The following is a 57,671-nucleotide window of genomic DNA, read 5'->3' on the forward strand; positions in this document are numbered from 1 at the left end:
GGAAAAAGATTTGGAAATCGGGATGCCGATCCAAATGATATGGGTGGATATTACGGAAGACCGTGCATTGCCACAGTGGATTCCCGTTACGAACTGATCGATAGACGAGATAGAAAGGATGAGCGAGTATGGATTTCTCTTTCACGAAAAAAGAAGAAAAATTTAGAACCGAACTACGAACATGGCTTGAAGCCAATCTTCCTGAAGGCTGGCTAGAAGGCAAACGCGACTTGCCGGAAGACTTGGATGAATACTCCCGCGTGTTACGTGCATGGCAAAATAAATTGTATGAAGGCGGATGGGCAGCGATTGCTTGGCCAAAAGAATATGGCGGTCGCAACGCCACCTTGATGGAAGAAATCATCTACCACCAAGAAATGGTACGCGTCAAAGCGCCGCCACTCATCAACTATATCGGGATCCATATGGTAGGTCCTACATTGATCGATATCGGAACGGATGAACAAAAAGAGAAATATTTGAAAAAAATCTTAACAGGCGAAGAAATATGGTGCCAAGGTTATTCAGAACCTGGCGCAGGGTCTGATTTAACAGGCTTGAAAACACGTGCGGTAAAAGACGGCGATCGCTGGCTTATCAATGGTCAGAAAGTCTGGACAAGTTTTGGCCACGTGGCGGATAAATGTTTCCTGTTGACGAGAACGAGTACGCATCCCGAAAAGAAACACCGTGGAATTACCGTGTTCATGATGGATATGCACCAACCGGGAGTCGAAACGGTTCCGATCGTGCAGATGGACGGACATAAAGACTTTAACGAAGTGTATATGACAGACGCTGTGGCGACCGATGCAGATATCGTTGGACAAGTAGACGCAGGCTGGCATGTATTGATTGCCTTAATGCTCCATGAGCGTACAGGAATCGGTGCGGAACTCTTCACACTCGAAAAACAATTCAACGATACCGTGGAACTGGCACAGCAGTATAAAGTAAATGGAAAGCCAGTGATTGAAAATCCTGTAGTCAGACAAAAATTGGCGAATTTTTATGCCCGCGTGCGTGGATCGCTATTGAATTACTATAAAAATCTAACTACTACGATTAAGAACGGTCAACCAGGAGCGGAAACGTCCATCGATAAATTGGTAGTAACCGAATTGAACCAAGCACTCTCAGCATTTGCCGTGGAGATTCAAGGACATCAAGGCGTGCTATTTGATAAAGATGCCGTAGCGGATCCCAAGTGGCAACATGTATTCCTCGCCTCATTCGGACAGACAATTGGTGGCGGTACGAGTGAAGTACAGCGCAATACGATTGGTGAGCGCGTACTAGGATTGCCGAAAGACATGGGTCGTTAATAGATTTGGAGGGATGAAATATGGACTTTTCATTAACAGAAGAGCAAGAAATGTTCCGTGGACATATCCGCAAAATGTTGGATACATTCGGCGGTACACAACTAGCTCGAGAAATGATTGACAATAATCCGGAAAACCTGAAGAAAGTGTACACGATATTAGCTGAACTTGGATGCAGCGGTATCAACATTCCTGAAGAATATGACGGTATGGACTTGGATGCACTCGATCTCGTTCCGACATTCGAAGAGATGGGACGTTCACTAGTACCTGGCTTGTTCATGGAAACTTCCGCGTTGGTAGTACCGACGCTAAAGAAATACGCAACAGAGGAGCAGAAGCAACAATATCTACCAGCGATTGCCTCAGGAGAAAAACTGGTTTCATTCGCAGCACTGGAGCCTTTCAACGACTTCTCCCCAGCAGGTATCCAATGTGCATTAGTACAACAGGACGGACAGTATGTGCTAAACGGCACGAAGACGCTTGTACCGGAAGCGGAACTTGCAGATGCCTTCCTCCTATTGGTACGCACCAATCAAGAGGATCAAGAAGACGGATTGTCTCTTGTGTTGATTGACAAGACAGAAGGGATGAACATCGAGAAGTTATCTTCCTTTGACGAATCAAAACATGTGGCGAAAATTGAATTCAATCATCTAATCATCAAAGAAGATCAAATTATAGGTGAAGTAGACAAGGGATGGATGCAGCTTCAAGAAGGTCTGTTGTACTTCAATGCCGCACTAAGTTCATACATTGTCGGTGCAATGGAAAGTGTTGTCCATATGGCGACGGAATATGCGAAGATTCGGGAGCAGTTCGGCCAAGCGATCGGACGTTTCCAGGCGATCAAACACAGTATCGTCAATATGAAAGTACATTTGGAGATTGCCCGCTCACTAAGCCATTATGCCAACTGGGTAGTAGACACAGACGAGTTCGATCGAGAAGCAGCAGTTTACAGCGCCCGTACATATGCGACGGAGAAATTCATCGAAGTCTCGGCACATAACATCCAAATCCACGGTGGAATCGGATTCACGGAAGAAATCGATTGCCATCTATTTGTCAAACGCGCTCGCTATTATGATCAGTATTTAGGTTCCACCCCTTTCTATCAAGAAAAAGTAGTCGCATCACTAGGCTGGTAATTTGAAGGAGGAAAACATATGACGAACGTATCCGAGAAATCCAAATTGACGACTTACGGCAATATCATCAACGGCCAGTCCGTACAGGCGCAAGACGGAGCTGTATCAAACAGTATCGATCCATCTACAGCGGAAGTATGGGCAACCATTCCTTCTAGTAAAAAGGAAGACGCGGAACGGGTCATCCAAGCAGCACGCGCAGCATTCGATGACTGGGCGAATCTACCCGCCCGTACACGCGGCGATTATCTGCGCAAGATCGGGGATATGATTCCCGAGTATGCTGCGGAGTTGCTTGAACTTGAAACGCGTAATAACGGCTGGGTACTAGATGAGTATCAGTATTTGGCGGAAGTGCTAAAGCAGGTCTGGTACGACGCAGCGGGAGCGGCATCTCTCGTAGGTGCACAAGGTCGTACAGTACAAATGGGCACTGGAGATTTTGGTTTCACCTCACGTAAGCCATACGGGGTAGTAGTCGGAATTTTACCTTGGAACGCACCTTTGTTCACCTTTACGATTAAGGCTGCCTATGCGCTAGCGGCAGGGAATACAGTCATCATAAAACCGTCTGAGAGTGCGGCGGTCGGTTCATTGCGATATGGGGACTTGATTTCACACATTTTACCGCCTGGCGTACTGAATGTCATTTCGGGTGCGGGTCGTGAAATCGGGGATTACCTAGTCTCTCACAAAGAAGTGAATAAAGTGAGTTTGACAGGATCGAAGGCAACAGCGGAGCGCATCACAAAAGCGACTGCGCATTCACCGAAGTCGTTGATCTTTGAACTCGGGGGGAAATCTCCGAATATCGTCTTTGAAGATGCGGACATCGATCAAGCGGTACACGGATTGATCAACGGCATCTTCACACCGAACTCTGGCCAGATTTGTGTAGCAGGTTCACGCATGCTAATCCAGCGATCCATTTATGACGAAGTGATTGGTCGTTTACAAGAGTTGATGACGGACAATGAATTCGTCAAACACGGTGATACGCTGGATATGAACAACACTATGGGGCCTATCGCGAACGAAGCGCAATATCAGTCGGTATGCGGGTTTATCGATGAGGCATCAAAAGAAGAGTATGAAGTCGTCTTCGGAGGGAAGTACGGTGGAGAAGCTGTTCTACCGGGACAACCAGAATTTGCGGATGGTTATTGGGTGCAGCCTACGCTCGTTAAAGTAGCTGACAACAGTTCAAAACTAGCTCGTGAAGAAATTTTCGGTCCTGTGGCGGTTGCTATTCCGTTTGATACGGAAGATGAAGCCATTCAAATCGCGAATGACACGAATTTTGGCCTGGCAGCGGGTGTATGGACACAAAATCTCAGTCTTGCACATCGTATGATTGATAAGCTTCAAGCAGGTAATGTCTGGGTCAATACGTACGCTAGAGTAGGTGCAGATCTTCCGTTTAGCGGCGTTAAAGAGAGCGGTTACGGTACAGACTCGGTTCTGGATTATACAGTAGAAAAAGCTTGTGTCATCAATATCCGGTAAACAGTCCATAACGTCTGATCTGTGGCAGGAGAGCTTCGGTTTTGCGCCAAGCATATCGAAATCTCCTTCTGCAGATCTTCACTTTAAACCACAACTAGATTTGACATAATGAATAAAGCTTGTAAAAACTATGACACTATCGATAAAGGGAGGCCACTACATGAATGAAGCGGCATTGAAAGATCAATCGATTAATAGAGGTTTTTTATTCATAAGTTTCGGAGCATTCTTTATTATGTTAAGTTTAGCAACCCATCTTCCCGCATACCCGCATATGCTGGCGGAATTTAATCTGACGCCAGGATACGCGGTGTGGATGCAACTGGGTCTGGCTGTTGGTTTAACAGGATTCCAGCCTCTACTTGGATGGATTGGCGATTCGTTCGGATTGAAGATCGTCATCCTAATTGGCGGTATGTTCATGGTCGTCGGATCATTGCTCGTAGCATTCTCGTTTTCTTTCTGGGTGCTCGTTCTCGGTTTATTCTTTAAAGGCATCTCGGGTGCGGCGATTGCACCATCGGGAATTGCCTATGCGGGTAAATTCATGGTCGGGACGCAACGCGCGAAAGCGATTGGAACGTTTGCGGCGTTCATCACAATTGGTGCAGTCTTCGGTCCGGTTATTAGCGGTATGATCGTCGACACGGCGAACTGGCAAGCGAGCTTTATATTCACTGCTGTTCTAGGTGGTTTAGGCATTACACTCTTTGCTTTTGTTCCACATGTCAAAGTACAAGCACGTAAGAAGCTGGATGTTCTCGGATTGATTTTTGTCATCGCTTTATTGCTCGGTTTGCTGACGATTCCAACATTCATCAACAGCTTCGGAATCGAATCAGGAATGTGGATTCCCTCATTGCTAGTATTCGTCACTGCGTTGATCATCTTGATCTTTGTAGAGAAAAAACAAAAAGCACCGTTGCTCGATTTGGAGTACGTGGCGAATCGGAACTTCTGGGTACCTACGACGATTGCTGTATTCATCTTCCTTGGTTACTCGGGTGTGATGTACTTATTAACTTTCTTTGTACAGAACGTACAAGGAAAAGCCGCTACAACAGTAGGCTTCCTGCAGATGGCTGTATTCCTAGGAACATCGGTCGCAGCTTATTTAAGCGGAAGAATTATGAAGAAACTGTCAGCGCGATTGATTATGGGATCAGGAATTCTCGTCTTTGCTTCCGGAATCATCATGTTGAATTTCGTGACACTTACTACATCGTTTACGTATTTGTTCATTGCTATGAGTCTGGTCGGTATCGGTGTAGGTTTCCAAACACCCGTAGTGAAAGGTCTTGTCGTATCCAAAGCTTCAACGGAACGAATGAATGTCGTGACATTTACGAATACGGTAATTGAGAACCTTGCACAGAGAATGGGTGCATCATTAGCTCTCGTTGCTTTCTCGATCTTCTCTGCAAGCGGTAATAATGTAGGAGCAATAGTGAATACATCGTGGGTAATAATGGGCTTCATCGTCATTGCATTGTTATTCCTGCCGTTGATTCCTCGAGCAATTCCTGGCATCCACACGAGTGAAGCCGATTTGATCGATACGAACGTTGTGCCGAAAGCGTTACAAACTGAAGAAATCAAATAAATTGTGATGCAAAGTATAGAGAGGAGTCTTTTATATGAATATTTATGTCTTACTGAAAAAAACATTCGACACGGAGGAAGCAATTTCCGTGTCAGGCGGTCGTATTGATGAAAGCGGGGCGGAGTTCATTATTAATCCGTACGACGAATACGCAGTCGAAGAAGCGATCCAGCAACGCGACAAGCACGGCGGAACGGTAACGGTTGTGACGATTGGTGATGAGGACTCAGAGAAGCAATTGCGTACAGCACTTGCGATGGGTGCGGATGAAGCGGTACTCATCAATACGAGTGACGACTTGGATGAAGGAGATCAATTCACGACCGCGAAAATTCTTGAAGCATTTTTTGAAGGAAAAGAAGTGGATTTGATTCTCGCAGGGAATGTGGCAATTGACGAGGCAAGCGGACAAGTAGGGCCTCGTCTTGCGGAGCGTTTAAATATGCCTTTCATTACGACGATCGTCAAGCTGGATATTGAAGACGAAATGGCCAAAATCGAGAAAGACGTCGAAGGGGATCTCGAGAAAATTGAAGTATCCATGCCGGTACTCGTAACGTGCCAGCAAGGACTGAATGAGCCAAGATACACGTCCCTTCCAGGTATCATGAAGGCAAAGAAAAAGCCGCTGGAGCAACTTGAACTCGATGATCTAGATCTCGATGAAGACGAAGTGGAAGCGAAGACGGCTACGATTTCTATTTTCTTACCCCCTAAAAAGCAGGCAGGACGGATTTTGGTAGGCGAAACGGGGGAACAAGTCAAAGAACTGGTCAGCTTATTGTCTAGTGAAGCGAAAGTTATCTAAGCAATCTACGAAACGAAAGGAGTTTTACTATGAGTGAAAAAATACTAGTAATCGGGGAATTGCAGCAAGGGGTTCTTCGTAAAGTAAGTTATGAGACAATTGCAGCGGCAAAACAACTAAATGCCAATGCAGAAATTCTAGCATTGGTACTAGGTGATGGAGACTTGCAGCAACCGGCTGAAGAAATGATTCACTATGGTGCAGATCGTGTCATTACCGTCTCACATGCAAACTTGAGCAATTATACATCAGAAGGCTACGGACAGGTGATCATGGAAGTGATGCAGGACGAAAAGCCATCGGGCATGATCATGGGCCATACGTCAGTCGGTAAAGATGTGACACCTAAAATCGCAAGCCGCTTGGAACTTGGATTGATCTCGGATGCGGTGGCAATCGAAAAAGAAGACGATCAAGTCCTCTTCACTAGACCGATCTACTCCGGTAAAGCGTTTGAAAAGAAAGTGATGAAAGGCGAAGGACTGCTATTCGCCACAATCCGTCCGAATAATATTTCCGCGTTGGAGCCTGACGCTAGCCGGACAGGCGACATCACAGCCAAAGAAGTAGATGTCAAAGACTTGCGTACGATCGTCAAAGAAGTGATCCGCAAGAAAACGGAAGGCGTAGATTTATCGGAAGCGAAAATCGTTATCGCTGGCGGACGCGGCGTTAAGAGCGCTGAAGGATTCAATGCATTGTATGAGCTAGCGGACTTGCTAGGCGGCGCTGTAGGGGCTTCCAGAGGTGCCTGTGATGCGGATTATTGCGATTACTCGCTACAAATCGGTCAAACCGGAAAAGTAGTAACGCCCGATCTCTATATCGCAGTAGGTATTTCAGGAGTGATCCAGCATATGGCAGGCATGTCGAACTCCAAAGTGATTGTCGCAATTAACAGTGACGAAGAAGCGAATATCTTTAAAATGGCAGATTACGGCATCGTCGGCGACTTGTTCGAAGTCCTTCCATTATTCATCGAAGAACTCAAATTACAAGGCGCGTTAGTATCTTAACTACTAACCATTCATAAAACAGCTTGAAAAGTTTGATCAACGAACTTTTCAAGCTGTTTTTTCGTTCTACTCTTTACTACCTATCCCTTCTACTGAACCAAAAGTAAATAGTGAATCTTGGAAATCCGTGTTATACTATTCTGAACTTACGGTTTATCGGAGGGGATTCTGTTTGATTAATCACGATTTACTGTTGAATGACAGGAACTATGAACTGACCCATCATCAAGCCATCGCAAATAAAATCGACCCATTCCAAGTGATCATCATACATGATCGCCAGCCCAACTTCTTTGACTATAACTACTTAATTAATTTCCCATCTGAAAACGTACGAAAAAAAGTGGATGCCAACCGTATTTTTCCGAGGGGGAAAAACGAGACATTTATTGTCCGTCAGCAAGACTACGAGGACAATATTGATTTGTTTTTCAAGATTCGTGTGGATGCAAGACGCGAAGTGCTCTCGAAAGCGACAGAGTTCATGATCGCTAAATTTTTTAGCACCTATGAAGGTCATCTGACACCGTTGCTTATGAATAAGCCAACACTCAAATGGGAAATTATAAATAAATTACATGCCAAATACGATAAAATGGTACATGCACATACTCGTCTAAATGATGAGAATTCTTGGAATGTATTCAGCACGTGGTACAGGACGTATTTAATGAACCATACCGTCAGTGAGATGCTTAAAAGGCATGGCTATAATACTTTAAATGCTCTTGATAGAGAAGCGTTGAATGTATTATTTCTCGAAGAAATGAGGGTAAGTTTTGTTTCCAACGATAGTTTTCTGAATACATTCACCGCTGACGTCAACGTGTACATCGAAAAAATGGTTTCCGAAATACTTGCGGTGTTTGAATCAGAAAAAAATTCAATGGAGCAAATCAATCAATTACTCGGAGTCTGCGAGCAGATTTCTGTACATCAGCCAATCGAATCAACAGCAAAAACAAATAATCTTGTCGTCATGAGCAATGCTATCTATCAATTCATCACGGAAGCGATTTCTAACCAGCACTTTGTCTGCGAACCCGATCAATGGCCGCGAGCAACTATTCAAGGTGCAAGATTAACAGGTTCTTTGCAGCTACTTCCGCGTGAAGAGGAGCGAACAGCAAGTCGTATGAATCAACTGCGTAACGATGTCGAATCGTTATCGGAAGTTGATGTGGACGTATTGGATTCTTTATGTCATATGTATTTGGCGCAAGTAGGTGACCGCGTAGAAATTCGCTTCGATGATCTACTGACAATCCGTGGACTGAAGCCAAAGCTCGGAGGAACAGGGAGGCGTGGTGGCTATGAAAAACAACAACGTATCCAAGTTTTGAAAGCGCTTTCCATCATACAGTCACTATGGATGGAACTTGAGTCGGTTTTAGTATATGAACAAGGCAAACCTGTCAACAAGAAGATGCAAGGACGTGCGTTCATTTTTACGAATGAAGACGGCAGTCCATGCGAATTAAATGAAAAGTCACTACCCGAACGTCTATATGTGACAATTGGTGAAGTTTTCGATCCTTTCTTGCAAGGCGCTGCCAGACAAGTAAAGTTATTACCGAATCAAGCGATTGAATTCAATCCATATCAACGGAAATGGGAGAAAAAACTCATCCGTTATGTAAGCTGGCGTTGGCGTACACAGGCACGAAAAGCGAGCTACTTGCAGCCGCATAAAATCAGTACATTACTCGAGAAAATTGGTATCCCAATAGATTTACAAGCGCCTTCACGTATTCGGGACCGCCTGGAGAAAGCCCTTGACTTATTGGAGGAAGAAGGCGTAATTACATTTTGGCAATACAATCAATGGAATGAAGACAGCATGTCGAAGAAAGGCTGGTTACGTGTCTGGTTGAATGCTACGATCATCATCGCGCCACCTGACGAGATTGTTAGCTATTACGATCCGATCGAGAGGAAGAAATCAATCAAGACGCCAAACAATTTTTCCTTAACGCAAACTAAAGAAGAAATTTGCAAGAACATGGGTAGTTATTTTAAGGAATGCCGCATCAATCGTGGTTTAACATTGAAACAAGTATCCGAAGAATTGAATATTTCGACATCCTATATAAGCAATATTGAACGCGGTGGTGCGTTACCGTCACACAATATCTATAAAAAGATGAAAGATTGGATAACGTAAGCCAGAATGACATACTACGTGTCAGATAAACTAAAATACGTAATTAATTATTTAAAACCGAACATACAGACGCTAAAATAGTGTTATACTAAGCAAAGCTCATCTTTTGTCGAGCTTTGCATTTTTATATGTGCAATCACAATAACTAACTCTTTTTATATTCTTAGGAAACCTGGTTCCAAATAATCCTTCTTCATTATACTATTCGTCGCATTATATCATTTGGTAGGCTATACATACCCCACGTGTAGCAATCAAAGAGGGGAATTCGCGAGCGTGAAAAACGATGCACAACGATCGGTTGGATAAGTAGGGAATTTACATCACAATGATTAAGATCCTACCAACAAAAAGCGAAAAACATACGTTAAGCAATTTTAGACATAAAGAATGCCGGTGTTTCCTACGCTAAGGAAGTATCGGCTTTCTTATTGTGCACTCGGGTGGCGTCAAGAAAATGCGGATTTACAACGCTAAGCACATTTCCTGAAGCCACCCGAGAATAGATTCTTAAAATCGAGAATTAATTTTCCTGTAACTCTTTCACTTTTCTATAAAATGTTGTTTTTTTATCCTCAGTCGTAGTCAATGATTCCCATTATGAAAATCAAAAAGCATTAGATATGCAAAAAACTCAGGTGTTTCTTGATTAACATGAGATGTGTCGATTCCACGTTCTATAAGCATATCCACTTTTAGTTCTTCGCAATTGGAGGTTATTGCATTTAACTGGGATTCAATATTGCGGGAAAGGGGATTGCCAGATCAGCTTCAACGTGCAAGTGCTTTAAACATAATAATTAACGCAATTAGTGTATGGAATACCGTATATCTAACTGAAGCAACAAAACTGTTAAATGAAAAAGGGAATTTACGAGAGGACTTATTAAAACATATTTCACCATTAAGTTGGGAACATATCAATTTTCTTGGTGAATACACCTTTGATACGAAGAAAATAGCAGATTTACATTCGTTGCGCCCTCTTATTCAATAAAAATAATAGCCGAAAATTTCCTTAACGTAGGAAATATCGACTTTCTTTATGTCGAATTTTGCTTAGCGTATGTTTTCCGCGTTTTGTTGGTAGGACCCCATTTGTGGAAAAAGTGACCAACATTTTCAAGTTTCAAGAAATGATGCCAGATTCTAAACAACCTCGAATTGTTTAGGATCTGGCATTTTTTCGAGGATAGGCATCTGCATTTCCGAGGATTCTATACAACACTCCGAGCAACCCGATCCGCAATCTCACAAAAAGTTTTTACAAGAATGGATTGGTCACTGCGTCGATACGTAATGCCCATCGAGACGAGAGGCAACTGTTGAATGGACTCGATGTAAACGACTTCTTGTGTATGCAGGTTCATGGTCGATTGGGGGACAATAGTGATGCCAATCCCCGCAGCAACTAAACCGATGACTGTTTGAAATTCGAGCGCTTCTTGTTGGATGACGGGATTACACAGGCCAAGGATTTCGGTGTAGAGGCCAGGCCATGTTCTGGGTGATAATAATACGAACGGGTATGGTTTTAAATCGTCCAGGGTGACTGCTTTTAATTCGAGTAAGGGATGTTGTTTTGGGACCGCGAGTACGCAAGGATCAATGGAAACGATTTCAGTATGGAGTGTCTCATCGAGGACAGGCGGTCTCAGGACACCGACATCGATTTCATTTTCTCGCAGCGCTTTGAGTTGGGCGGGCGTCGATAATTCGGATAGATGCACTTGGACGTTGGGGTATTGTTGTCGGAATTCCCGTAAAACGGCAGGGAGAATATCATAAGTTGCGGAACCAACGAATCCGACGTGCAAAGACCCAAGTTTTCCGAGATGAATCCGTTTTACATTTTCGATTGAACCTTCCAGCAAATCAATAATTTTTACGATGTCCTTATAGAATTGTTGTCCTGCCTCCGTTAATTCGACGCTTCGATTCGTTCTAGTAAATAATAGAACATCCATTTCTTTTTCCAAGTTTTGAATTTGTATGCTTAATGGTGGTTGCGTAATATGTAATCGTTTTGCCGCGCGGCTGAAATTTAATTCTTCCGCCACGGCGATAAAATAGCGGAGCTGTCTTAATTCCATTAGGGTGTCACCAACTTTCTAACTATTCGAAAAACATATTGTTGTTATATGAATTATATACTTCACGAATGATGACTAGCAAGCTAAACTTATAGACAACAAACGAATGGAGGAGATGTCATTGTCAACAAATGCACAGGCGGGAAAATTTGCTATTGGGGAAGCAGTGGAAAATTGGACGGGGGACGCGCAGTTTTTGGAGTATACCAATGCGGCGGATCCGATTGGAAGCGGATTCATCAGTCGGATACCTGCCAAAGAATTTGGTCCGGAGCTTTATGATGCTGGTGAAACGAGAATCGTCACATTAGACCTGAGTAGAGAATTGAAAACCGATTATTTGGCGACAAGTCCTTCCCTGCTTGCGCAATTTATGCGCATCAATGCGGGGGATTCCATTCAAACGGAACCGAATGCGACGAGTGAACTTTACTATATTATTTCAGGTGCCGGACGCACGGAAGTGAAGGGGGAAACCATTGACTGGAAACAAGGGGATTTTCTCACATTACCATCCGGATCGGCCAGTTTTCACACGGCAGCCAAGGACACAACAATTTATTATATTGTAGACACGCCTCTTCTTGACTATTTAGGCGTGAAGGCGACAGAGACCCGTTTCAAACCAACAGTATACACAGCGGAAATGGCGAAAAAACATTTGGATGAAGTAGCGAATGCTCCAGATGCGCATTTGAAAAATCGAATCTCCATTTTGTTGAACAATAAAAAGTTCGACCAAACCTTGACGATTACCCATGTGTTGTGGGCAATGCTCGGCATTGTGCCGGTTGGATCCAATCAGGCTCCCCATAGCCACAAATCGGTTGCGCTCGATTTTGTCGCGTACGCGGCACCTGGCACATATACACTGGTTGGCGACCAAATTGATCCGAAGACCAATGAAATCATTGATCCAATTCGCATCGACTGGGTGACTGGCAAGGCATTCGTTACACCGCCAGGGCTTTGGCATTCCCATCATAACGAATCGGGCGAAGCGGCTTATATTATACCCATTCAAGATGCCGGCTTGCAAACCTATTTGCGCACACTCGATATTCAATTCACGCATTATGATGAAGCCTGATGCGCGCCGTTAAATTTTGTGAAAACAATCTTCGCAGAACTGCATCTGAACAGGCAAAGGAAACCTTGCGGAAGGAGTATTCAGAACTTGTGAAGGTTTATGAAACAGGATGCATCAGACGCTGTCTACGCTGTAGAGTTAAACCGTTTTGCCAGATTCAATTGCAAACTATTGAAGCAGAGGATGCTGAGGCATTGGTGGAGAAGGTTGTTCAATATATGAACGTGAAATCGTGTTCGGTTGATTAATAATTAGAAAGCATTTGAATGTATAGTAGATAAGTTGAAATAAGTAATTGATGAAGTAATGGAAGACAACGAAGGACTGAAAGTTTGTCTAGATTGCAATGCTAAAAAAGAATATAAATAAAAAATGGATCGTAAAACAAATAAGTTTGCGATCCATTTTTTATGGTTCACGGGGTTAATCATTCTACATTACAAAGACCCTCTTTAAACCGAATTCAAGTTTTTGGGAATTCTGTTCATTTTACATGATTGGAACAGTATTCAACCTTTGTTGGTGCCTATCGCCAGTTAAATGGTGTTTAATAGTTAGGTAGAGAAGGAGACAACATAATGAAATAAATTGTTTTTCTTAGAATATTTCTTTCCTGCTGCTAATGTCTTTAATGCATTATGTGCTTTAAACATACTAATTAACGCAGTAAATGTATGGAATGCCGTATGTCTAACTGAAGCAACAAAACTGTTAAATGAAAAAGGAAATGTGTCGGTTGAACTAATATACGTAGTTAATTATTAAAAACCGAACATACGGACGCTGAAATCATGTTATACTAAGCAAAGCTCATTTTTTGTCGAGCTTTGCATTTTTATATGTACAACTACAATAACTATCTCATTTTATTTTCTTAAGAAACCTGGTTCCAAATAATCCTTCTTAGCTTTTTACTCATCGCATCATATTAATTGGGATGCTATACATTTCCCACGAGCATCAATTAAGAAGGAGGGTGTTCAGAGCGTGAAAAACGATGCACAACGATCGGTTGGATAAGTAGGAGATTTACATCCCAATGATTGTACAAAACGCGATGTTATTTCAGTAGGATGCAAGCAAAATATTGGAGTAAGTAAATGTCTGCAAACAATTAAATCTACAGTAAGAACATACAAGCGCCACAAAGTGATATACTATGCGGGGCTCGAATTTAAAGCAATGAAGAAACCATATGCTTAATATGTTCTTATTGAACATGGTTCCAAATAATCCTTGTAAGTTCAATATTCCCCGCGCCATACTGTCTAACCATCATCAAGTACTGCACGTAAAGTAATCTAGGAGGGAAGCCTTGAATGCATTAAGTTAATTGGAACAGAAGGGTAATTAGATTTTTGATAGTAACCTGATCGACGTTAAAAGTATATGATGATGGATTAAATTATCCTACGTTATATAAAGTATTACGTTAACGGACCAGGCGTTGCATAGAGCATATAATCAATAAATACATGACATGTCGAGTTAAGAAAGTAAAATGCATTGTTAACATCGTAAAGCGGCTTGCAAAGGTTTGTGCAAGAAATCCATATAAAATAATATACACCGATGAAAAACTTACATCAAAACAACGTCAAGATTGATGTGAACATGCTAAATAATTATAATAAGTCGAGTGTAAAATCCGCCTTAAAAATCGTTAATATCTCAATATCACAAGTATACTTTCCATTGATACGTTACTTCCTATAATTTATATTATGTTCGGGGCGTTCTACGATCTATACATATTCTATACTCCGGGTATCCTTCTCGCCCTAGCTTTCTAAGCGGTTTTTATGATCTTTAGTCTTAATGTTATCAAAGTCAATATGTTCCACACTGTACTCAATGATATCATTAATAAATAACTTATGATCTTTTGCGAACTTCTTAACGGATTCCAATAACTCTTGATCGTACGTCGTTTTATATTGGATTCGATCTGCCGGCCGTAAATTCTTATCGTATTCAATAACTCCTGCAGCTAATACGTTCTGTAAGCCGTTTTCTAATAAATAGTTGCTATATGTATCAAGTTCTTCAGATAATTCCTCTAAGTGCTCCAAAATTTCCTGACTGATATTCGTACGGAATTTAATCCGTGTTTCATCTGTAGTTTGAACCATTTTTCCGCCCACTAATTTCCACATTGGCTATTCCTCCTAACTTAACGAAACTCGTAAATAGTAAATTCACGAGTTCACTTTTTGTAATCGATCCGTTTGTTGTAACGCCTGAATATTTGCAGAACCTGTTGCAAACATCGCCATACGTAATTCTAGTTCACGAACTTCCATTGTCTGGAAAACGCTCTCGGCGGATTCGGTAGCTTCTTCTAAAATCGCGCGACCAAAACCGACAAAATCTGCACCGAGCGCAATACATTTTGCAGCATCGACACCTGTATGAAGTCCACCGCTTGCAATCAGTAATTTATCACGCATATAAGGCTCGACCATCTGTAGTGAATCTGACGTTCGAATTCCCCACTCACTAAATGCCGCCGCTGCTTGCTGTTTGATTGTGGTTGTACGGTATTTCTCCACTTGACTCCAAGATGTCCCTCCTGCCCCGGCTACGTCAATGAATGACACACCGATATCTAGAAGTTTCTTGGCAATTTGCCCATCTATTCCCCATCCAACTTCTTTAATCCCGACCGGAACCGATAATTCATTGCATAGTTTCTCGATTTTAGATACTAAATTACTAAAATTCGTATTTCCTTCAGGCTGGATGACTTCTTGTAAAACATTTACATGCAAAACTAACGCATCCGCATCCGTATATTTGATGATTTGCCGACATTCGTCAGCAGAAAATCCATAATTTAACTGCACTGCACCTAAATTCGCGATAATAGGGGCTGTTGGGGCGTATTTTCGTAAGGCAAATGATGGACGGAATGCTTTACTTTCTATTAAAGCGCGTGTCGAACCTAACGCCAGTGCCCAGCCTCTTTGTTCCGCAGCAAGTGCGAGATTTCGGTTAATCGTTTCCGCAAAATCCGCACCACCCGTCATCGAACTAACTAAAAAAGGTGTTTTACATGATTTATGTAGAAAATTTTGCTCCGTATTAATTTCGTCAAATGCTAATTCAGGTAAGGCATTATGTAGAAATTCATACTGCTCCAAACCTGTTGTGATCGCATCTCCAGTCACATGTTCATCCAGCACGATTTGAATATGTTGTGCTTTCCGGTCATTCAATTGCTTGCCCATGATTTTAGCTCCTATCTACTGATGCATCCATTTCTGTCGCTGTCGGTTATTATGAATTATAGCTGTTCTATTTTGATTACACAAAAATAAAAAAGCTCTGATTATGAAATCGAAGCTTTTTACGTTTTAATACGTTGACACTACAGATCTTTTCCGCTTTTCATCCGTTATTTGTCCTTGTTCAAGGTAAATAATACGATCGCTGAGGCGTTCTGCTTCGTCGTGATCATGCGTCACAATAATGAACGGAATTTTCCACATGTTATGTAAACGTAAAAGCTCATCTTGACACTGTTTCCGTGTTTCTTTATCAAGGGCCGATAACGGTTCATCCAGCAATAACACGGAAGGTTGTGTGGCAAGTGCTCTCGCCAATGCTACACGTTGTTTTTCTCCACCTGAAATCTGGTGGGGATACTTTTGCAACAAATGCTTAATCCCTAGTACTTCCAGCAATTGGCGAATCATTTCATGACTTTCTTTTCGTTCGCTGTTTCTCACGCCAAACCAAATATTCTTCTCCACTGTCATATGTGGGAATAACGCATAGTCTTGGAATAAATACCCGACTTTTCGATCACGAGCGGGCACCGGTTTTTCACCGGTTGTAAAAAATGTGCATTCATTCGAAAGAATTAAGCCGTGATCTGGGTGTGCGAGCCCTGCAATAGTGTCCAGAATCGTTGTTTTACCTGAGCCGGATGGACCAACTAACACGATGATTTCATTACACATTTCAAAATGAATGTTCATCTCAAAATGTGCGAGTTGTTTAGTGATTTCTACATGTAACATGTCAAATCCCCCTAGACTCAAGATTTCGTAAACCGTCTAATATTGCGCTTGCTCCACCAATTCACCCATAAAATCAAACCGAAGCCAAACGTACTGATCATGACGACCCAAAACGTCGCTTTTTCCATTTGTCCCGACTCTACCGCGAAATAAATCGCCATCGGAATCGTGTCCGTTCTACCCGGTATGTATCCCGCAAGCATTAACGTAGCGCCGAATTCACCAAGACCTCTTGCGAATGAAAGCACCAATCCAGCCAACAATCCAGGCCAAGCGAGTGGAAATACAATGAACCAGAATACGCGCCATTCAGAAGCACCCATTGTACGCGCAGCATTCGATAATCGTTCATCAAGACTTTCAAATGCGGCCGCTGCACTTTGATACATTAACGGAAATGATACGACAATCGAAGCGATAACAGCGCCGATCCATGTGAAAACAATTTGGAAATCGAACCATTCAAGCAACCAACTGCCGATCCAACCCTTTTTACCGAATAAAATGAGTAAACCGAAGCCGACGACGGTCGGAGGTAACACAAGCGGTAATAAAAATAAGGCTTCCACTATGCTTTTACCAAAAAAATCACGCTTCGCAAGCATATATGCAATGAACACACCTGCTACAAACACAACGAAAGTGGAGATAGCAGCTACTTTCAGAGATAATAATAAAGGGGAGTAATCCATATCTAGCACACTTCTCCCCTCCTTTCATTTACTTAAATCCGAACTTCTGCAACGTTTCTTTTCCTTCGTCGCCAGTCAAATAATCAAGGAATTGCTGCGCGGCTTCCTGGTGCATAGATTCAGCAATGACAGCACCAGGGTATACGATCGGCTCATGCCAGCCCGCTTCAGCTTCTGCCAATACTTTTACATCATTGGAAACGAATGCATCGCTTGAATACACAACGCCATAATCTGCGTTACCCATTTCCACATGTGTCAGCACTTGCCGTACGTCTGAGCCAAGAACTAATTTGTCCTGCAAAGGTTCCCATAGATCCAAGCTGTCTAATGTTTGTTTCGTATAGCGACCAACCGGAACCGATCCTGGCTCGCCCACTGCGACATGATCAAGGGTCGCTGTATTCAAGTCTTCGAATGAAGAAATCGCACTATCGGAATCTTTTTGTGTAATTAATACGAGTGCATTTTTCGCGAAATTTTTTCTTGACTCATTGAGGATTAAATCTTTATCTTCCATGTCGTTCATATCGTTTGAACTGGCAGACAAGAATACGTCAGACGGGGCACCATTTTCAATAGTCGTTGCCAATTTCCCAGAGCTTCCAAAATTGTATGTTACGGTAATACCTTCATGCGCTTCTTCAAAAGGCCCTTTTAACTCTACCAAGGCATCTGTCAAGCTTGCCGCAGCAGAAACTACTAGTTCAACTTCGGGGTTTTCCTGATCTACAGCGCCTGCTTTTTCAGTTTCATTCGCATTTGAACATCCTATCAGAAATATCGTGAGTAGAATAGACAATGTAGAAAGTAAGAATCGTCTCATTATATACTACCCCCTGCTGCTTTATAAAGTATAACTAGATATACCTAAACATAACTAATTATGTTTAAAATTATCATAGTATGCATTGTAAAACTTGTCAATTTTGCAATTGGGGATGAGATGTTGGAATATAGATATACTATTGTTGGAGGGTTGAGACATGACAAATCTAGAACATGATATTTCCTATACTACCGATGAAATCGCCCAATTATTAAAAGTCTCGAAGTTAACAGTGTATGACATTATTAAAAAAGGAGAAATCCGTGCCTATCGTGTGGGACGTCAAATGCGTGTCGATGCTGTAGATTTGACAGCGTATAAAGAACGACTGAAAAGCGGCGGTGAATCGACGCCGGTGTCTTCGAAGTCGATGATTCCACAAGTCACGGTGCCGGAATCTGTAACTGACAAACAAATCATCATCAGTGGACAGGATTTGAGCTTAGACATCATGGCCAGTCACATAGAAGAATCCGGACTCTTTCGTCCACTGCGCTCTTTCTCTGGCAGCTTGAACAGTTTGATCAAGATGTATCAAGGACAAGCCGACATTGTCAGTACGCATTTATTTGACGGAGAAACTGGTGAGTATAATATGCCATATATTAAACGTCTACTTACTGGACGCTCGTATATGGTACTCAACTTGCTCGGCAGGAAGGCTGGGCTGTATGTACAAAAAGATAATCCGAGAAATCTGCAGAATTGGTCAGACCTTGGACAATCAGGTATCCGCCTTGTCAACCGTGAGAGAGGCTCAGGGGCTCGAGTCTTACTGGATGAGCAACTACGTCTCGCAGGAATCACAACTCGTTCTATCATCGGTTATGACGACGAGGAACTAAATCATATGGCCGTAGCGACACGCATCGCATCTGGTCAAGCAGATGTAGGAGTCGGAATCGAAAAAACCGCCCGATTAATCAACGTAGACTTCATTCCATTGATTCAAGAGCAGTATGACTTAGTGTTGATCAAAACGCCTGAGAATGAAAAGCTGCGCGGGCTCGTAGTGGAAATATTGAACTCAGCCCCGTTCAAAGAAAAACTGGCCGCGATTGGTGGTTATGACTTGACGAAGACTGGAACTATTTTGTATGAAACTGTATAGCAAACGTGACCGTTCATCAGCTTCTGTGGGGACATCACTAACGAGTAGAGCGAGTGCAAGTATCGCTCAATCAACTCGTGTAAGCGCTCATAGTTCATGCATAACCGCTCAATGACCAGCGCCAACCGCTCTATCACGATCCGTAGCCGCTCATACGTTACACCAAGCGCCCTATCAAGACTTGTATCCGCTCAATAGCCTCTGAATCTCTGAACATTTGAACGGTAAAACAACGAATAGTACCCTATCAGATGAAACATTCAATGAAATCTCGCAATCTCCCTTCAAAAAAGTAACCCACCTTCATAAAGGCGGGTTACTCTCTATTGTTCTCATATTATTCTTCAATCGAATCTGTTTCATAATACATTTCTTCTTGCGTTTCAAAGCGGTTATATCTCAACGTGAACAAATAAAATACATGAGTGGCGACCACTTTCAGCAGCGCATATGCCGGAATCCCGAGAATCACTCCAGCGACGCCGAACAGTGAGCCTGCTGTCAGTAAGACAAAGATGATTGTGATCGGATGAATATGCAGTGATTTCCCCATGATCTGAGGCGAAATAAATTTCCCTTCGATCACTTGCACAATCGTCCACACAATCGCGAGCTTCACGAGCATGAATGGCGACGTAACCATCGCAATAATAGCAGCAGGCGTGATCGCAATCACTGGACCAAGGTACGGCACGATACTCGTGAACATCGCAAGTACACCGAGTAGCAACGCATACTTCATTTTAATAATCAGGAAGCCAATCGATACCATGATTCCAATCGCAATTGCAACTAAAATCTGTCCTTGAATGTACGCGCTGATTTGTCTATCCGCATCACGGAATATAACTGATGCATCGTCACGCAAACGTGGTGGCAACATGCGCAAAATCATCTGTGGTAACTTCTCGCCATCCTTCAGTAGATAAAATAGAATAAGTGGCACGGTGACGATACTCAAAATAATTCCTGTAAGCGCGGAAACGAATGAAGTTACGCCTGATGCGATACCGCCTATCGTCTCTGTGAAGAACTTCCCGATGCTCTCAAAGCCGGAATCGAGGAACGTATTGACATTAAAGTTGAACCCTTGATAGACAGAGCCGAAAATGGAGTTCCGTAAAAAGTGGTCCGTATCTAAGATCAACTGTTTGAAATACGTTGGAAATTCCTCGAATAAATTGATCGTCTGCAAACGTAGGAACGGTAGCACTAAGAAAATGACTAGTGTCAATAAACCAGCGGCGGCCAGCAAGATGATTAAAATGCCATAGACGCGTGGTATACGTAAACGTTCTTCCAGAAAGCGTAGAATCGGACGCATTAAATAGTATAAAATCGTCGCGAGTACGACCGGTAAAACGACAGTTGAGAAAAATACTTGAATCGGATAGAAAATAAATGAAATTTGAGTGAAGACCAAGATGATCAATCCAATGAACAATAAACACAGCAATACAAACAATGTAGATTGACCACCGAGAAATCCGACGATGGGTGATGTCGAACGAATAGACCAGAAATCTCGTAAAGAAGACTTTTTTGGTGGCTGCCTCAATGTCTCACTCCCCTTTTATTCGATCCGTCAGGGTGTAGTTAAAAACGAACGGATCTCTTCTCTATTTTTATCTAGATCAATTTCAATGACAGACCCTGCATGACTATAGGAAGTAAAGGAATAACTGCCCTCTACTGGAATACGTAATGTTTGCAGATCTAGTTTTCGTTTTGCGATAACGGTCAGCACTTTAGTCAGCTCGTCCTTCGTAGTTAAATCTGTTTCAATAAAGTTGTCGAGTGCACCGGCAAGTTTTGGCGCTTGCAAAACAGTCGACACAGTAAACAGCTCGTCTTTCATGGCCTGAATGACTTCTTGCTGGCGATTGACTCGACCAAAGTCGCCTTCGTCATCTGCGCGAAATCGAGCATACCCGAGTAGCTCTTTACCGTTCAACCGCTGTACGCCTGGTTTTAACGTAACACCGATTTTTTCGGACATTTCATTCTGTACATTCATTTCAAGGCCATTTGGAAATGCAATATCCATAATCGATTCGAAATTGTCGAAATCGACGACTGCGTAGTGATGAATTGGAATATTGAACATCCCTGAAATCGTTTCTTTTGCAGTTTGGACTCCACCTAAATAGTAGGCGGTATTAAGCTTGTACGACTGGTACCCTGGAATTTGTGCGTAAATATCACGCATGAATGAAATTAAATGCGCAGTTCCAGCAGTTTGATCCCAGGACAGCACCATCATCGTATCCGTACGATATTTTCCGGAACCGTCATTGTCGACGCCGAGCAATAAATAATTTTCCGTCGTCGGATCTTCTGGACTTAATAAATCGCCCTGAAACTCCCCCGGATTCATCTTACTACCTGCCGTCATGGCCTTGCCTTGTTTATATTGAAAGTAACTATACGCTGATATGGTGATCGTGAAAAGCAATAGTAGAGTCATAAAAACTCTACCCACGCGTAATTTACGCTTCTTTTTTCTACGTTGTGGCTGTTGTTCGTCGAAGTGTTCGTCCATGTAGCATTCATTCCTCCATTATCCGTGTGTATCCTGTTATGAGGACGTTTCTGTTCACAACGGGTTGCGTCCAGTCACGAGCTTTGCTTGGCGGATCGACCTATTTGCAACGCTAGCACTAGCATAGCCACAAATAAAACAAGAAATACGAACAATGTTACGTAATGATTTTCGGTGTAGTCATATAACGTAGCGATGAGTAATGGTAAGATTCCACCAATGATGAAACCACCTGTTTGCATCATCGCGGTCCATGAATTGGTTTCTTCTGCCGTATCGGTCGCGTCCATCGGCAGTAGCAGACAGATTGGGAATAATCCACCAAGCGGAATTCCCATAATGACAACGCCGATCGCAAACCACAATGGATCTGCTGTCCACATCAACCCAATCGAGACAATACCAAGCGACAGAATGCCGACAAGTGCCGGTGTTCTGCTTGTCAACTTCTGTAAAATAACAGGAAAACCGATATTCATAAAAATTTGCACGATCGTCATCCCACTGAGCAATGCCCCCGCTTGTAGAAGCGTCATACCGTTCGACACTGCAATCGGAACGAGATACGTCAAAACGGAAAAGAATAATGCTGCCTGTAAACCAAAGAAAATCAGGAAGCTCCATGCCTGTTTATTGCGCCAAGGATTCTTCCCTTTTTTAACGGATTGCTTTGTTACTTGTTTCACTTCGATTGGATACGCTGCGGTGACAGCCCACGCAATGATGCCAAAAATCGCAATTATGGCCCAAACTGCAAGTGCGAAGCCATATGAATGAGCTTTTTCATAAAAAACGCCTGTCAATCCCGTGCTCAGCGTTGCCCCCATTCCCATGCCGAATGAATAAATGCCAACGACTATAGCAACATGCATCGGAAAGTATTGCTTGATCAATGCTGACAATAACGGTCCAATAACAGCAATCGCCACACCTGCAATGAAAGCGGTCAGTACTAACACACTGAACGAAGTGACAAAAAAACGCATGGCAGTTGCTACAGCAAGTAACGACAACATCAAGTACATCGTTTTGTTCAAGCCGATTGCCTGATTCAGTATGGGCGCTAGCATGGCGAAGACGCCCATACAGATAACCGGAATAACAGTCAGGAGACTCACTTCGGTGTTCGACAACAACAAATCATCACGGATGATGTCTAGCATTGGTCCAATTGACGTAATCGCTGGCCGTAAGTTGAGCGCGACGATAAAGATCGCCAATAGTAATAGACCTTGAGTAGTTTTAGAGCGCAAGATAAAGACTCCTTTTGCATGTGATACGTATCTATTACCTATCGTCATTATATCGTAAAATGAAATTGTAAACAGTACTAGTTCAAACATTCCATTTCACGTAATTTTAATGTATACTAGGAACATTGTGAAATTAGGAGGATATTATTTATGTTAGCAGTTAGTAATGTAAGTCTTCGCTTTGGCGACCGCAAGCTATTCGAAGACGTCAATATACAGTTCAATCCAGGCAATTGCTATGGATTAATTGGAGCGAATGGCGCTGGTAAATCAACGTTTCTTAAAATACTATCAGGTGAACTTGAACCTCAAACAGGTAATGTGATTCTTGGAAAAGATGAACGTTTGGCTGTCCTAAAGCAGAACCACTTCGAGTATGAAGAGTTCGTCGTGATGGATCTCGTCATCATGGGGCATAAAGAGCTATATGAAGTCATGAAAGAAAAAGACGCGATTTATATGAAGGAAGACTTCTCCGACGAAGACGGCATGCGTGCAGCTGAACTGGAAGGCGAATTCGCCGAGATGAACGGATGGGAAGCGGAATCTGAAGCTTCTGTACTCCTTCAAGGTCTTGGTGTTCCGGAAAGTTTGCATCACGTTACGATGGCGGAGCTTGACGGATCAAGCAAAGTAAAAGTATTACTTGCACAAGCATTATTCGGCAAACCTGATGTATTACTGCTAGATGAGCCGACAAACAACTTGGATCTGAAAGCTATTCAATGGCTTGAAGAATTCTTGATCAACTTTGAGAACACTGTCGTCGTCGTTTCCCACGACCGTCATTTTTTGAATAAAGTATGTACACACATTGCGGATCTTGACTTTAGTAAAATTCAGATCTACGCAGGTAACTATGATTTCTGGTATGAGTCAAGTCAATTGGCGTTGAAACTATCTCAAGAATCAAACAAGAAAAAAGAAGAGAAAGTAAAAGAATTGCAAGCGTTTATCGCACGTTTCAGTGCCAACGCATCGAAATCCAAACAAGCCACATCCCGTAAAAAGACATTGGAAAAAATCGAACTAGATGATATCAAACCATCTTCACGCCGTTATCCTTTCGTGAACTTTACTATTGGCCGTGAAATCGGTAACGACGTCTTAACGATTAAAGATGTCACAAAAACGGTGGATGGTAAAACGTTTATTAAAGATGCGACCTTTACACTCAATAAAGAAGATAAAGTGGTGTTGATCGGTAACCCACTTGCAAAATCTGCTTTGCTCGATATGCTAGCTGAGGAAACAGAGCCCGATACAGGAGCTATCAAATGGGGTGTGACGACAACTCGTGCCTACTTCCCTATGGATAACTCGAAATACTTTGAAGGATCCGAGCCGACATTAGTTGATTGGCTCCGTCAATACTCGCCTGAAGATGAAACAGAAACATTCTTGCGCGGATTCCTAGGACGTATGTTGTTCTCTGGAGAAGAAGTGAAGAAAAAGCCAAACGTCTTATCAGGTGGAGAAAAAGTTCGCTGTATGTTATCAAAAATGATGCTGACAAGCGCAAACGTTCTTCTTCTTGATGAGCCAACCAACCACTTGGACTTGGAATCTATCCAAGCACTGAACAATGGTTTGATTGCGTTTAAGGGCGCGATGATCTTCACATCTCATGACCATCAGTTCATCCAAACAATTGCGAATCGTGTAATCGAAATCAACGATGATGGAACAATCTTTGATAAAATGATGACATATGATGAGTATTTGGAATGGAAAGGTCAAAAAGCTTAATCTGTAGTTGGCATAAAAACTCCCCTGGAAGTATTGCTTCTAGGGGAGTTTTTTGCGTTTGACTTCTATGTAATGTACAATAGTGAATCGTAAAAACAACGGTCAACGCCTTTTTTACTTTCGTTTTTGCGAATAATTGTCTTGTAGTGCTCTATTAAGTAATGAAATCGATCGGTCAATCTCGAACTTTATCGTATCTTTGTAGGCTTTTACTTTCTCCAAGTCACCTATGCGATAGATATAAAGTGTCTGCATTTCCGTCCCCTGCTTATGGACCGGATGTCTGACGATGAGACCATCGTTAAGTAGATCATGTAGTGACTTGTATACTTCAGACTTAGTCGGTCGATAACCAAGATCTCTAAAATGATCTATAAGGTCGTCTAATATTTGTAAGCCATACAAGTTCCCTTCTTCCGCCTTGTTGAGCATGTAGAGCTTTAAAAAGGCTCTCTGACGAATGACAAATGTACTCTTCATTGCTCTTTCCCTCCTTAGTTACTGTACGTGTGCTATCTATAGTATACCAAAAAATGAGATGCGAGGATTATTGTAACAAGAAGGATTATTTGGAACCAGGTTTTACTAGAACTATTCAATATGTTTATAGATGGATTTGTTTGGTTATTCGTAATTAAATCGTATATTTCAAGTTTTGGTTATTTTGATCTTAAAAAGAATTAGAAGAAAACTAGATTTCCCTACTAAAAAAATTATTGATTAAATATTGATTTATACTGTACGTGTGCTATTTTTGGTGTGCCATAAAATGGAGTGCGAGGTTTATTATAACAAGAAGGATTATTTGGAACCGGGTTTTACTAGAACTGTTCAATATGTTTATAGATGGGTTTGTTTGGTTATTCGTAAAAAAACGTATATTGTGAGTTTTGTTTTTCCAATTCTGAAAGACATTAGACGAAAAATAGAATGCCCTACTAAAGAAATTACTGGTTAGATAGTGGATGAAATGGACAAGATGTTTGAGTATTCAGCTACACGCTTCGGAGTGAGTTACGTATCGTTTCCCCTACTTTTTTTATTCCACATGAATAGCTTCCACCAGTAAGGGAATAACACCTAGTAAAAGGAGGTTTTTCATTATGAAACGCAATCTATGGTTTTTAACGATTGCATTGCTTCTCGTGCTCGTCGGATGCTCAAACAAGCCTGCTACGTCCATTGACGGTAAGACTGACTCTCCTAAGACAAATCAAGAAGGAACGAACGGTGATACGTCAGAACAACAGGACAACAAAGATGCGAATCTGACTGATGTAGCGTTACTTGATTACTTTCTTCCGGATGGTTCGAGCGCACATTATAAAGGTGTCGGCAATGAATTTGCTGAGCTAGACATCACCGTTGCAAGACCTGCGCAAGACTATGTCGTAATTCATGAAAACAACGGTGGATCATTCGTTCAAAAAGTGTATAAACTTAATGGAGATGAAATTCAAGTATTGCAGGAAGAACACATTGAATTAGACGCTGCAGTTCCAACGACGGAAGAGCTAGAGTCCATGAAGCCGATCCGAACCTATTTGAAAGGTCCAATTGAAGTAGGTACGACATTTGATGACTGGAAGATTGTCGAGATGGACGCTTCAGTGGAAACCCCCTATCAGCAATTTGAAGATGCGGTCGTGATCGAGCAAGTAGGAAAAGACTTTGTGAACAGGATCTATCTCGTGAAGGATTTTGGAGAAGTTAAGCGTGAATCGATGATGTCAATGGAAGGTGAAGAGGAATTTGTTGTGACATCGAGTCTTGAAACGGTGACACAACCGTAATTTACTGCAAACGAAAAGGCGCCGCAATGGGCGCCTTTTCTAGTGGTTTAGATTTTAACAACGTTAGCTGCTTGTAGACCACGGTTTCCTTCGACAACTTCAAATTCAACCTGTTGACCTTCGTCAAGAGATTTGAATCCGTCGCCTTGGATTGCTGAGAAGTGTACAAAGATGTCTTCTTCTCCGTCAACTTCGATAAAACCGAAGCCCTTTTCTGAGTTAAACCATTTCACTGTACCTTGTTTCATTCGATTACCTCCAAAAAAATATAAATACTTTAATACACGAACCTTAGCATACAAAAAAATTCACGTATTACAAAAGTTGCCGACGTCGCCGATCCCTTTTGTAATACGTGAATCACTTAGCATACGGTCGTTCAATTAATTTACTTACGTTTAGTATAACATATTGGGCTTCTTTGTCAATTAATAAAAATCGCATTTACTGAATGTTCTCACGATATGTTTGGTTCCCCGTCTAACAACACAATGATTCCGTGATACAACTGCAAATCTCCTTCACAGCCATTGCAATAGTATTTTTCAGATGTGGACCAAAATGCATGGAAGCAACCTTTGCGTATTTCATAATGTTCAAAACACGGTTCCATCTTCCCGAGCAGTTCTTTAACATATGATTCTGTATCAATTTTATTCGTAAATGTTTTGGATGAGACACAGTAGTCCCTCCACTCTTCAAACATCCACCACGGCTCAAAGTCCGCCTTCATGTATACCACTTCATACATTCAGTAAGCACTCCTTTACCTTGCGCAATGCAGGAATGATATTCATTCTAGCAAATTCAACTCGCTAATCAAAGTAAATTGATTCTTGTTGCGTAATATATGAGTTTTCGACCATTTTCGGCTATAATTGAGGTAGGCTCCAGTAACCTTACTGTCTGCACGATAAATGAAACCTTTTCGTCGTTAATCCGTAAGTATTATATAGAGTCAGAATGGAAGGCGGCCTAAAACATCATGAATAATTTAAAAAACTTCTTCACACGACATGCACTAATGGCTCCGACTAGTTTCCTAACATGGGTAATCCTAATTGGCGGTACAAGCATGAACTTTTTCATAGGCTCCGCAATCGGGATCGCAATGTATGCTGGAGGCAACGTAGCCATTAAAGAACTGCAGTTACGCTCTACATTAAAAAAATTCGGGATGGCACGCTCTGAATATAAACATATTGAACAGCAACTGAATGAATCTAAACGAAAGCTAAAACAGCTCGGAAATATGTACGGACAAGTCCGTTCAATCCAAGCATTCAGACAAGTATACGATATGTCTTCAATGGCCCGACGCATCATTAAGATTGTCCAGTCCAACCCGAGAAAATTTTACCAAGTTGAAAGTTTTTTCTACGCCCATCTTGATTCCGTTGTAGAATTAACATCGAAATACAGCCTACTCGTTAATCAACCATTAAAAGACCAAGATATCAAAGTCGCATTACAACATACCCGCGAAACATTATCTGATTTGAGTCTCGAAATGGAACGAGATCTACGTAACGCCGTATCAACTGATTTAGAACAGCTTCGAATGGAAATTGATTACGTCGATATTACACTCAAAAGAGACAAACCGTTGCTTCAATCGAAAGGGGAACATTCTAATGACAGATAAAAACGTACTACAAGAAAAATCAGTGGACGACTTGCTTGGTAATCCATTCGATATGGATGCTAGCCTGCTTCCAAAAGAAATGGAGAATTCGCTGTCCGACACAGCGGCACCCGCTAAATTGATTGACCGATTAACACCCGAAGAACAAGATAAAGCACGTCAATTGGCTTCACAGATTCCTGTCGGTAATTACGAGGCCGTCATTTCCTACGGTGCCAATGCACAAAATGAACTATCCAACTTCTCTCACAAAATGCTCGATCACGTTCAAGGCAAAGATATCGGACCTGTCGGTGATGTATTGAATGAATTAATGGCCAAGTTATCTGAAATCGATACAGATGATCTATCAGATAAAAAGAAATCTGGTCTAAGCCGTTTATTTAACAAGGCTACTCGCCCGATCAAAGAAATCATGACGAAATACGAAAAACTCGGCACACAAGTCGATAAAATAAGCGTTCAACTGGAGCATTCCAAACGTGGTTTAATGGAAGACGTTCGCATGTTGGACAATTTGTACGAACAAAATAAAACCTACTTTCAAGCATTGAATGTCTATATTGCCGCTGCAGAATTAAAGATTGATGAAATCAATAGTACAATCATTCCAGAACTGCATAAAAAAGCACAGCAAGCAGATGATCAAATGATGGTTCAAGAAGTTAACGACATGGCACAATTTGTGGACCGTTTAGAAAAACGTTTATACGACTTGCAACTATCCCGTCAAATTACCATTCAGAGTGCGCCACAGATCCGTATGATCCAACAAACGAACCAAACGTTGGCTGAGAAAATCCAGGCATCCATCATGACAGCCATCCCGCTGTGGAAGAACCAGATTGCGATTGCCCTAACGCTAAACCGTCAGCAAAAAGCCGTGGAGTCACAAAAGCTCGTCACAAAGACAACGAACGATTTGTTGCTTCGTAATTCCGAGATGTTGAAAGTGAATAGTATCGAAACAGCCAGAGAGAATGAAAAAGGTATTATAGAAATCGATACGTTGAAAACGACACAGGAGAACTTGATTCAAACGATTGAAGAAACATTGCTAATCCAAGCAGATGGACGCGCAAAACGCAAAGCTGCTGAGACCGAGATCGCGAGAATGGAACAAGAACTCAAGACCCGTTTACTCGCCGTATATGAAGAGTCACAAAACCGTCCCTCATAAGGGAGACGGTTTTTTGTTGGTGTAAATGCAAGTTCGAAATGATACGCGTGATGTTGGGCTGTGAGCGGTTGTGGGGTCTCTATGATCGCTTGTGCAGTGGCTATGAGCGATTGGGAACCCGAATAGAGCGGATCAGAGATGTCATAGAGCACATAACAATGTTCTAAGAGCACTTGAACAGATCAATGAGCGGCACCGCGATTGCCCCCACTAACTCCTCACGAATTGAACATCAGAACACAACAAAAAGTTGATCGTAAGTGCAAGGCGACTCGAGGAGGATCATGCCCGACAGGTGAGACAACTAAAGGAACGCAGTGACTAGTTGGCTCAATGCGGGCCCTCCCGAACGCGTCCGCCTGGAACGTCGATCAACGATGCCATCGCCTTTCCCATCTCTTCACTCTCCAATAAAAAGAAGAGACGATTCAATTAAGAACCGTCTCCCCTTCACTATCTATTCACTCAAAATACGTCTTATAATATCCGCCGACCTTGCCTGAATTGTCTACGACAAAGATAAACTCTTCCGTTTCATTCTTCACTTCATAGGTCTTCCCCACTGTCAGCATATTACTAACCAAATACTTCGCAGCATCGGTATGGGTACACGTCACCGTCTTCAACGTAGGTTCATCCAACCATTGTAAATATGACATAAAATCTCTCCTTCCCTAAATAAAAGCGACCCGCTGATTAGCGGGTCACTTGGTGTGTGTTAATTAAGAACCTAGTAGAAGGTCTTCAGGGTTTTCAAGCAACTCTTTAACCATCTTCAAGAATCCTACTGAATCTTTACCATCAATTACACGGTGATCGTAAGAAAGTGCAACATACATCATTGGGCGAATTTCAATATTGTCCCCAATAGCTACTGGACGCTTCTGAATTGTATGCATACCCAAGATTCCTACTTGTGTACCGTTAAGGATTGGAGTAGACAATAGTGAACCAAATACTCCACCGTTTGTAATGGTGAATGAACCGCCTGTCATATCAGCCATTGTCAACTTATTGTCGCGGGCTTTTTTCGCAAGTTCTCCGATAGATGCTTCGATTTCAGCAAAGCTCTTACGGTCTGCATCGACTACGTTTGGTACAACTAGTCCACCGTCAGTAGATACTGCGATACCGATATCGAAGTAGTTCTTCAACAGAATTTCATCGCCATCGATTTCAGAGTTAACATATGGATATTTCTTCAATGCTGCTACGACAGCTTTCGTGAAGAATGACATGAAGCCTAGACGTACATCGTTTTGCTCGAAGAACTGATCTTTTTTGCGTGAACGAAGTTCCATCATTTTCGACATATCGATTTCATTGAAAGTCGTCAACATTGCTGTGGATTGTCTTACTTCAAGCAAACGCTTAGCGATTGTTTGACGACGACGAGTCATTTTCTGACGCGTAATACGGCCGTCATCCTTTGCTTCTGCTTTAGCAGCTGGTGCCGCAGGAGCTTTAGGTGCTGGAGCGTTGTTGTGAGCAGATACATCTTGCGCGCGGACGCGACCCATTGGATCAACTGGTGATACGTCTGCAAGATTAATACCTTTTTCACGAGCAAGCTTGCGTGCTGCTGGGCTTGCAATAGTGCGGTCTGAAGAAGAAGTTTCTTCCGTTGCAGCCGCTGCTGGAGCTGGTGTTTCTTCTTTTTGTGCTGGTGCTACTTCAGTTGCTTGTGGAGCTTGTTGTGCCGGCGCACCTGAACCTTCACCTACAATCGCGATTACTTGGCCAACTTCAACTGTGTCGCCTTCTGCAGCCAATAGTTCGGATAACACGCCTGCTTCTTCCGAAATGACTTCGACGTTCACTTTATCTGTTTCCAATTCAACGATGAATTCACCTTTATCTACGTTTTCACCGGGTTGTTTTAACCATTTTGCAATTGTACCTTCTGTAATTGATTCTGCTAGTTCAGGTACTCTGATCTCTGCCACAATAAATTCCTCCTCGTAGGTATACCGTTTTTCTAACGGGTAAGCTACTTTGTATAAGTAGTTTTACATGTAATGGTAAAGCTTACGTACTCGTTATATCACTTTTTCAAGGCTTCTTCAATGATACGATTTTGTTCTTTTTTATGAGAAGCACCGTCACCTTCAGAAGGACTTGAACGCTTAATACGTCCTACATAAGAAATGTCCTTACCGTCAGCTAATTTATCTAGGTATGGATAAGCGAACGACCAAGTCCCCATGTTCTTCGGTTCTTCTTGTACCCATACTAAATCTTTTGCTTTCGGGTATCGTGCAACGATTTCTTTAATTTTGTCGGATGGGAATGGATATAGCTGCTCTATACGTACAACGTGCAAGTAGTCAAATCCTTTGCCGTCTTTGATCTTCTCAGCTAGGTCAATTGCCATCTTCCCGCTTGCAAACAAGATCTTTTTCACTTTTTCAGGTTTTGTTCCTGTGCCAGGTTGTTCAAGAACAGTCTTGAAGTGACCTTCCGTCAAGTCTTCAACATCTGCTCCAACGAGTGGGTGACGAAGTAATGACTTAGGTGTAGCAATCACTAACGGACGTTCTGCTTCGCTGCCGAGAATCTTCGATTGACGACGTAGTACGTGGAAGTAGTTTGCTGCACTGGAGATATTCGCAACCGTCCAGTTGTTTTCCCCACATAGCTGTAGGTAACGCTCAATACGTGAACTGGAGTGTTCTGGACCTTGTCCTTCAAATGCGTGTGGCAACAATAGCACGAGGCCGGATTGCTGGCCCCACTTCGAATAACTTGAAGAGACGAACTGGTCGAACATGACTTGTGCCATGTTGGAGAAGTCTCCGTATTGCGCTTCCCAGATCGACATCGTTTTGTCTTCTTCCAAGTTATAACCGAATTCATATCCTACGATTCCTGCTTCAGATAATGGGCTGTTATACGCCACGAATGATGCATTAGATCCGCTAATATGATGCAATGGAACAAGTTCTTCACCTGTTTTTTCATCATGTAAGACTAAGTGACGCTGTGCAAATGTACCGCGTTGGATATCTTGTCCAGACATACGGATTGGCTTACCGTCTTGAATGATTGAACCGAATGCCAATTGCTCAGCATGTGCCCAGTCAATTTTCCCTTTACCTTTAAATGGCTCTAGGCGACGCTTCAAGATTTTATCCAATTTGTTGAAGACCGTAAATTCTGCTGGATACGTCAATAGCTCATCGTTCATTTGGCGAAGGCGTTCTTCCGCTACCCCTGTTTCGAGGTCTCGTGGAAGTCCGGCTAGTACTACTTCTGGAGTTTCATTAGAAACTTCAGGTGCGTCTGCTGATTGTTCTTTTACGTGATCGTACGCTTCTTGCATAGTGGCAATTACCGACTTATCCATTTCCTTCACTTCTTCGTCTGTCAAGAGATTTTGCTCTACTAGACGCTGTCCGTAAATTTCACGAACTGTTGGGTGTTTATGGATTTCGTGGTACATCACTGGATTCGTCACTAGTGGCTCATCCATTTCATTGTGCCCATAACGACGGTAACCAATCAAGTCGATTAGAACGTCTTTACCGAACGCCTGGCGATATTCGAATGCCAATTGTGCAACAGCTAGTACTTCTTCTGGGTGATCTGCATTCACGTGGAATACAGGCACTTCAAAGCCTTTTGCTGGATCAGATGCATAGTGTGTAGAACGGGAATCATAATATTCCGTCGTGAAGCCAATCGTGTTATTGGCGATGACGTGAACCGATCCGCCTGTTCTGAAACCGCGAACGCGAGAGTAGTTGAATGATTCCGGAACGATACCTTGTCCTGGGAAAGCAGCATCGCCGTGTACTAAAATCGCGTACGCTTTATTTGTATCTTGTTGTGGAATACCTGGGTTATCCGTGTTTTCCTGTGCAGCACGAGTCTGACCAGTAATCACTGGGTTTACCACTTCTAAGTGAGACGGGTTGTACGCAAGGAAGCGATTCATCCCAGATTTCCCTTTATGAAGTGCGCCCATATGGTATTTCACGTCGCCGAACCAACCGCGAGTTACTTCAAGAGATCCGTCTTTTGGCAAGAACGGTGAAGCCGGTACGCCAGCGAATTCTGCAAACATCATTTCGTATGGTTTATTTAAGTTGTGCGTTAATACATTCAGACGTCCACGGTGAGCCATGCCGATTAGCACTTTTTCCATTTTCGCTTCTTCGGAAAGACGCATTAATTCATCGATTAAGACAACTAATGTATCCACCCCTTCGATAGAGAAACGTTTTGCTCCAACAAATGTACGGTGAATGAATTTTTCGAAACCTTCAATTTCCGTCAAACGCTTAAGAAGTTGTTTTTTCTCGTCTCCTTGCATTTTTGACTGTACGTCACCGTTTTCAATTTTTGATTGAATCCAGTTACGCTCTGTTTCATCGATCAAATGAGAAAATTCATATGCAATGGAGCCCGTATAAAGGGACTTCAAGTAATTCATTGCATCTAATCCATTTTCAACTGTCGCTGGAACATTTTTCAAGAACAAAGTTGCTGGTAATCCGACCAGATCGCTTTCTGTCAATCCATGATATGACAGTTCAAGACGGGATGTATCTTTAGGTCGATCGTTTAATGGATAAATGTCTGCTGCAAGATGCCCATAAGAACGAATAGCTTCAAGTAAAGAATAAACGGCAAGAACTTTACGCAAATCCGTTTGAGAACCTTGCGCTACGACTGCCTCTTGACCTGACTCATCCATCTGAGGCGCACCAAAATTCCTGAATAGCTCTGCTAAATCAGGATCTACTGCGTCTTGATCTGTTTTAAACAGATCGTACATTTCCATTACATACCCAAGGTTTGGACCCGAAAAATTAGAATACGGGGAACGATGGGAATCCACATTGTTCGACATGTAATATAACCTCCACATTTGCCTATTGGCTTGTTGTGTTTATTTTCACTACTTCTATACAATAATAGCACGCAAACATTAGAACTGAAAGGGATTAATCCTAATATGCGTAGTTTTCTGCAAAGTACTTGGAAATCCATTGAAAATTGCAGAAAACGACGTCAGTCAAGTACTCCGCGTACATTCTCATTTTTGGAACGACAAAATCAATTCCGCCATCTTTTCAGGTGTCTTCGGTTCTGTCGACTTTTCAATATTCGACAACAATCGAGCTTTTTCCTTCACAAGTTCATCAAATTGGTCTATAACGGACTGCACTTCGAATTGTTCTTCTTCTATTTGCAATGCCAGCCCTTTAGAAGCGAAATACTCCGCATTCAATATTTGATCGCCACGGCTTTTTGACGCTGCAAGCGGAACAAGCAACATCGGTTTATGGATCGCCAATAATTCGAATATTGCATTTGAACCCGCACGCGAGACTGCATAATCAGCAGCTGCAAGCAGATCAGGCAATGCATCGGTCACATATTCATACTGCACGTACCCCGCCACTGAAAGTCCTTCCACCACATTCCCTTTACCACATAAATGAATGATCTGATATTTCTCAAGTAACGCGGGTAATTCCTTGCGCACCGCTTCATTCAACACGGCGGAGCCTTGACTGCCTCCCATAATAATGAATACCGGTTTTTCGGAATTCAGTCCCGTCTTGCGCAAGCCTTCTTGCCGACTGCCCATAAATAGCTCGGGACGAATGATCGGACCCGTACACATCGATTTCGCTGCAGGCACGTACTGCAAGGTCTGTTCGAAGACCGTAAATATTTGCGAAGCAAACGGCAATGCCAACTTATTCGCAAGACCTGGCGTGACGTCCGACTCATGTACGACGACCGGCACGTTCGCAAGCTTAGCTGCCATTACGACGGGCACTGAAACGAACCCACCTTTAGAGAAAATAATTTCCGGTTTCACTTTGCGAAGTATAGAGAGCGCCTGTAGTGTCCCGGCACCCACACGGAATGGATCCGTAAAATTCTTCAGCGAGAAATAGCGCCGTAACTTTCCACTTTGAATCGCATGATATACCACTTCAGGGTGGCCATCCGCGATCAGTTCCTTTTCGATTCCTTCGTGCGAGCCAATATAATGCACACTATACCCTTTACCCAAAAAAACGGGAATTAACGCCTGATTGACGGATACGTGTCCTGCTGTACCGCCACCTGTTAATACGACTACCGGTTGCTTCATTCATTCCATCCTTCCTTATGCGTTGTCTACTATATTTCATGCTACAATAGTCAAAGTGAAAAAAATTAGTAGAGGAAATCAAAACTATGACTACTGCAACAAAACCTTTGCAACAAAAAACATCTATTTTCATTAAGATTATGATTCCCATTGTCATCACGCAAGTCGCACTTTATTTGATGTCGTTCTTCGATATCCTCATGACGGGACGCTATGATACGTTTCACTTAGCGGGCGTGACCATCGGCAGTTCCTTCTGGATACCGGTCTATACCGGCCTTTCTGGAATTCTGATGGGCCTTACCCCTATTATCGCACAGCAAATCGGTGCGAAGAATAAAAAGGATGTCCGTCCTACTGTCCAGCAAGCATTATACGTATCTCTCGCTCTTTCGGCAATCATTTTCATATTAATCCATTGGGTCGTGTTACCCGCCATTACTAGAATGCCGCTAGATTTGCCGGTTATTGAAGTAGCATCCGCCTACTTGACCGGTATGAGCATCGGATTAGTTCCACTCATGGCCTATACCGTATTACGCTCATTCTTTGACGCACTTGGCGCAACCCGTGTCTCCATGTTCATCATTCTGTTATCCGCACCGATCAATATTGTATTGAACTATCTATTGATTTTCGGTAATTTCGGTTTTCCCGAACTGGGTGGTGCAGGTGCAGGATATGCATCCGGCTTTACGTACTGGCTCGTATTCCTCATCGCGGTGCTCATCGCCTGGTCATCTCGCCACTTTAAGGAATATACGCTGTTTAGTAGTTGGCAAAGAATCTCTTTGCGCAAATGGAAAGAAATTTTACTTATCGGTGTGCCGATCGGTCTATCCATTTTTGTCGAGACAAGTATCTTCTCCGTTGTGACATTATTGATGAGCAGCTATACCGCACAAGTCATCTCGGCTCACCAGATTGCGCTTAATTTCACGTCTCTCCTGTATATGGTGCCGTTGAGCGTCTCAATGGGTACAACGATATTAGTCGGGCAGTCGATTGGTGCGAAAAAAGCTAAAGATGCACGGGAATATACATATCTCGGCATAGCGTTCGCGGTTGCATTTAGTTTCTTATCCATATTCATTTTACTGATGTTTCGTGAGTCGATTGCTTCTATGTATACGACGGACACAGCAATTATTACACTGGCCGTGCATTTCTTCCTCTACGCTGCACTATTCCAGTTATCGGATGCTGTGCAAGCGCCGATCCAAGGTGCATTGCGTGGTTATAAAGACGTAACGATGACGTTCCTAGTCGGCGTCGTGTCGTTCTGGCTCATTGGGTTGCCTACTGGATTCGCACTTACACGCTATAGCGAGCTCGGCGCGTATGGCTACTGGGTTGGCCTCATTGTCGGTTTGGCAGTGGGTGCAGTGATTCTTTCGTTTAGATTACGTTATATACAGAATAAGTATCGTGAAGTTGAATCATGACTAAATAATAAGAGACCGATGGAGTTTTTATTCCATTGGTCTTTTTCGTTGTAGTATACATTGTCATTACGGAGAACGAGTGAGAACCGTGCGAGTTTCGCTCATACATTCGTCCAGGCGCTCATGGTTCATGCGTATCCGATCTATCGTCACCGCCAACCGCTCTAACAGGATCCAAAAGCGCTCATACTTTACGTCAAGCGCTCTATACTACTCCGTAACCGCTCTATTCCCAAAGCTTCTCTAGTAATCTTGATCTATCTCTCGAACTCACACTACGAAAAAAACAAAGTCTCAAACTCTCTTCATTAAAAAAAGATCAATGGACATAACTCCATTGACCTTCAAATTTTTATTTCTGTATAAACTGCTGCGTCCAATAATGGCCATTCGCATCATACCCAATACCGATATGCGTGAACTCGGGCGTCAAGATATTCTGACGGTGCCCAGCTGAATTCATCCAAGCTGTTACGACATCTTGTGCGCTACGCTGACCCATTGCGATATTCTCGGCTGCCGAACGGTATGTAACGCCGTTTTGCTTCATTTGATCAAACGGTGAACCGTATGTCGGACTCGTATGAGAGAAATAGTTGTTTGTTGCCATATCCGCTGATTTCTGCTTTGCGGATTTCTGCAAGGCTGCATCGATCTGCAACGGCTTGAGTCCTGCCTTCGTACGTTCCGCATTCGTCAAATCGAGTACGGCTTGCTCTGTAGCGGACACATTCGCTGTTTGTTGCTGTGTCGGCTTGTCTGTTTGTGGCTTTTTCACTGGTTCGTTTGGTTGAGTTGGTTGTTGTAGTGTTGGTTGTGCTACCGGTTTGCTCGGTTGTTGTGGCTTCTGATAGTTACTCCAGTAATACGGGTACACCTGCTGATTTGCGACGGCACAATTATACGTCTGTGTTTGCACCTGATTTGTCGTGCTTGCCTCTGCTGCATGAGTAGGCAATAAAATAGCTGAGCTTAATAAGATGAGTGATAAAGGTTTTTTCATCTTGGTCCCTCCTTTTCTACGTGACCTAGCATAACGTAAAAGAATAGGAGAGATTCTGGTCATTCCTACCAATTTGTCCAATGAACTCTACAAAGCTATGGAACGAGAGTTTAAGAGTGATTTAATTGGCAACCTTATCCAATGGAGAACACTATTAACAATAGATCGCTATTGACAACTAGTTTTTGGGCTTGTACTCGATGTCAGTAAGTTGCTCCCCGATGATTACCAACTTGGACGGGATTTGCATATATTCCGGTATCCAGTTGACCATGCCGTATGCATATTGGAATAAATGGGAGTACCGCGAACCTTCTAGTTGGATATAGCCTTTCATGCGGTAGACGCTATCCGGTAATGTCCGCACCCAGTCTTCAAAATGTTCTTGGTTGATCGGTGTATCAAACGACAAAACTTTTGATGCAAGTGGCAAACCACCCCCTGTAGAAACCGGCTGTTTCGGTACCGCCACATTGACCATCTTCTCGACATAGCTGAAATCGACTTTCGCATTCACTGTCTGGACAAGCGGTGCGTAGCTATTAAATTGTGTCACTTGCATCGTCACGAAGGCCAATTGAGTATCTGTCAGCAAATCCGTTTTATTGAGTACCATGAAGTGTGCATGGCGGACTTGTTCGAGGAATAAAGACTGAATCCGCGGCGACAGCTTGTCACGGTCGATCCAGCGCTTCGCATCGACTACAGTAACGATTCCCTTGACGTCTAGCTTCTCCGCGAACAACGGTGAGTAGACAGCGTCTAACGCTTCTACGGGGTGAGCCGCACCCGTTGTTTCAATGAACAACACGTCAATTTCCGGATAATCCGCTAGCAAGCCTTGTAATTGGGCTTCCGTAGATTCCGCACCCGTACAACATATACAGCCATTTAGTAATTCTTTTAACGGAACTTCTCCCGCCTCCTCAACGATTTGACTGTCGATATTCAGTTCGCCAAATTCATTCATCAATACAGCGGGTTGTCTACCAGATTCCTTTACTTGGTCAACCAAATTTACGAGTAACGATGTCTTGCCGCTTCCGAGAAAGCCGCTGAGTAAATATACATCTATCATTTAACTATCATCCTTTTCCATAGAGAACACGCGCCCAACGATTGCTGGACGCGTGGATCTTTGATTATGAATTGATTTCTTTTAACACGACTTCTTTCGCTTTCAGTAATTGCGGGTCATCTTCTTTCATCTTGTCCCGTAATTTCTGCATTAAGCCAACCGTTGTATCACCAGTCAAGATGCCTGTCTGCTCCAGCGATAGATCTTTCTGCAACGTTTTAACAGCTTTTGCTGTATCCTCGTCATAGAGACCATCTGTTTCTCCTGGATCATAGCCTACTGCTTCTAACATCTCTTCCGCAGCTTGTACAGAAGGAGAAACGAGACCTACGTCCATCTTTTCAGATGAATCGAGGAAAGGCAGTGATGCATAGGAAGGGTATGGTACTACAATATCGGGTTCAATCCCTTTTTTATGGATCCAATTGCCGTCCGGTGTTAACCATTTCGCTGTCGTCAATTTCAAGTTGGAGCCGTCCGGTAATTGAGTAGGTGTTTGAACCGTCCCTTTACCGAATGTCTTGACACCGACAATCGGAATGCCTGCAGATTCTTTTAACGCACCCGCTAAGATCTCAGACGCGGACGCACTGCCTTCATCTACAATCAATGCGACTGGAACCGTTACTTTTTGTCCGTTAGACGAAGGATACGCTTCCGGTGCCTTGCCTTTTTCTTCAGTTTGGAATAACACCTTGCCGTTCGGGACGAACAAGTCGGAAATATCGATTGCCCCGCTTAAGATGCCACCTGGATTTTGACGCACGTCAATCAATACGCCTTCCATCCCTTTATCGGTCATTTCATTTAGCGCTTCGAGTAATTCTTCGTACGTATGTTCCGAGAACGATGTGATGTTAATATGTGCGATGTTGTCGTCGAGCATTTCTGCATAGACTGTATTGATCGGAATCACGTCACGAACGATCTTCACGTCAAACGGATCAGAGTTCTTACCACGTCGTACAGATAATGTGACCGTCGATCCTTTTTCTCCACGGATCAGCAATACCGCTTCTGATGAAGACAAACCTTGTATGCTTTCCCCGTCTACCGACAGTACGGTATCATTCGGTAACAAGCCAGCTTTTTCAGCAGGAGAGTTTTTGATCGGTGAAACAATACTAATATAGCCGTTTGACTCTTGAATTTCTGCACCAATTCCTTCAAAACTTGAAGATATGCTTTCATTCAATTGCTTGGCTTCTTTTTCATTTAGATAATCAGAGTACGGATCGCCTAATGAATCAACCATTCCGTTGATCGCGCCGTCAATGACGACTTGATCGTCTACGTCGTCAAAGTAACTTTCTTTCAGTTGATCATATGCCTCATACAGTTTCTTGAACTCTTTTCGTTCCATACCTACTTGATTCGGTTTGACGACTTCTACTACTTTTTCGTCTCCGACTGTCAGTGCAACGACGGTAACGGCGGCTGTCGCCAGCACAAGGAAAAAAATGAGCATGATCAGAGAAAACGGTTTGAGCCGAATATAGCGAGTAGGTTTCGGCGCTTCCGTTTCGGATTCCCCGTTCTCATGCGAATCGTTTTCGTTCATTGTCTTCCCTACCTTCCATATCCCTGCAAAAGACCGCTGCCAAGAGCGGTCTTTTGTAGGTTTCTATCTATTCTATTATTCAGCAATTGCTGCGTCTAGCGCGACTTCGATCATTTCATTAAATGTCGTTTGACGCTCTTCAGGAGTAGTAATTTCTCCTGTTAGGATGTGGTCACTTACTGTCAGAACAGCGAGTGCTTGTCGGCCATAACGAGCAGCTAGCGTATAGAGTGCTGCTGCTTCCATTTCCACGGCCAATACACCATGACGCGCTAATTTTTCATGCTGTGCGTCTTCATTATAGAAGAAGTCTTCTGTGTAGACGTTACCGACTTGTAAATGCAAGCCTTTTTCTTTTCCCGCATTGTACGCTTTCGTCAATAAATCAAAGTTCGCAATCGGTGCAAAGCGAATTGGACCGAATGTTACGTCGTTTAATGAGGAGTTGGTCGTTGCACCTTGTGCCAGGATGACGTCACGCACTTTCACGTCTTTTTGAATCGCGCCACATGTTCCAACACGGATCAATTTCTGAACGCCAAATTCTTGCATTAACTCTGTTACATAGATAGAAATAGACGGCACACCCATGCCTGTACCTTGTACGGAAATACGTTTGCCTTTGTATGTTCCTGTAAAGCCAAACATGTTCCGCACTTCGTTGTACTGTACGACGTCTTCTAAAAATGTTTCCGCGATATATTTTGCGCGCAATGGATCTCCTGGGAGTAGAACCGTTTCTGCGATATCGCCTGGTTTTGCATCAATATGTATACTCATCTTTTTTCAGCCTCATTTCACTAATTTGTTTTTATCATACAGTGAATAATGGCGAGATGCAATGAAACCCTCGCCATTTACCTGCTGCAAAGTTCTTGATAGATAGCGTATATTTCATCAAACGTAGTAGAACGTAAATGATCATCCGCCATATCCTCTACGTAACGAGACAATGAATCGAAATCCTCTTCATCTTTCGGGAAACCGGCGTCGCGAAACATCCTATCTGCAAACAACGCCTTTTCATCGTCTTGATCACCGCCACGGTAACGTAGCGCGAAATGGTAAAAGGATCGATCCATCGTCGTCACCTTCCTTCATTCAAATAACCCCTTGTATTCTTCATAGCCTTCCTTTTCTAGATCACGCACCGGAACGAAACGTAATGCAGCGGAGTTGATGCAATAACGCAAGCCGCCTTGCTCTGCTGGTCCGTCTGGGAAGACATGTCCTAAGTGAGAATCCGCTGTCTTACTGCGTACTTCTGTGCGGCGCATGCCGTGAGTTGTATCAAAATGCTCAGTAACTTCCACAGCTTCGATTGGCTTCGTAAAGCTTGGCCATCCACAACCTGCATCGTATTTATCATTTGAACTAAATAACGGCTTGCCTGACACGATGTCTACATAGATTCCGTCTTCATAGTGTGCGTCATATTCATTACGAAATGGTGGTTCTGTACCATTTTCTTGCGTCACATGATACTGCATCTCTGTCAATTCAGTACGTAAGTCTTTTTTCATGAACGATCCCCCCAATTCTTTTCGATAAATCCTGCGCGTCCTGATCCGACAGTGTAACGCGCATAATGGTCTGGGTTCTTCTCGTAATACCGCTGGTGATATTCTTCAGCGGGATAGAACACGTCCGCTGGGAAAATATCCGTCACGATGGGCGCGCTAAACTTGCCGCTATCTTGCAAAGCTTGCTTCGAACGTTCTGCCGCTTGTCGTTGCTCGTCCGAGTGTGTGTAGATGGCTGACTTATACGATTCGCCACGGTCATGGAACTGACCCCCTGCATCAGTAGGGTCTATCACTTGCCAGAAAATATTCAATAATTCTTCGTAACGAATGACACGATCGTCGAATTCAATCTCTACAGCTTCCCGGTGACCGGTTGTATTGGTACAAACTTCTTTGTAAGTTGGATTGACAGTATGTCCGCCAGTATAGCCACTCGTAACCGAATGTACTCCATCGTACTGGTCGAATGGCTTTACCATACACCAGAAGCACCCGCCTGCGAAAGTTGCGTATTGTATTGCCATAGTCGTTGCCCCCTTAGTTTTTTGGTATCAATACTTCCAATATAATCTCATCTTGCGCTAAATTCACTTCTTTTGCCTTCACTTGGACGTCACCCGAGAGTGGCAAGTCCTTTAAATCAATGAATATTTCTTCTTCTTTCGGTCGCACGACCATCCAGGATGGAAGCTCCACGGAACTCTTCAGTAATTTCAGTACTGTAGAAGGAGGTATATTCAACTGTCCTAATTCCATAGACGATTGTTTAAGAATTAAGTTTCCATCTTTTCGTACGACTGGGTCAAAATGCATCGCGAGCGGTAAGGTATGTGAGAATACCGTGAGTTCGGACGTCAACAATACATCGTCGCGCATTTTTATTTCTACTGGTAACGTACCTTTTACGGCTTTTCGGATGTACGTATTCGCAATTCCTTCAAAATTCACTTTAGTTGTTTTCAGTGCCATCGTATAGCCTTCCTCTTTGACCGCTTGATCTTTCGGAAGAGGCGGTGAAGCGGTGGCACCACTGATAAGGATCATGAGTCCCACAAGCACCGCCACCACGATTCCCGCCAGGCTGAAAAATGCTACTTTCCAAATATTCATTCTGTACTTCACTCCACTTCCAGGTCAACCGCTGAACAGCCTTTAATTTCACTTACAAAACGCTCTTCCATTAAATCATACCCCTTACTGTTCGGATGGAAGAAGTCTGTGTGATAAACCAGGTTTTCATTCGAATCAAATAAATCTTTTACCGGAACAAAGCAGGCCATACCATCTTGTTCCACTTGTTCTTCAATCGAGCGGTTCCAGTCTGCGATAATGTCTTCAAACTCCTGTACTTCGTCTGTTACGACGGAGAACGGATTGTAGAGGCCTGCGACGATGATCGGGGCATCCGGGTTATAGAGGCGCAAAATTTCGAACAATTCTTCAATTCGCGTTTCGAATTTACCAAGCGCCTTATAGAAATCAGACATTTTCATTTGCATGAGATTCCCTCTGACTACTTTCATGATGTCATTGCCACCGATCGTGAAGACGATATAATCTGCCTGAATGACCGCTTCTTGCACGTCTTCATCTTGCAATTGCTTTAAAAACTGGTCGCTACGCCGCCCGCGTTTCGCTAAATTCACGGCGTCCACTTCCATAATGCCTTTCCATTGTTCCATGTCCGACGTCAAACGGCCGAAATATCCGCCTTCTTTCCGTTCATCTCCGACTCCTTGTGTTAATGAATCACCTAGCCCTAATACGTTTACGCGTTTAGGGATGAATGTTTCCGGCACAATGAACGGTTCGAACGCAACGGTTTCACGTTCCGCAAGCGTCGTCTCTTTTTTGCTGAATGGGACCTGGCATCCTGCTAAGAACAAGGAGAAGACGAGACTTAGCACTAGCATTCTTCTCATAATGTCATATCCTTTGTAGTTAATATCACTCCGTGTAATACATGAATCCGATCGCGCCTTCTCCGGTATGGGTACTGACGATTGGTGTCGTAAATGACAGCATCACGTGAATGCCCATCTCTTCAATCTTATTTTTTAGTGGTTCCGCCATCGCAAGGCCGTTTGCATGCGCAATCCCGACACTACGAATTATTTTCCCTGCTGTTTCTTTCTTAAACTCATCAAACAAATAAGAGACTACTTGTTTATGGCTACGTACCTTCGCGACTGGCGTATACACCCCATCCTTCAGTGATGCGATAGGCTTGATATTCATGAGAGAGCCGAACATCGCTTTCCCTTTACCGATACGTCCGCCTTTCACCATATTATCAAGTACATCCACGACGACATATAAAGAGGAACGTTTACGTACACTATCAAGTTCCTCCACAATCTCTGCTACCGTCTTGCCTTCTTCGGCGAGTCGGCATGCCTCGATCACTTGGAATGAGAGTGCGTGTGATATATACATGGAATCGATGACGGTAACATCTGCACTTGACGCATGAGCTGCCGTCTCCGCGGATTTCACTGTCCCACTCATACCACCCGTCATATGGATGGAGATAATTTGTGATCCATCCGCTCCCAGTTCGTCATAAAGGTTCTGAAATACGCCGACTGCCGGCTGTGAGCTTTTCGGCAATTCTTTTGCGTCGCGCATTAAGTCGAGAAATTCTTCCGGTTGGATTTCTACTCCGTCAATATACGACTTCTCGTTGATGGTCAGCGTTAAAGGTACGACATGGATATTGTGTTGAGCAATCAGTTCATCCGTTAGTGCTGCAGTGGAATCCGTGACGATATGAATTTTTTTCATGATTTCTATCTCCTTCGGGTGTAGCTATTGCGATTTTTTCGTTGTATTTGGTATAGTGTGTTGCGGGAGGTGCGATAACAATGGAAGAGTCATTCGATTACAAGAATATGCAGGAAGAACGTTGGAACGCGATCACACATGCCATCGGGTTCTTACTCTGCATCCCTGCACTAGTCTTGCTGATCTTAAAAGGTGTGAAACAAGGCACCGGAATTGCCATAGTGAGCTTCACGATATTTGGCGTGTCTATGTTGTTACTATTCCTCGCGAGTACGCTACTACATAGTATGCCAGTCAAATTGAAATCGTTTTTCGCGATTCTCGATCATTCCGCCATCTATGTATTGATTGCCGGAACATATACGCCGTTTTTGCTTATTACATTACAAGGAACACTCGGCTGGACATTATTCGGCATCATCTGGGGATTGGCCTTGTTCGGCATCTTATTCAAGATCTTTTATATTCACCGCTTCGCTAAACTATCCCTTGCCCTCTATCTCATGATGGGGTGGCTGATCGTGTTAGCGATTAAACCACTATATAACGCGCTGCCGCCACAGGGCATATGGTTGCTCGTAATCGGTGGATTGTTCTATACAGCAGGTGCGTACTTCTTCATGGCACGCCGTGTACCGTATAATCACGCAATTTGGCACCTATTCGTTATGGCAGGCAGCGCATCGATGTTCTTTAGCGTTCTTCTCTATGTATAGAGAGGAACGTTATTTTTTATCCCAAATTTGGTACGTATAAGCGGTGCCGTCTTCCGCATAATGCGGTTCGGACTTGCTTGTCATTACGTAATCTTCTTCGTATGCCGGGAAGAACGTGTCACCTGGGTAATTTTTCTCGATGACCGTAACATACAATCTGTCAGCACCATCTTCCATCGACATCTTGAAAATCTCGGCACCCCCAATGACCATCACTTCGTCAGCATAGTCTCTTGCAAGCTTCACGGCGCTGTCCATATCGTGAACGACCGTTACCCCGTCCACTTTGTAATCTGTATTTCGCGTGACGACGATATTCAATCTACCTTTTAACGGACGGCCTATGGATTCGAACGTTTTGCGTCCCATAACCATCGCCTTGCCCATCGTTTTTTCTTTAAAATATTGTAGTTCTTCCGGAATATACCATGGCATCTCATTGTCCTTACCGATGACTCGGCCTAGATCATGTGCCACTACTAATGAAATCATACAGTTTCCTCCTTATACTGCGATCGGTGCTTTAATTCTCGGATGCGGATCGTAACCTTCAATGGAAATATCCTCTACCGTCAAATCAAAGATCGAACGACCTGCGTAATTCACATGTACTGTCGGTAATTCTTTCGGCTCTCTCGCCAATTGCTCATGTACTTGATCGATATGGTTCTGATACAAGTGTGCATCTCCTAATGTATGGACGAATTCGCCTACTTCTAAACCACATTCATGTGCAATTAAATGAATGAGCAATGCATAGGACGCGATATTGAACGGTACGCCTAGGAAGACGTCCGCACTCCGTTGGTAGAGCTGGCATGATAACTTGCCATCCGCTACGTAAAACTGAAACAGTAAGTGGCATGGGGGTAAAGCCATGTCGTCCACTTCTGCCGGGTTCCACGCTGTGACGATGTGGCGACGCGAGTCAGGATTATGTTTAATGCTGTCGATCACTTGTGCCAGCTGGTCGATGACACCGTTCTCGCTGTCCCACGCTCGCCATTGCTTGCCATAGACGGGACCTAGATCACCGTGTTGCTTGGCAAATTCTTCATCAGCCAAGATTTTCTCTTTAAATGTAGCGAGTTCGGCTTTGTAGACGACCGCGAATTCTTCATCTTGTAGTACACGGCGACCAAAGTCCGTCATGTCCGGTCCTGTATATGCCGCACTTTTTACATACCGTTCAAATGCCCATTCATCCCAAATTCCATTACGTTCCTGTATCAACGTTCGAATATTGGTATCTCCTTTAATAAACCACAGTAATTCTGAGACAATCAAACGAAACGCCGTCTTTTTTGTCGTTAACAAAGGAAATCCTTGCGCCAAATCAAAACGCATCTGATAACCGAAGACACTGTATGTCCCCGTACCCGTACGATCTCCCTTTTTCGTTCCTGTATCTAGAATATGTTGACATAGATCTAAATATTGCTTCATGCTTCAAGCTCCCTCATCTGAAATTATTTTCATTATAACATTAAGACAACAAAACATACCATGAAAGGGCTGAGTAAACAGCCATTTCCATTGTGTACTTAAGTGGATGGTAAAGTATTCATTTTCAATCGACTCTCCTTCCAAAATTCACCACGTTTATAAACTGCATCACTTACCTACACTGCCAGTACACTACATGGTGAGTGTATGAGGTCACTGAGATATTTCAGTGGCCTTTTTTCATTCACTCATTTGAAAACCGAACATAAAATATATAGGAATGCTGTTTATTGTGAGAGGAGTGAGTTCATTGTTAAGCACTAGTCACGAGTACAGTAGTGCCAATATACAAACGATTAACAATTTATTAATAGCTATTAACGGAGAGTATCATGCTATATATTGCTATGAAATTTTAGCTAATCAAGCGCCAACTCAAGAGATTAAAGATAAAATACTAGAAATTAGAAATGACGAAATTAGGCATTATCAAACCTTTTGGTCTCTCTATTTCCAATTGACCGGTAAGGAACCCGCACTTAACATCACAGAAGGCTGTGGGAAAGATTATATGAGTGGCGTAAAATCAGCTTTTATGGATGAGCAAACGACAGTTGACTTTTATCATACTGCTACACGTGAAACGCAAATCCCGATTGTTAGGTCTTCTTTTACTCAAGCATCAGCAGATGAACAAAACCATGCCGTTTGGTTCTTATATTTTTTAAATCATAGCTAGTGTTGAAAAAGGAGGCGTATTCATGTACAACTCAAACAACCAACAGTTTGGGCAAAATACAGACTCTCCTGAAGTATTTGCCGCCAAGCTTGCACTGTTCGGGACCGCACTTGCTACATTGGGGGATGCTATTTCGACCATCGCCGCAGGTATTGCACTTCAAGAACTAGAAAAAGCAAACCAGGACAAAGCAAACCAACAAGATTCAGAAGACCAGCGATCTGAAGAAATGGAGAAAATGCAAAAGCAAATTGATCAATTAAGTAAACAAATTAAAAAAATGGAGAAAAATTCAAAATGAATAGAAAGATGATTAAAGGGGGTCAAAAAAAGACCTCTTTTTTCGCTTTTCTTAATCAAGCTAAGAAGTTGAGACCGCAAACCCATTCAACCTGTTATTTTTGTTTATCTCATCAGCGTGTACCATCACTGTCACATCAACGTGTAGAGGAAAAAACACCCGTCATCAAGACGAGTGTTCAATAAATTTTAGGTTAGCCATTTCGGTGGTGTGTTCTTAGACCAGAAAATATCACCGACTATGTGGTGCGCGACAAAGCCATAACTTTCACATTAAACGCTGTGTATCAAACTTTGGTTTTTGTTTAAACATTCATGATTTTTTTTTAATAGGTACCTTTTTAAACAGTCGAAATAATCAATAGAATGCTGCCTCTGAGTAAAAACTATTATTAGCAATCTCCAAAGCGTTTTTTATTGCTAATGTTTCATAATATTGTGTAGCCATAGGACGATCTTCAAAAATAAAGTTTTTACCAACCTTTGCGTAAACTTCCTGCTTTATTTGATCCAAGCTAACCTCAAAAAACTCTTTTCGATTATTGACCATATTTACTCTGTAATCTCTAAATACTTTATGCAAGTGGTTTTCTAGTGCGGGTGCGTCATCTGTCAATATCATTGCATGGACATCATAGATGAATGGAACTGACGCTGCACTTAATTCTTTGATTCTTTCTAAAGGTTCCAACCTTTTCGTCATACCTATTTTATAGATTCCTTCTCCTAAAGTACCGACATTGGAAATTATATAAACATGACCAGATCTACCTACTTCAAGTCTTTCGTTTAATTCTTCCCTCTTTATCTCCACCAATTCCATATTGCTCTCAACTTCTTTAATCTGATGTAACAGATCATCATCCAGGCAATCCGACTTTAGATACTCCTTATTCAATATTTTCCACTGTTTCTCTAATTCTTTTTCTCGTTCTCGTAGTTCAGTGAATTTTCCACGAATTTCTTTTTCTACTTTCTTTCTTTCTCTTTCTTCTTCTTTTAAATCACGAAGTAGTTCCTTTTGTTCTTGTTCCATTTTAAAACGCTCATACACTAATTGCATTTCATCTATTTTTAATGATAAATATTCGTCTACAATGCTTAGTGAGTTTTTTTTGTTTAATCTATTAATATCGTTGAAAGATTTTTCAATGCGTTTTTCTACAGTTGATATATTGGAATGTCTCATAGTTGAAATGGCGTTATCACAATCGATGTTGAAAGAACGTATCATAAACCGGATATTCGAATTAGTCATTTTTCGACCTTCTCGTTCACTGCCATTAACTGTCCATGTAATTGTAGAATGAATTGCACTTTTATTTCTGATCATTTCTTTTTGCTTTTCATTATTGTGGTGCAGCTCTTCTTTAAATTGCTCGGTTGTGGTGAAGGGATAAACGTTTTTATAAAAGGATACTTCCTGAAGCATATGTTCTTCACTCAAAAGAATAACGTTTTTCTTTAGTTCAGAAACTTCTTCAAGTAGTTCTCCTTTTTGTCGGATTACTGTATCGGCTTTCTGAATATCTGACTCTATCTTCAACAATTGGGTCTTCTTTTTCTTTATCTCTTTTTCCAGTCTATTAGATAGCTTAATCTCATGTTTTTTAATAGTAGAATGTATTTCATTCGATTGATTTACTACATAGTTATGTATATTTTTCAGTTCTAATTGATAGCCACGCACTTTTAACTGCTGCTGTAAATGCATTAAATGGTATTTTCTTAATTTGAATTGACTTTCATTGAGTATTTTGTTGGTAGTTCTAAGCTCTCCATTCAGAGTACTAATTTCTTTGTTACTACTTTCGATTTGATCTGTTAAGTCTTTAGATAGTTTTTCTTTCGTTAAAATAGAATCATTAAGTTCTGACTCTTTCTTCAATAACTCCTCTATACGTATACTAATGTCGTTATGAGTACCAGAAACGTTAATTGTCTCTGATAAATCTTTTTTAATCTGTTCTTTTGCCGAACTACACTCCAAAAGTTCATTTACAATTTTTTTATACTTCCTAGTTGTCACAAACAATAAAACGCCTCCCAACATTTATAAGAAAAGACCAGGTCCTAGTGCCATTTTGAATAATTCGTCAAGTGTTAACCTGGTACTCACTTGACAGAATCAGGATCTATCAGCACTCCTAAAATGGCTATAATTTATTTACCCATATTCCGCTTCACCGTATACACAATTTCCCGGCCACTCCTCAACTCACCCACCGTATACATCCAACCACCAGCATTATTCTGCGGCGGGCGCGGCTTATGCGGCAAATTACATAAATAGCTAAGACTATAAAACTTATAAATTTCAGCCTTATCAAAATCAAAATCTTTATAACGCTCGATAATATATCGAATAATATGACCTTTTCTATCCTTAGCAATATCTATACTCTCAATATCAGTTCGCCAATCTTTCATATCAATGGAAAACATCTGATCTATACGATATAGACTATCCATCACCCCACCATTAGCTTCACGAAACGTAATATACTTTGCAGGTGCATAATTATAACCTGCCGAAATAGGATGGGCATGTACCTGATTCTCTTTAATTAAATGAATCGTACCGCCGGCAGCGACTGATAATATTAGATCCTCATCACGGACTGTATTCTCCGCTTCCACATTTGCTCCCCATGTATAAGTAAGTATCTTATCCATCTTCACTGAACTCTGGTAGCCAGCCAATATCTCTCGCTCGATTTGCAATTGTTCGGCTGTAATTTGCCAGTCACCCGTGTCTTTAATACTCTTTACTAAGTTATCGACATAAGCAACAAATGGCGCTACTTCTTGCTGATCAAAAGCGAGTACCATTTCATGATTAGCAGTAAGTCCTTTATTCGTAAAGTTTGCGGATCCAGTAAAACATTTTGTGTTGTCAAGTACATACAATTTGGTATGCAGACTCTGTAAAGCCAATACCTCTATTCCGTTTTCAATTAAAAACTCCAATGCATCGAGACTATGTACTTTGTCTACGAATAACTTACGATCGAATCGTGTGACAACGGTACAATGTAAGTCTCTCGCCTTAATAACCTGCACTAACTTCTCCACCACACGTGTACTCATGAACGGACTGACGATGACAATCTTCTCTTCACACTGATTGATCGACTGAAATAACTCAAACTCAATATTAGTAGTTATTAATTTCATCAACTCTACTCCTGACTAGTAATTTGTCTTTATGAAAAGTTTCTAGTTCTATTATACTTATAGTCAGACTCTTTTGTGTATTATTCGACAAATTTTCCAATCGCATCCTGTTTATATCATAAAATTGACATATTGAAAATATTCGGATATACAAAATAACACGATTACAGAAGCTTTCGCGAAATCCTGAATTGTTCCATAATTGTGTATGGACCTGGTGTCCGCCTACAAGCTCGAACTCATCAGGAATGATATTGTCCTGATTATCCATTGCATACACCAAGTTCTCCATTTCGTGAACAGCATTTTCACATCGGTTAGAACAGATGATTTTCTTGAAACGTTTCATCTTTTTGGTATTCGCTAAGCGAGAGCTCCGAACTTGTGAATTCCCTTGATATTCAAGCCTTGCTTCTTTAAATAGTAGATGGTTTTAGGTTCTGTTGAATCCGCCACAATTCTTTCTGCTGATAATGCCTCACTTGTAATACTCCCAGTAGATATACAGATAATGCTTTTCTGCATCCACTACTATTCGAATATCAGCGTTGTAAGAATCCGCGAACCCAAAGTCCATACCTACTCGATGCAGTGGCTTTACGACTGCCTGTATCGCTTGCATAACTTAGAATTGCGGTAATAAACGATTTCCATTAACGCCAAAAAGACCTTCAGCGCTATGCGATGAAGGTCTGGATCATATTCTTTCATTTCTTCTAGTTGCTCAATATAGCTATCAGGTAGAAATAGATTATCGTCGGCCGTTGGTCGATCTATTGGTTCCCATTAATTCCGCCAGTTCCTACACACTCAACCGTCCATTCCGCTCCTCACTTTTCCCAGTATCCTTTTACTCTATCTCTTGTTTAACAGGCTGTACGAGGCCTTTTTCTATGAATTGTTCTTTTAAGGTTTTAATTATTCGTTATCCTCCAATTCTTAAAGGAAAGCCAGTATCCCGGCTGCGAGCATGACCACCGCATAAATACTGATCGTCATATACCGCTCTCCAAAATCCGTATTTGGTCTGATCACTAAATTTAATTTGATAATACTGCAAAGATGAAAAAAGCCAGCTGGATAGAAAACTACAGAAAAAACTAAAAAAATTAATAGTTTCCGCATGTTCTTCACTCCTTTTTTGAAATAAAAAGAGGACAACAAATGACATAGCGCAATGCTGTAATCAAATGTTGTCCTCTCGTTGGCTAGGAGGACTATACTTTATTTAAGTAAGTTCGCGATAAAATAAGATCATTTTTTAGTTTGTTTGCATTTAGTTCGATAGAATTTGAATTTAAACAAAATTTATTTCCCAATGAATCTTTACCTCTTAGCTGAATTCGTCCGCAAATGTATTCTGTGCTAGTATTTACTAACTTTACTACTAAACCCCGATGCTCTTCTTTAACAGTCTTCTCACCATGTTTGGTTTCTGACTTTTCTACAGTTCCATTAAATGAGAATTCAACCTTGACTTCATCCATACTAAAGCTTATATCTTCAACCTGGTGAGCTACATTATTTGTATTTTCAAAAACAAACATAACTCCTTTCTGAGCATAGGTAATATAGGAAATTCTATATACAGGTACTGCCGAATGCTCCCATTGTTTTTTCTGAAGTTCAATCGCTTTATTGCTTACTCGGATATTCCAGAAAGCAAATATGGCTCCAATTGCCGCCGTAACAGCTAAAAGTAGTTGTATCCAATCGCTTGCGTTCAAAACTCTTCCCCTTCCTCCCTCCGCATCCTATGAACATTCACATGATGCGTAACAATCTTCTAATCAGCACCCTTCATTCTGAACAACAAATGACTCAGCGCAATGCTGTAACAAACGTTTTGCTCCAGTTGGCTGGTAGAATTATACGTATTAAATGGTTAATGTGCTATTTTTATGGGTTTCATTAAAAATAGGCCATTCAAACATTCCTTTCCAAAACAGTATTCCATACTTTTCTACTTGTATGTCTATTATTTCTACCATATCTACTATATTTTGAAGAGACTTGCTAACTATATCTATATTAATATCTAACAAATATTGCATCCTTGAAAAACCCTTTTCACTAAATGCCGACATATGCACCAATGCATCTCTGTATTCAAGCGTTTCCAAGTATTTTTGATAATTGACATTTATTTTTAATTCTAAATCGGGAAATTCATTGTAAAGCAGCGTCTCCACTATTTGCTTATCATTTATTTTTCTAACATCTGATCTTTTGATTAATCTATTATCGCTAAATTCATTAGTCTGCTTTAGGTTATAATATAAATAGTACAAATATGTTTCAAAAAAATGAACACCCAAAATTAATGAAGTCCTTAACGAAGAATTAAACGAATAATGTTTTTCACGAATCTCACTTTGGCGATTAAAATCAATATCATTTATAACAGCATATTTTTCTATCGTGTCATTCCATATATTGATCATGTCTTGATATGCAAAGTACTCCGGAAACGTATGAATAGGTAAATTGTATTTAAAAGGTACTAACTCAATCCAATGACCAGGCAGAACACAAACCTCACTTGCATTTTCTTTATAAAGCAAATTCACGTCCCAAAATTCTTTTATTTCACTATATAGAAACAGTGTTCTAACGTCTTGATTAATATAACTAAGCATAAAATTCACACATGAATTTAATATTCCATCATTAACTCGACTTTTGTGTAATTCATCTTCAAGAGATTCCACTAGATTAAATCGAAGATTTTCACACAAGAATTCAAAAGTTTTTGATTTAATCTCTTTTACAAAATCCTCATCTACATCACTTAAATTACTGGTATTAGAAGCCATATGCATGCACGACAATTTGTATTGAGACCACTTGAATTCTTCTTCATTACTTGTGAAAGCCGCTGCAAAATAATGGACTAACAATAGTCTGTATATTCTCTTTAGATCTCCGGAATAATTTCTCACACTGAATTTTGTAAATAAAATCGTTTCAGTCTGGCGTTGGTATATGTCAAATAACTCTTCTTTCTTCAAAACTCTTCTCCCTTTCCGTCCGCATCCGTCTGACATTTCCTTGATGCGTCACAATCTTATACTCCCTGCGCTCCGGCAACTCTCGCAACTTAGTCACACCCACCAAAATAACCGCAACACAGTTCATTGGTAATGCCATTATATCAATACTCAACCACATTGCCCATTAATCGACAAATTTTCCATATTCACCAGTACCCCTCCATGTTATACAATAATGTCAGCAAAGATGGGGAGAAATCCTAGTCTTTTTTTATTTGTTTAACATATCAATTGCATTTGACCACTTTCGTTTTCCATTACATCTTCAACTGCATACTTCTCGCTCAGTATTAATTCAAATATTGATTCCATAACTTGTACAACAATGTTGCTGCCTGCTTGGTGATAAAGCGTCCTGTTCATAGCTCCATTTGTTGGATGCTCTTGTAGCGTTGCTTGAAAGTCTCTGTCTTCAAAACCCATCAATCTCCAACACTCAAGCATGGTCAGATACCCATAGTTTCCATCCTTCATTTTAATCCCGCCATTATTAGGGCTGCGATCTTTCCTATTGGTAATTGTATAGGCGTAGTCTTCCATAAGGTCCAGTAATCGTGTATAAGATCCAGACGGAACACTGCCTGCTAGTTTCGATAACGTGATAGGTTGCGAAATAGTATACTGCTCACAAACATCCAATTCTAAAAAACTCACCGATTTGTCTAATTGACTGTTTTTTATAATGGAAAAATGACTAATTTAAGTTGAAAATTGTAGAGCATGCTTTTTATTTGTTTTTTCACGGTTTATTGCCTTACTTAATATTTTTTACATTCAGGAGCCATTGTTTTATGAATGTTTAAAAAACAAAAAAACACCCGTCATCAAGACGAGTGTTCAATAAATTTTAGGTTAGCCATTTCGGCGGTGTGTTCTTAGACCAGAATATATCGCCAACTATGTGGTGCGCGACAAAGCCATCATCCGCTGTATGGTAATGAAAATTATAGAAGTAGCCGTCACCCGGTCGCTTTTCTGTCCGCACGTGGAATTTGATAAGATCTTGATTCGCCGTCTTATCGTAGACATGGAAAATCTTTTCCGCATAATCCCCTGAAGGTTGCTCGGTTATGGCAAGACGACGATCTGCTGCATTATGTACGGTCGTTTGGATTACTGCTTCAATTCGTGGGAAAATCTCGTTATCGAATTCATTCTGGATAACGGGGCCGATACGCTGTCCAAACTTTTCATACGTTAATAGACGTGCGTGTGCGACCAATTGCTGTTCTTCAGTGTAACTATCGAGTGTCAGTAAGTCATTTCTTGTGTTATGCAGTTCAAGGGAATACTCCATACCTTCTGCGCGGGTACCCGATTCATTCGGTTCATGCTTGTCTTGAAAATTTGTCCAAATTTCATGATTGGGTGTAATGACGCCCAGTGTCAACACGGCGACAGATGCGATCATCAGCCGCTGTAACCATTGCTTCATTTTCATCACTCCTTCAACATTCCGTCAAACATCTACATAACTCATACGAAAAGCGTCACAAAAGGTTTCATCTTTCACTATTTCATTGTACAATAAAGTCAAACTTCAATCATCATTTTCACAAAATGTTCTTTGATTGCAAGTTAAGCGGATGTCAATCAACGCGCTACATATAAAGGAGGTCGCAACAATGGATGTTAACTTACTATTAGGTATTGGTATGCTTGTATTGACTTTGTACTTGAGCTCCCTAAATTTCACGCACTAATCCAAAAGCGAAGAACGCCATCTAGCCTCGACAGGCACTGGAAGACGTATCGAAAAGGTGCGCACTTTTACCTTTACGATGCGGCTGAAGTGACCCGAGAGGCTGGCGTTATGTAAAAACATAAAAGACTGTATGGCTTTGAATAAAGCCATACAGTCTTTTTTCTATGGAAGTTGCCAAGTCTAAAAATGAAGTGACCGCGCTAAAAAGAGGTAGAATCGCGCTATTCAGTCGTGGGACCGCGCTAAAAGTCAGAAATACCGCGCCAAACCAGCAGACAACCGCGCTATTCCAACAGAACACCGCGCCATTCCACCTCCTAACCGCGCCAAAGGCCATTTCATTTCTCAAGCACGCCATAATGGACTTTCGTATACGGGCGAATTTGCTGAATAAAGCCGAAGCGTTCAAACAGCGGAGACTGATAATGGTCTTTCAAAACGACTCGGCGTCTGCATACGCGCAAAGCTTCTTCTACCCATTGTTCCGAGACAGTATCAGTTACACCGATTGCACGTAGCACTTCAAAGTTTGAGGACTCTTCGATCGGTGTCGTGAACATCGGGTCAAGGAATACGACGTCGCGTGAGTTCGTATCGCAGGTTTTCAGGAAATCTATAGCTTTCGAGTGAATTACTTGAATCCGACTCATCGCATCCTGTAGTAATGGAAAGTCGATGGGGAAGTTGTGTAAACCAACCTTTGTGAGAAACGCGACGATTGGGTCCCCTTCGATTCCTTCAACTATTCCTTTTTCTCCCACAGTGCTGGATGCGATGATCGCGTCGGACCCGAGTCCCAGTGTGCAGTCGAGGAATGAGTCTCCTGGCTGTAGATCGGCTGCCGCCACAAGTGGATCTATTTCGCCTTTTAGTATGCGTTTCAAGCGATAAGTCGCAGAGTTCGGATGAAAGAAAAACGGTTCGTCGCTGCCTTTTGGGTAAAACGAATAGCGGTCCTTCCCCGCCACTAGAACATCTGCTTGATAGATGTTCTGCAGTGTAGGAATGGACCGCTTTTTTCGTTCGACGACAGGCGCCTGTAACGCGTCCGCTGCTTGCTGCACCAGTGTAGCGGAATGTTCATCAGGTCGTCCTGCTGTCGTAATAATCACGTTCACTGAGCGACTACTTGAGTTAAGACGTCGACTAGATGATCTTTAATTTGATCTTTTTGGAAATTCTCGATTTGTTCACGTGGAATAAAGTATACAACTTTACCTTCATTCCAAATCGCAATGGACGGCGAGCTTGGTGGAATTTCCGGGAAGTACGAACGGAAAGTTTCTGTCGCTTCCTTATCTTGTCCAGCAAATACTGTAAACAAGTGATCCGGTTTTACCTCTTCTATTGCCTCGCGTACTGCGGGGCGTGCTAAACCTGCTGCACAGCCACACACAGAGTTGATCACAATAACGGCTGAGCCTTCCAAGTCTTTTAGCGTATTA

57 protein-coding genes and 2 pseudogenes (2 of these 59 cut by a window edge) are annotated in these 57,671 nt (G+C 42.1%); 20 read left to right on the forward strand and 39 right to left on the reverse strand.

Going from position 1 to position 57,671, the window contains the following annotated elements; translation table 11 throughout:
* The 9 genes and pseudogenes from CSV60_RS05690 to CSV60_RS05730 form a co-directional block, all read left to right on the forward strand.
* Nucleotides 1-97 carry the 3' end of a Zn-ribbon domain-containing OB-fold protein gene (locus CSV60_RS05690; RefSeq protein ID WP_099636269.1) on the forward strand. Its footprint begins 341 nt before the window's first position, so the window shows 97 of its 438 coding nt (coding positions 342-438); the start codon falls outside the window, past its left edge; the stop codon is at nt 95-97.
* 31 nt (nt 98-128) lie between these two features.
* Nucleotides 129-1,325 carry an acyl-CoA dehydrogenase family protein gene (locus CSV60_RS05695; protein WP_099632310.1) on the forward strand — a complete coding sequence of 399 codons (1,197 nt, stop codon included), beginning with the start codon at nt 129-131 and terminating at the stop codon, nt 1,323-1,325.
* A gap of 20 nt (nt 1,326-1,345) precedes the next feature.
* Nucleotides 1,346-2,479, forward strand: coding sequence for an acyl-CoA dehydrogenase family protein (locus tag CSV60_RS05700; RefSeq protein WP_099636270.1), 1,134 nt, complete (start codon nt 1,346-1,348; stop codon nt 2,477-2,479).
* Nucleotides 2,480-2,497: 18 nt separating this feature from the next.
* Nucleotides 2,498-3,985: an aldehyde dehydrogenase family protein gene (locus CSV60_RS05705; RefSeq protein WP_099636271.1), complete on the forward strand. Its 1,488-nt coding sequence runs from the start codon at nt 2,498-2,500 to the stop codon at nt 3,983-3,985.
* Between the two features lie 160 nt (nt 3,986-4,145).
* A complete protein-coding gene (locus tag CSV60_RS05710) occupies nt 4,146-5,588 on the forward strand; it encodes an MFS transporter (protein ID WP_099636272.1) in 1,443 nt (480 codons plus the stop codon).
* Between the two features lie 34 nt (nt 5,589-5,622).
* Nucleotides 5,623-6,396 carry an electron transfer flavoprotein subunit beta/FixA family protein gene (locus tag CSV60_RS05715; RefSeq protein WP_099636273.1) on the forward strand — a complete coding sequence of 258 codons (774 nt, stop codon included), beginning with the start codon at nt 5,623-5,625 and terminating at the stop codon, nt 6,394-6,396.
* 29 nt (nt 6,397-6,425) lie between these two features.
* The gene (locus CSV60_RS05720; protein WP_099636274.1) at nt 6,426-7,412 is read left to right on the forward strand and encodes an electron transfer flavoprotein subunit alpha/FixB family protein; all 987 of its coding nucleotides are present in this window, start codon (nt 6,426-6,428) and stop codon (nt 7,410-7,412) included.
* Nucleotides 7,413-7,584: 172 nt separating this feature from the next.
* Entirely contained in the window at nt 7,585-9,576 is a 1,992-nt protein-coding gene (locus CSV60_RS05725) for a helix-turn-helix domain-containing protein (protein WP_099636275.1), read from the forward strand.
* Between the two features lie 718 nt (nt 9,577-10,294).
* Nucleotides 10,295-10,573: pseudogene (locus CSV60_RS05730) on the forward strand (Tn3 family transposase); the annotation flags it as partial.
* A 220-nt stretch (nt 10,574-10,793) separates the two neighbouring features.
* On the opposite strand, the gene CSV60_RS05735 reads toward CSV60_RS05730, so the two are convergent.
* Complete coding sequence (locus tag CSV60_RS05735) at nt 10,794-11,669, reverse strand: LysR family transcriptional regulator (RefSeq protein ID WP_099636276.1); 876 nt, start codon at nt 11,667-11,669, stop codon at nt 10,794-10,796.
* A 115-nt stretch (nt 11,670-11,784) separates the two neighbouring features.
* On the opposite strand from CSV60_RS05735, the gene CSV60_RS05740 reads away from it, so the two are divergent.
* Together CSV60_RS05740 and CSV60_RS16210 are read left to right on the forward strand one after the other, a co-directional pair.
* Nucleotides 11,785-12,759 (forward strand): cupin domain-containing protein, encoded by a 975-nt coding sequence (locus CSV60_RS05740; protein ID WP_099636277.1) that lies wholly within the window; start codon nt 11,785-11,787, stop codon nt 12,757-12,759.
* Nucleotides 12,759-13,007 carry a DUF1450 domain-containing protein gene (locus tag CSV60_RS16210; RefSeq protein ID WP_099636278.1) on the forward strand — a complete coding sequence of 83 codons (249 nt, stop codon included), beginning with the start codon at nt 12,759-12,761 and terminating at the stop codon, nt 13,005-13,007. Before CSV60_RS05740 ends, CSV60_RS16210 begins: the two co-directional genes overlap by 1 nt.
* A 1,533-nt stretch (nt 13,008-14,540) precedes the next feature.
* Here CSV60_RS16210 and CSV60_RS05750 read toward each other — a convergent pair.
* The 5 genes from CSV60_RS05750 to modA all read right to left on the reverse strand — a co-directional run bounded on the left by CSV60_RS05750 (nt 14,541) and on the right by modA (nt 18,302).
* Nucleotides 14,541-14,915 (reverse strand): rRNA methyltransferase, encoded by a 375-nt coding sequence (locus CSV60_RS05750; RefSeq protein WP_099636279.1) that lies wholly within the window; start codon nt 14,913-14,915, stop codon nt 14,541-14,543.
* A gap of 42 nt (nt 14,916-14,957) precedes the next feature.
* Nucleotides 14,958-15,989, reverse strand: coding sequence for a type 2 isopentenyl-diphosphate Delta-isomerase (gene fni, locus CSV60_RS05755; RefSeq protein WP_099636280.1), 1,032 nt, complete (start codon nt 15,987-15,989; stop codon nt 14,958-14,960).
* A gap of 126 nt (nt 15,990-16,115) precedes the next feature.
* Nucleotides 16,116-16,784 carry a sulfate/molybdate ABC transporter ATP-binding protein gene (locus CSV60_RS05760; protein WP_099636281.1) on the reverse strand — a complete coding sequence of 223 codons (669 nt, stop codon included), beginning with the start codon at nt 16,782-16,784 and terminating at the stop codon, nt 16,116-16,118.
* A gap of 17 nt (nt 16,785-16,801) precedes the next feature.
* Nucleotides 16,802-17,476, reverse strand: coding sequence for a molybdate ABC transporter permease subunit (gene modB, locus CSV60_RS05765; protein WP_199175245.1), 675 nt, complete (start codon nt 17,474-17,476; stop codon nt 16,802-16,804).
* Nucleotides 17,477-17,504: 28 nt separating this feature from the next.
* On the reverse strand, nt 17,505-18,302 hold the full coding sequence (gene modA / locus CSV60_RS05770; RefSeq protein WP_099636283.1) for a molybdate ABC transporter substrate-binding protein: 798 nt from the start codon (nt 18,300-18,302) through the stop codon (nt 17,505-17,507).
* A 160-nt stretch (nt 18,303-18,462) separates the two neighbouring features.
* Between modA and CSV60_RS05775 the strand changes: the two genes are divergently transcribed.
* Nucleotides 18,463-19,416 (forward strand): substrate-binding domain-containing protein, encoded by a 954-nt coding sequence (locus CSV60_RS05775; protein WP_099636284.1) that lies wholly within the window; start codon nt 18,463-18,465, stop codon nt 19,414-19,416.
* A gap of 337 nt (nt 19,417-19,753) precedes the next feature.
* Here the strand turns inward: CSV60_RS05775 and CSV60_RS05780 are convergent, their stop codons facing one another.
* From CSV60_RS05780 to CSV60_RS05790, 3 genes are all read right to left on the reverse strand, one after another.
* Nucleotides 19,754-20,974, reverse strand: coding sequence for an AI-2E family transporter (locus CSV60_RS05780; protein WP_369823589.1), 1,221 nt, complete (start codon nt 20,972-20,974; stop codon nt 19,754-19,756).
* A 27-nt stretch (nt 20,975-21,001) separates the two neighbouring features.
* Entirely contained in the window at nt 21,002-21,958 is a 957-nt protein-coding gene (locus CSV60_RS05785) for an LCP family protein (RefSeq protein WP_099636285.1), read from the reverse strand.
* 74 nt (nt 21,959-22,032) lie between these two features.
* Nucleotides 22,033-23,211, reverse strand: a complete 1,179-nt coding sequence (locus CSV60_RS05790; protein ID WP_233189547.1) for an MFS transporter — start codon at nt 23,209-23,211, stop codon at nt 22,033-22,035.
* A gap of 150 nt (nt 23,212-23,361) precedes the next feature.
* On the opposite strand from CSV60_RS05790, the gene CSV60_RS05795 reads away from it, so the two are divergent.
* A complete protein-coding gene (locus CSV60_RS05795; protein ID WP_099636286.1) occupies nt 23,362-24,960 on the forward strand; it encodes an ABC-F family ATP-binding cassette domain-containing protein in 1,599 nt (532 codons plus the stop codon).
* A gap of 114 nt (nt 24,961-25,074) precedes the next feature.
* On the opposite strand, the gene CSV60_RS05800 is transcribed toward CSV60_RS05795, so the two are convergent.
* Nucleotides 25,075-25,440 carry a helix-turn-helix domain-containing protein gene (locus CSV60_RS05800; protein WP_099636287.1) on the reverse strand — a complete coding sequence of 122 codons (366 nt, stop codon included), beginning with the start codon at nt 25,438-25,440 and terminating at the stop codon, nt 25,075-25,077.
* A 623-nt stretch (nt 25,441-26,063) separates the two neighbouring features.
* Here CSV60_RS05800 and CSV60_RS05810 point away from each other — a divergent pair.
* Complete coding sequence (locus tag CSV60_RS05810; RefSeq protein ID WP_099636289.1) at nt 26,064-26,753, forward strand: hypothetical protein; 690 nt, start codon at nt 26,064-26,066, stop codon at nt 26,751-26,753.
* 47 nt (nt 26,754-26,800) lie between these two features.
* Here the strand turns inward: CSV60_RS05810 and CSV60_RS05815 are convergent, their stop codons facing one another.
* Together CSV60_RS05815 and CSV60_RS05820 are read right to left on the reverse strand one after the other, a co-directional pair.
* Nucleotides 26,801-27,001, reverse strand: a complete 201-nt coding sequence (locus CSV60_RS05815; protein WP_085130730.1) for a cold-shock protein — start codon at nt 26,999-27,001, stop codon at nt 26,801-26,803.
* Between the two features lie 209 nt (nt 27,002-27,210).
* The gene (locus CSV60_RS05820; protein WP_099632333.1) at nt 27,211-27,504 is read right to left on the reverse strand and encodes a DUF1033 family protein; all 294 of its coding nucleotides are present in this window, start codon (nt 27,502-27,504) and stop codon (nt 27,211-27,213) included.
* 234 nt (nt 27,505-27,738) lie between these two features.
* Between CSV60_RS05820 and CSV60_RS05825 the strand changes: the two genes are divergently transcribed.
* Nucleotides 27,739-28,398, forward strand: coding sequence for a 5-bromo-4-chloroindolyl phosphate hydrolysis family protein (locus tag CSV60_RS05825; RefSeq protein WP_099632334.1), 660 nt, complete (start codon nt 27,739-27,741; stop codon nt 28,396-28,398).
* Nucleotides 28,325-29,578: a toxic anion resistance protein gene (locus CSV60_RS05830; protein ID WP_369802763.1), complete on the forward strand. Its 1,254-nt coding sequence runs from the start codon at nt 28,325-28,327 to the stop codon at nt 29,576-29,578. The genes CSV60_RS05825 and CSV60_RS05830 overlap by 74 nt, the downstream gene beginning before the upstream one ends.
* Before the next feature lie 461 nt (nt 29,579-30,039).
* Here the strand turns inward: CSV60_RS05830 and CSV60_RS05835 are convergent, their stop codons facing one another.
* The 4 genes from CSV60_RS05835 to CSV60_RS05850 all read right to left on the reverse strand — a co-directional run bounded on the left by CSV60_RS05835 (nt 30,040) and on the right by CSV60_RS05850 (nt 35,693).
* The gene (locus CSV60_RS05835) at nt 30,040-30,237 is read right to left on the reverse strand and encodes a DUF6501 family protein (RefSeq protein WP_099632336.1); all 198 of its coding nucleotides are present in this window, start codon (nt 30,235-30,237) and stop codon (nt 30,040-30,042) included.
* Nucleotides 30,238-30,300: 63 nt separating this feature from the next.
* On the reverse strand, nt 30,301-31,524 hold the full coding sequence (gene odhB / locus CSV60_RS05840) for a 2-oxoglutarate dehydrogenase complex dihydrolipoyllysine-residue succinyltransferase (protein ID WP_099636291.1): 1,224 nt from the start codon (nt 31,522-31,524) through the stop codon (nt 30,301-30,303).
* 98 nt (nt 31,525-31,622) lie between these two features.
* Entirely contained in the window at nt 31,623-34,433 is a 2,811-nt protein-coding gene (locus CSV60_RS05845; RefSeq protein ID WP_099636292.1) for a 2-oxoglutarate dehydrogenase E1 component, read from the reverse strand.
* 186 nt (nt 34,434-34,619) lie between these two features.
* Entirely contained in the window at nt 34,620-35,693 is a 1,074-nt protein-coding gene (locus tag CSV60_RS05850) for an undecaprenyldiphospho-muramoylpentapeptide beta-N-acetylglucosaminyltransferase (protein WP_099632339.1), read from the reverse strand.
* 86 nt (nt 35,694-35,779) lie between these two features.
* On the opposite strand from CSV60_RS05850, the gene CSV60_RS05855 reads away from it, so the two are divergent.
* A complete protein-coding gene (locus CSV60_RS05855; RefSeq protein WP_099636293.1) occupies nt 35,780-37,138 on the forward strand; it encodes an MATE family efflux transporter in 1,359 nt (452 codons plus the stop codon).
* Nucleotides 37,139-37,490: 352 nt separating this feature from the next.
* On the opposite strand, the gene CSV60_RS05860 is transcribed toward CSV60_RS05855, so the two are convergent.
* The 10 genes from CSV60_RS05860 to CSV60_RS05905 all read right to left on the reverse strand — a co-directional run bounded on the left by CSV60_RS05860 (nt 37,491) and on the right by CSV60_RS05905 (nt 45,090).
* On the reverse strand, nt 37,491-38,141 hold the full coding sequence (locus CSV60_RS05860) for a CAP domain-containing protein (RefSeq protein WP_099636294.1): 651 nt from the start codon (nt 38,139-38,141) through the stop codon (nt 37,491-37,493).
* Nucleotides 38,142-38,319: 178 nt separating this feature from the next.
* Nucleotides 38,320-39,219 carry a CobW family GTP-binding protein gene (locus CSV60_RS05865; RefSeq protein WP_099636295.1) on the reverse strand — a complete coding sequence of 300 codons (900 nt, stop codon included), beginning with the start codon at nt 39,217-39,219 and terminating at the stop codon, nt 38,320-38,322.
* A 64-nt stretch (nt 39,220-39,283) separates the two neighbouring features.
* The gene (locus CSV60_RS05870) at nt 39,284-40,780 is read right to left on the reverse strand and encodes a lmo1851 family serine protease (protein ID WP_099636296.1); all 1,497 of its coding nucleotides are present in this window, start codon (nt 40,778-40,780) and stop codon (nt 39,284-39,286) included.
* A 75-nt stretch (nt 40,781-40,855) separates the two neighbouring features.
* Complete coding sequence (gene deoD / locus CSV60_RS05875; RefSeq protein ID WP_099629990.1) at nt 40,856-41,560, reverse strand: purine-nucleoside phosphorylase; 705 nt, start codon at nt 41,558-41,560, stop codon at nt 40,856-40,858.
* 77 nt (nt 41,561-41,637) lie between these two features.
* Complete coding sequence (locus CSV60_RS05880; RefSeq protein WP_099636297.1) at nt 41,638-41,862, reverse strand: YozE family protein; 225 nt, start codon at nt 41,860-41,862, stop codon at nt 41,638-41,640.
* Between the two features lie 15 nt (nt 41,863-41,877).
* Nucleotides 41,878-42,303: a peptide-methionine (R)-S-oxide reductase MsrB gene (gene msrB / locus CSV60_RS05885; protein WP_099629988.1), complete on the reverse strand. Its 426-nt coding sequence runs from the start codon at nt 42,301-42,303 to the stop codon at nt 41,878-41,880.
* A complete protein-coding gene (msrA, locus tag CSV60_RS05890; protein ID WP_099636298.1) occupies nt 42,300-42,830 on the reverse strand; it encodes a peptide-methionine (S)-S-oxide reductase MsrA in 531 nt (176 codons plus the stop codon). The genes msrB and msrA overlap by 4 nt, the downstream gene beginning before the upstream one ends.
* 13 nt (nt 42,831-42,843) lie before the next feature.
* A complete protein-coding gene (locus tag CSV60_RS05895) occupies nt 42,844-43,416 on the reverse strand; it encodes a YpmS family protein (protein ID WP_099629986.1) in 573 nt (190 codons plus the stop codon).
* 8 nt (nt 43,417-43,424) lie between these two features.
* Nucleotides 43,425-44,228: a GDSL-type esterase/lipase family protein gene (locus CSV60_RS05900; RefSeq protein ID WP_099629985.1), complete on the reverse strand. Its 804-nt coding sequence runs from the start codon at nt 44,226-44,228 to the stop codon at nt 43,425-43,427.
* Between the two features lie 25 nt (nt 44,229-44,253).
* Nucleotides 44,254-45,090 (reverse strand): DegV family protein, encoded by an 837-nt coding sequence (locus tag CSV60_RS05905; RefSeq protein WP_099636299.1) that lies wholly within the window; start codon nt 45,088-45,090, stop codon nt 44,254-44,256.
* Nucleotides 45,091-45,170: 80 nt separating this feature from the next.
* Between CSV60_RS05905 and trhA the strand changes: the two genes are divergently transcribed.
* A complete protein-coding gene (trhA, locus tag CSV60_RS05910; protein WP_099636300.1) occupies nt 45,171-45,806 on the forward strand; it encodes a PAQR family membrane homeostasis protein TrhA in 636 nt (211 codons plus the stop codon).
* 9 nt (nt 45,807-45,815) lie between these two features.
* Here the strand turns inward: trhA and CSV60_RS05915 are convergent, their stop codons facing one another.
* The gene (locus CSV60_RS05915) at nt 45,816-46,298 is read right to left on the reverse strand and encodes a dihydrofolate reductase (protein WP_099636301.1); all 483 of its coding nucleotides are present in this window, start codon (nt 46,296-46,298) and stop codon (nt 45,816-45,818) included.
* A gap of 12 nt (nt 46,299-46,310) precedes the next feature.
* Nucleotides 46,311-47,252, reverse strand: a complete 942-nt coding sequence (locus CSV60_RS05920) for a thymidylate synthase (protein ID WP_099636302.1) — start codon at nt 47,250-47,252, stop codon at nt 46,311-46,313.
* A gap of 310 nt (nt 47,253-47,562) precedes the next feature.
* Here CSV60_RS05920 and CSV60_RS05925 point away from each other — a divergent pair, with 310 nt between their 5' ends.
* Together CSV60_RS05925 and CSV60_RS05930 are read left to right on the forward strand one after the other, a co-directional pair.
* On the forward strand, nt 47,563-47,991 hold the full coding sequence (locus CSV60_RS05925; RefSeq protein ID WP_233189548.1) for a ferritin-like domain-containing protein: 429 nt from the start codon (nt 47,563-47,565) through the stop codon (nt 47,989-47,991).
* Between the two features lie 22 nt (nt 47,992-48,013).
* The gene (locus CSV60_RS05930; RefSeq protein WP_099636303.1) at nt 48,014-48,292 is read left to right on the forward strand and encodes a translation initiation factor 2; all 279 of its coding nucleotides are present in this window, start codon (nt 48,014-48,016) and stop codon (nt 48,290-48,292) included.
* 357 nt (nt 48,293-48,649) lie between these two features.
* Here CSV60_RS05930 and CSV60_RS05940 read toward each other — a convergent pair whose 3' ends face one another.
* The 11 genes and pseudogenes from CSV60_RS05940 to CSV60_RS05990 all read right to left on the reverse strand — a co-directional run.
* Complete coding sequence (locus CSV60_RS05940) at nt 48,650-50,320, reverse strand: SNIPE associated domain-containing protein (protein ID WP_233189556.1); 1,671 nt, start codon at nt 50,318-50,320, stop codon at nt 48,650-48,652.
* Between the two features lie 134 nt (nt 50,321-50,454).
* Complete coding sequence (locus CSV60_RS05945) at nt 50,455-51,468, reverse strand: phospholipase D family protein (RefSeq protein ID WP_099636306.1); 1,014 nt, start codon at nt 51,466-51,468, stop codon at nt 50,455-50,457.
* Nucleotides 51,449-52,090 (reverse strand): annotated as a pseudogene (locus CSV60_RS16215) (terminase large subunit). Before CSV60_RS16215 ends, CSV60_RS05945 begins: the two are co-directional and overlap by 20 nt.
* Entirely contained in the window at nt 52,066-52,245 is a 180-nt protein-coding gene (locus tag CSV60_RS16220; protein WP_369823592.1) for a phage terminase large subunit, read from the reverse strand. The pseudogene CSV60_RS16215 and the gene CSV60_RS16220 overlap by 25 nt, the downstream one beginning before the upstream one ends.
* A gap of 162 nt (nt 52,246-52,407) precedes the next feature.
* Nucleotides 52,408-52,593, reverse strand: coding sequence for a hypothetical protein (locus CSV60_RS05955; protein WP_099636308.1), 186 nt, complete (start codon nt 52,591-52,593; stop codon nt 52,408-52,410).
* A gap of 92 nt (nt 52,594-52,685) precedes the next feature.
* Nucleotides 52,686-53,195: a hypothetical protein gene (locus CSV60_RS05960; RefSeq protein ID WP_099636309.1), complete on the reverse strand. Its 510-nt coding sequence runs from the start codon at nt 53,193-53,195 to the stop codon at nt 52,686-52,688.
* A gap of 150 nt (nt 53,196-53,345) precedes the next feature.
* Nucleotides 53,346-54,479 (reverse strand): hypothetical protein, encoded by a 1,134-nt coding sequence (locus CSV60_RS05965; RefSeq protein WP_099636310.1) that lies wholly within the window; start codon nt 54,477-54,479, stop codon nt 53,346-53,348.
* A 261-nt stretch (nt 54,480-54,740) separates the two neighbouring features.
* Nucleotides 54,741-55,175, reverse strand: coding sequence for a DNA cytosine methyltransferase (locus CSV60_RS05975; protein ID WP_143565320.1), 435 nt, complete (start codon nt 55,173-55,175; stop codon nt 54,741-54,743).
* A 193-nt stretch (nt 55,176-55,368) separates the two neighbouring features.
* Entirely contained in the window at nt 55,369-55,956 is a 588-nt protein-coding gene (locus tag CSV60_RS05980; protein WP_099636312.1) for a YpjP family protein, read from the reverse strand.
* Between the two features lie 608 nt (nt 55,957-56,564).
* Nucleotides 56,565-57,344: a class I SAM-dependent methyltransferase gene (locus tag CSV60_RS05985; RefSeq protein WP_099636313.1), complete on the reverse strand. Its 780-nt coding sequence runs from the start codon at nt 57,342-57,344 to the stop codon at nt 56,565-56,567.
* A protein-coding gene (locus CSV60_RS05990; RefSeq protein WP_099629975.1) for a BrxA/BrxB family bacilliredoxin crosses the window boundary here: on the reverse strand, nt 57,341-57,671 show its 3' portion. 101 nt of this gene lie beyond the right edge of the window; only the last 331 of its 432 coding nucleotides appear in the window; the start codon falls outside the window, past its right edge; it ends in the stop codon at nt 57,341-57,343. Before CSV60_RS05990 ends, CSV60_RS05985 begins: the two co-directional genes overlap by 4 nt.

The organism is Sporosarcina sp. P7 (genome assembly GCF_002743425.1).
Taxonomy (GTDB): domain Bacteria; phylum Bacillota; class Bacilli; order Bacillales_A; family Planococcaceae; genus Sporosarcina.

Coding starts and splice junctions, on each gene's coding strand:
- CSV60_RS05695 (WP_099632310.1), top strand. CDS start 129: ATGGATTTCTCTTTCACGAAAAAAGAAGAAAAATTTAGAACCGAACTA.
- CSV60_RS05700 (WP_099636270.1), top strand. CDS start 1,346: ATGGACTTTTCATTAACAGAAGAGCAAGAAATGTTCCGTGGACATATC.
- CSV60_RS05705 (WP_099636271.1), top strand. CDS start 2,498: ATGACGAACGTATCCGAGAAATCCAAATTGACGACTTACGGCAATATC.
- CSV60_RS05710 (WP_099636272.1), top strand. CDS start 4,146: ATGAATGAAGCGGCATTGAAAGATCAATCGATTAATAGAGGTTTTTTA.
- CSV60_RS05715 (WP_099636273.1), top strand. CDS start 5,623: ATGAATATTTATGTCTTACTGAAAAAAACATTCGACACGGAGGAAGCA.
- CSV60_RS05720 (WP_099636274.1), top strand. CDS start 6,426: ATGAGTGAAAAAATACTAGTAATCGGGGAATTGCAGCAAGGGGTTCTT.
- CSV60_RS05735 (WP_099636276.1), bottom strand. CDS start 11,669: ATGGAATTAAGACAGCTCCGCTATTTTATCGCCGTGGCGGAAGAATTA.
- CSV60_RS05740 (WP_099636277.1), top strand. CDS start 11,785: ATGTCATTGTCAACAAATGCACAGGCGGGAAAATTTGCTATTGGGGAA.
- CSV60_RS16210 (WP_099636278.1), top strand. CDS start 12,759: ATGCGCGCCGTTAAATTTTGTGAAAACAATCTTCGCAGAACTGCATCT.
- CSV60_RS05750 (WP_099636279.1), bottom strand. CDS start 14,915: ATGTGGAAATTAGTGGGCGGAAAAATGGTTCAAACTACAGATGAAACA.
- fni (WP_099636280.1), bottom strand. CDS start 15,989: ATGGGCAAGCAATTGAATGACCGGAAAGCACAACATATTCAAATCGTG.
- CSV60_RS05760 (WP_099636281.1), bottom strand. CDS start 16,784: ATGTTACATGTAGAAATCACTAAACAACTCGCACATTTTGAGATGAAC.
- modB (WP_199175245.1), bottom strand. CDS start 17,476: ATGGATTACTCCCCTTTATTATTATCTCTGAAAGTAGCTGCTATCTCC.
- modA (WP_099636283.1), bottom strand. CDS start 18,302: ATGAGACGATTCTTACTTTCTACATTGTCTATTCTACTCACGATATTT.
- CSV60_RS05775 (WP_099636284.1), top strand. CDS start 18,463: ATGACAAATCTAGAACATGATATTTCCTATACTACCGATGAAATCGCC.
- CSV60_RS05785 (WP_099636285.1), bottom strand. CDS start 21,958: ATGGACGAACACTTCGACGAACAACAGCCACAACGTAGAAAAAAGAAG.
- CSV60_RS05795 (WP_099636286.1), top strand. CDS start 23,362: ATGTTAGCAGTTAGTAATGTAAGTCTTCGCTTTGGCGACCGCAAGCTA.
- CSV60_RS05800 (WP_099636287.1), bottom strand. CDS start 25,440: ATGAAGAGTACATTTGTCATTCGTCAGAGAGCCTTTTTAAAGCTCTAC.
- CSV60_RS05810 (WP_099636289.1), top strand. CDS start 26,064: ATGAAACGCAATCTATGGTTTTTAACGATTGCATTGCTTCTCGTGCTC.
- CSV60_RS05815 (WP_085130730.1), bottom strand. CDS start 27,001: ATGAAACAAGGTACAGTGAAATGGTTTAACTCAGAAAAGGGCTTCGGT.
- CSV60_RS05820 (WP_099632333.1), bottom strand. CDS start 27,504: ATGTATGAAGTGGTATACATGAAGGCGGACTTTGAGCCGTGGTGGATG.
- CSV60_RS05825 (WP_099632334.1), top strand. CDS start 27,739: ATGAATAATTTAAAAAACTTCTTCACACGACATGCACTAATGGCTCCG.
- CSV60_RS05835 (WP_099632336.1), bottom strand. CDS start 30,237: ATGTCATATTTACAATGGTTGGATGAACCTACGTTGAAGACGGTGACG.
- CSV60_RS05845 (WP_099636292.1), bottom strand. CDS start 34,433: ATGTCGAACAATGTGGATTCCCATCGTTCCCCGTATTCTAATTTTTCG.
- CSV60_RS05850 (WP_099632339.1), bottom strand. CDS start 35,693: ATGAAGCAACCGGTAGTCGTATTAACAGGTGGCGGTACAGCAGGACAC.
- CSV60_RS05855 (WP_099636293.1), top strand. CDS start 35,780: ATGACTACTGCAACAAAACCTTTGCAACAAAAAACATCTATTTTCATT.
- CSV60_RS05860 (WP_099636294.1), bottom strand. CDS start 38,141: ATGAAAAAACCTTTATCACTCATCTTATTAAGCTCAGCTATTTTATTG.
- CSV60_RS05865 (WP_099636295.1), bottom strand. CDS start 39,219: ATGATAGATGTATATTTACTCAGCGGCTTTCTCGGAAGCGGCAAGACA.
- CSV60_RS05870 (WP_099636296.1), bottom strand. CDS start 40,780: ATGAACGAAAACGATTCGCATGAGAACGGGGAATCCGAAACGGAAGCG.
- deoD (WP_099629990.1), bottom strand. CDS start 41,560: ATGAGTATACATATTGATGCAAAACCAGGCGATATCGCAGAAACGGTT.
- CSV60_RS05880 (WP_099636297.1), bottom strand. CDS start 41,862: ATGGATCGATCCTTTTACCATTTCGCGCTACGTTACCGTGGCGGTGAT.
- msrB (WP_099629988.1), bottom strand. CDS start 42,303: ATGAAAAAAGACTTACGTACTGAATTGACAGAGATGCAGTATCATGTG.
- msrA (WP_099636298.1), bottom strand. CDS start 42,830: ATGGCAATACAATACGCAACTTTCGCAGGCGGGTGCTTCTGGTGTATG.
- CSV60_RS05895 (WP_099629986.1), bottom strand. CDS start 43,416: ATGAATATTTGGAAAGTAGCATTTTTCAGCCTGGCGGGAATCGTGGTG.
- CSV60_RS05900 (WP_099629985.1), bottom strand. CDS start 44,228: ATGAGAAGAATGCTAGTGCTAAGTCTCGTCTTCTCCTTGTTCTTAGCA.
- CSV60_RS05905 (WP_099636299.1), bottom strand. CDS start 45,090: ATGAAAAAAATTCATATCGTCACGGATTCCACTGCAGCACTAACGGAT.
- trhA (WP_099636300.1), top strand. CDS start 45,171: ATGGAAGAGTCATTCGATTACAAGAATATGCAGGAAGAACGTTGGAAC.
- CSV60_RS05915 (WP_099636301.1), bottom strand. CDS start 46,298: ATGATTTCATTAGTAGTGGCACATGATCTAGGCCGAGTCATCGGTAAG.
- CSV60_RS05920 (WP_099636302.1), bottom strand. CDS start 47,252: ATGAAGCAATATTTAGATCTATGTCAACATATTCTAGATACAGGAACG.
- CSV60_RS05930 (WP_099636303.1), top strand. CDS start 48,014: ATGTACAACTCAAACAACCAACAGTTTGGGCAAAATACAGACTCTCCT.
- CSV60_RS05945 (WP_099636306.1), bottom strand. CDS start 51,468: ATGAAATTAATAACTACTAATATTGAGTTTGAGTTATTTCAGTCGATC.
- CSV60_RS05955 (WP_099636308.1), bottom strand. CDS start 52,593: ATGCGGAAACTATTAATTTTTTTAGTTTTTTCTGTAGTTTTCTATCCA.
- CSV60_RS05980 (WP_099636312.1), bottom strand. CDS start 55,956: ATGAAGCAATGGTTACAGCGGCTGATGATCGCATCTGTCGCCGTGTTG.